The 55,743-nt window shown below is 65.3% G+C and carries 51 protein-coding genes (1 of these 51 only partly in view); 25 read left to right on the top strand and 26 right to left on the bottom strand.

From position 1 onward, the window contains the following. Together J4E58_RS25485 and J4E58_RS25480 are read right to left on the bottom strand one after the other, a co-directional pair. A protein-coding gene (locus tag J4E58_RS25485) for a DMT family transporter (protein ID WP_087088350.1) crosses the window boundary here: on the bottom strand, nt 1-856 show its 5' portion. The gene continues 74 nt to the left of window position 1, outside the view; 856 of the gene's 930 nt are visible here — the first part of the coding sequence; it begins with the start codon at nt 854-856; the stop codon falls past the left edge of the window. A 60-nt stretch (nt 857-916) separates the two neighbouring features. Next, a complete protein-coding gene (locus J4E58_RS25480) occupies nt 917-1,693 on the bottom strand; it encodes an AraC family transcriptional regulator (protein ID WP_087088348.1) in 777 nt (258 codons plus the stop codon). A 254-nt stretch (nt 1,694-1,947) separates the two neighbouring features. On the opposite strand from J4E58_RS25480, the gene J4E58_RS25475 reads away from it, so the two are divergent. Continuing rightward, on the top strand, nt 1,948-3,267 hold the full coding sequence (locus J4E58_RS25475; protein WP_087088346.1) for an Nramp family divalent metal transporter: 1,320 nt from the start codon (nt 1,948-1,950) through the stop codon (nt 3,265-3,267). Between the two features lie 121 nt (nt 3,268-3,388). Here the strand turns inward: J4E58_RS25475 and J4E58_RS25470 are convergent, their stop codons facing one another. From J4E58_RS25470 to glcD, 4 genes are read right to left on the bottom strand one after another with little or no spacing between them, the layout of a single operon-like run. Then, nucleotides 3,389-3,790, bottom strand: coding sequence for a heme-binding protein (locus J4E58_RS25470; protein WP_087088344.1), 402 nt, complete (start codon nt 3,788-3,790; stop codon nt 3,389-3,391). Between the two features lie 12 nt (nt 3,791-3,802). Beyond that, nucleotides 3,803-5,053, bottom strand: coding sequence for a glycolate oxidase subunit GlcF (gene glcF, locus J4E58_RS25465; RefSeq protein WP_087088342.1), 1,251 nt, complete (start codon nt 5,051-5,053; stop codon nt 3,803-3,805). Between the two features lie 15 nt (nt 5,054-5,068). Then, entirely contained in the window at nt 5,069-6,133 is a 1,065-nt protein-coding gene (gene glcE, locus J4E58_RS25460) for a glycolate oxidase subunit GlcE (protein ID WP_087088341.1), read from the bottom strand. Next, nucleotides 6,133-7,632 (bottom strand): glycolate oxidase subunit GlcD, encoded by a 1,500-nt coding sequence (gene glcD, locus J4E58_RS25455; protein ID WP_087088339.1) that lies wholly within the window; start codon nt 7,630-7,632, stop codon nt 6,133-6,135. Before glcD ends, glcE begins: the two co-directional genes overlap by 1 nt. A 234-nt stretch (nt 7,633-7,866) precedes the next feature. Between glcD and glcC the strand changes: the two genes are divergently transcribed. Together glcC and J4E58_RS25445 are read left to right on the top strand one after the other, a co-directional pair. Continuing rightward, nucleotides 7,867-8,631, top strand: a complete 765-nt coding sequence (gene glcC / locus J4E58_RS25450; RefSeq protein ID WP_087088337.1) for a transcriptional regulator GlcC — start codon at nt 7,867-7,869, stop codon at nt 8,629-8,631. Between the two features lie 103 nt (nt 8,632-8,734). Beyond that, nucleotides 8,735-8,905, top strand: coding sequence for a metallothionein (locus J4E58_RS25445; RefSeq protein ID WP_007930741.1), 171 nt, complete (start codon nt 8,735-8,737; stop codon nt 8,903-8,905). A gap of 149 nt (nt 8,906-9,054) precedes the next feature. On the opposite strand, the gene J4E58_RS25440 is transcribed toward J4E58_RS25445, so the two are convergent. Beyond that, a complete protein-coding gene (locus J4E58_RS25440; protein WP_007930743.1) occupies nt 9,055-9,282 on the bottom strand; it encodes a DUF6555 family protein in 228 nt (75 codons plus the stop codon). A 213-nt stretch (nt 9,283-9,495) separates the two neighbouring features. Here J4E58_RS25440 and J4E58_RS25435 point away from each other — a divergent pair, with 213 nt between their 5' ends. From J4E58_RS25435 to J4E58_RS25425, 3 genes are all read left to right on the top strand, one after another. After that, nucleotides 9,496-10,275 (top strand): helix-turn-helix transcriptional regulator, encoded by a 780-nt coding sequence (locus tag J4E58_RS25435; protein WP_087088335.1) that lies wholly within the window; start codon nt 9,496-9,498, stop codon nt 10,273-10,275. A gap of 390 nt (nt 10,276-10,665) precedes the next feature. Further along, a complete protein-coding gene (locus J4E58_RS25430) occupies nt 10,666-10,839 on the top strand; it encodes a DUF1427 family protein (RefSeq protein ID WP_007930748.1) in 174 nt (57 codons plus the stop codon). Between the two features lie 43 nt (nt 10,840-10,882). Further along, entirely contained in the window at nt 10,883-11,839 is a 957-nt protein-coding gene (locus J4E58_RS25425; protein ID WP_087088333.1) for a zinc-binding alcohol dehydrogenase family protein, read from the top strand. Nucleotides 11,840-12,066: 227 nt separating this feature from the next. On the opposite strand, the gene J4E58_RS25420 is transcribed toward J4E58_RS25425, so the two are convergent. Further along, complete coding sequence (locus J4E58_RS25420) at nt 12,067-13,110, bottom strand: purine nucleoside permease (protein ID WP_087088331.1); 1,044 nt, start codon at nt 13,108-13,110, stop codon at nt 12,067-12,069. 61 nt (nt 13,111-13,171) lie between these two features. Beyond that, a complete protein-coding gene (locus tag J4E58_RS25415) occupies nt 13,172-14,128 on the bottom strand; it encodes a nucleoside-specific channel-forming protein Tsx (protein ID WP_053260500.1) in 957 nt (318 codons plus the stop codon). Nucleotides 14,129-14,550: 422 nt separating this feature from the next. On the opposite strand from J4E58_RS25415, the gene selD reads away from it, so the two are divergent. Both selD and mnmH read left to right on the top strand, forming a co-directional pair. Beyond that, the gene (gene selD, locus J4E58_RS25410; protein WP_087088329.1) at nt 14,551-15,585 is read left to right on the top strand and encodes a selenide, water dikinase SelD; all 1,035 of its coding nucleotides are present in this window, start codon (nt 14,551-14,553) and stop codon (nt 15,583-15,585) included. Further along, nucleotides 15,585-16,688, top strand: a complete 1,104-nt coding sequence (mnmH, locus tag J4E58_RS25405) for a tRNA 2-selenouridine(34) synthase MnmH (protein WP_087088327.1) — start codon at nt 15,585-15,587, stop codon at nt 16,686-16,688. The genes selD and mnmH overlap by 1 nt, the downstream gene beginning before the upstream one ends. 140 nt (nt 16,689-16,828) lie before the next feature. Here the strand turns inward: mnmH and J4E58_RS25400 are convergent, their stop codons facing one another. Further along, nucleotides 16,829-17,884 (bottom strand): permease, encoded by a 1,056-nt coding sequence (locus tag J4E58_RS25400; protein ID WP_007932609.1) that lies wholly within the window; start codon nt 17,882-17,884, stop codon nt 16,829-16,831. A 208-nt stretch (nt 17,885-18,092) separates the two neighbouring features. Beyond that, complete coding sequence (locus J4E58_RS25395) at nt 18,093-18,869, bottom strand: IclR family transcriptional regulator (protein ID WP_009043140.1); 777 nt, start codon at nt 18,867-18,869, stop codon at nt 18,093-18,095. Between the two features lie 168 nt (nt 18,870-19,037). On the opposite strand from J4E58_RS25395, the gene J4E58_RS25390 reads away from it, so the two are divergent. From J4E58_RS25390 to J4E58_RS25375, 4 genes are read left to right on the top strand one after another with little or no spacing between them, the layout of a single operon-like run. Further along, nucleotides 19,038-19,799 (top strand): ABC transporter substrate-binding protein, encoded by a 762-nt coding sequence (locus tag J4E58_RS25390; RefSeq protein WP_053260502.1) that lies wholly within the window; start codon nt 19,038-19,040, stop codon nt 19,797-19,799. Nucleotides 19,800-19,859: 60 nt separating this feature from the next. After that, nucleotides 19,860-20,516 (top strand): amino acid ABC transporter permease, encoded by a 657-nt coding sequence (locus J4E58_RS25385; protein ID WP_009043142.1) that lies wholly within the window; start codon nt 19,860-19,862, stop codon nt 20,514-20,516. Beyond that, the gene (locus tag J4E58_RS25380; protein WP_081362099.1) at nt 20,513-21,259 is read left to right on the top strand and encodes an amino acid ABC transporter ATP-binding protein; all 747 of its coding nucleotides are present in this window, start codon (nt 20,513-20,515) and stop codon (nt 21,257-21,259) included. Before J4E58_RS25385 ends, J4E58_RS25380 begins: the two co-directional genes overlap by 4 nt. After that, nucleotides 21,256-22,545 (top strand): FAD-binding oxidoreductase, encoded by a 1,290-nt coding sequence (locus J4E58_RS25375; RefSeq protein ID WP_087088324.1) that lies wholly within the window; start codon nt 21,256-21,258, stop codon nt 22,543-22,545. The genes J4E58_RS25380 and J4E58_RS25375 overlap by 4 nt, the downstream gene beginning before the upstream one ends. 10 nt (nt 22,546-22,555) lie before the next feature. On the opposite strand, the gene J4E58_RS25370 is transcribed toward J4E58_RS25375, so the two are convergent. Continuing rightward, nucleotides 22,556-23,230: a hypothetical protein gene (locus J4E58_RS25370; RefSeq protein WP_007932610.1), complete on the bottom strand. Its 675-nt coding sequence runs from the start codon at nt 23,228-23,230 to the stop codon at nt 22,556-22,558. A gap of 330 nt (nt 23,231-23,560) precedes the next feature. On the opposite strand from J4E58_RS25370, the gene J4E58_RS25365 reads away from it, so the two are divergent. Together J4E58_RS25365 and J4E58_RS25360 are read left to right on the top strand one after the other, a co-directional pair. Next, nucleotides 23,561-24,265, top strand: coding sequence for a glutathione S-transferase family protein (locus J4E58_RS25365; RefSeq protein WP_087088322.1), 705 nt, complete (start codon nt 23,561-23,563; stop codon nt 24,263-24,265). 208 nt (nt 24,266-24,473) lie between these two features. Continuing rightward, nucleotides 24,474-25,316: a PhzF family phenazine biosynthesis protein gene (locus J4E58_RS25360; protein WP_087088320.1), complete on the top strand. Its 843-nt coding sequence runs from the start codon at nt 24,474-24,476 to the stop codon at nt 25,314-25,316. 39 nt (nt 25,317-25,355) lie between these two features. Here the strand turns inward: J4E58_RS25360 and J4E58_RS25355 are convergent, their stop codons facing one another. After that, nucleotides 25,356-26,387 carry an AraC family transcriptional regulator gene (locus J4E58_RS25355; protein ID WP_087088318.1) on the bottom strand — a complete coding sequence of 344 codons (1,032 nt, stop codon included), beginning with the start codon at nt 26,385-26,387 and terminating at the stop codon, nt 25,356-25,358. Between the two features lie 195 nt (nt 26,388-26,582). Between J4E58_RS25355 and J4E58_RS25350 the strand changes: the two genes are divergently transcribed. The 9 genes from J4E58_RS25350 (at nt 26,583) to J4E58_RS25310 (ending at nt 38,632) form a co-directional block, all read left to right on the top strand. After that, nucleotides 26,583-29,087, top strand: a complete 2,505-nt coding sequence (locus tag J4E58_RS25350; RefSeq protein ID WP_087088316.1) for an alpha/beta hydrolase fold domain-containing protein — start codon at nt 26,583-26,585, stop codon at nt 29,085-29,087. 338 nt (nt 29,088-29,425) lie between these two features. Beyond that, nucleotides 29,426-30,361: a Ppx/GppA family phosphatase gene (locus J4E58_RS25345; protein ID WP_087088314.1), complete on the top strand. Its 936-nt coding sequence runs from the start codon at nt 29,426-29,428 to the stop codon at nt 30,359-30,361. 254 nt (nt 30,362-30,615) lie between these two features. After that, nucleotides 30,616-31,587 (top strand): tripartite tricarboxylate transporter substrate binding protein, encoded by a 972-nt coding sequence (locus J4E58_RS25340; protein WP_087088312.1) that lies wholly within the window; start codon nt 30,616-30,618, stop codon nt 31,585-31,587. Nucleotide 31,588: 1 nt separating this feature from the next. Beyond that, nucleotides 31,589-32,083 carry a tripartite tricarboxylate transporter TctB family protein gene (locus tag J4E58_RS25335; protein ID WP_087088310.1) on the top strand — a complete coding sequence of 165 codons (495 nt, stop codon included), beginning with the start codon at nt 31,589-31,591 and terminating at the stop codon, nt 32,081-32,083. A 24-nt stretch (nt 32,084-32,107) separates the two neighbouring features. Then, entirely contained in the window at nt 32,108-33,616 is a 1,509-nt protein-coding gene (locus tag J4E58_RS25330; RefSeq protein ID WP_087088308.1) for a tripartite tricarboxylate transporter permease, read from the top strand. A 286-nt stretch (nt 33,617-33,902) separates the two neighbouring features. Further along, the gene (locus J4E58_RS25325; RefSeq protein WP_087088306.1) at nt 33,903-35,318 is read left to right on the top strand and encodes a sensor domain-containing diguanylate cyclase; all 1,416 of its coding nucleotides are present in this window, start codon (nt 33,903-33,905) and stop codon (nt 35,316-35,318) included. 249 nt (nt 35,319-35,567) lie between these two features. Continuing rightward, complete coding sequence (gene nspC / locus J4E58_RS25320) at nt 35,568-36,665, top strand: carboxynorspermidine decarboxylase (RefSeq protein ID WP_087089297.1); 1,098 nt, start codon at nt 35,568-35,570, stop codon at nt 36,663-36,665. Between the two features lie 26 nt (nt 36,666-36,691). Beyond that, nucleotides 36,692-37,927 (top strand): saccharopine dehydrogenase family protein, encoded by a 1,236-nt coding sequence (locus tag J4E58_RS25315; protein ID WP_037036272.1) that lies wholly within the window; start codon nt 36,692-36,694, stop codon nt 37,925-37,927. 300 nt (nt 37,928-38,227) lie between these two features. Next, the gene (locus J4E58_RS25310) at nt 38,228-38,632 is read left to right on the top strand and encodes a DUF1801 domain-containing protein (protein WP_087088302.1); all 405 of its coding nucleotides are present in this window, start codon (nt 38,228-38,230) and stop codon (nt 38,630-38,632) included. Between the two features lie 66 nt (nt 38,633-38,698). On the opposite strand, the gene J4E58_RS25305 is transcribed toward J4E58_RS25310, so the two are convergent. Next, on the bottom strand, nt 38,699-39,241 hold the full coding sequence (locus tag J4E58_RS25305) for an Hsp20/alpha crystallin family protein (RefSeq protein WP_087088300.1): 543 nt from the start codon (nt 39,239-39,241) through the stop codon (nt 38,699-38,701). A gap of 499 nt (nt 39,242-39,740) precedes the next feature. Between J4E58_RS25305 and hemB the strand changes: the two genes are divergently transcribed. Next, entirely contained in the window at nt 39,741-40,715 is a 975-nt protein-coding gene (gene hemB / locus J4E58_RS25300; protein ID WP_053260515.1) for a porphobilinogen synthase, read from the top strand. Nucleotides 40,716-40,870: 155 nt separating this feature from the next. Here hemB and J4E58_RS25295 read toward each other — a convergent pair whose 3' ends face one another. Genes J4E58_RS25295 through J4E58_RS25285 form a run of 3 tightly spaced genes read right to left on the bottom strand, consistent with a single transcriptional unit; the run spans nt 40,871 to nt 43,460 of the window. Further along, nucleotides 40,871-42,391: an FAD-dependent oxidoreductase gene (locus tag J4E58_RS25295; protein WP_087088298.1), complete on the bottom strand. Its 1,521-nt coding sequence runs from the start codon at nt 42,389-42,391 to the stop codon at nt 40,871-40,873. Between the two features lie 52 nt (nt 42,392-42,443). Then, complete coding sequence (locus J4E58_RS25290; protein WP_009043163.1) at nt 42,444-43,058, bottom strand: LysE family translocator; 615 nt, start codon at nt 43,056-43,058, stop codon at nt 42,444-42,446. A 33-nt stretch (nt 43,059-43,091) separates the two neighbouring features. Next, nucleotides 43,092-43,460, bottom strand: coding sequence for a VOC family protein (locus J4E58_RS25285; RefSeq protein ID WP_087088296.1), 369 nt, complete (start codon nt 43,458-43,460; stop codon nt 43,092-43,094). A gap of 186 nt (nt 43,461-43,646) precedes the next feature. Here J4E58_RS25285 and J4E58_RS25280 point away from each other — a divergent pair, with 186 nt between their 5' ends. Then, nucleotides 43,647-44,744, top strand: coding sequence for a DUF1615 domain-containing protein (locus J4E58_RS25280; RefSeq protein ID WP_087088295.1), 1,098 nt, complete (start codon nt 43,647-43,649; stop codon nt 44,742-44,744). A 100-nt stretch (nt 44,745-44,844) separates the two neighbouring features. On the opposite strand, the gene J4E58_RS25275 is transcribed toward J4E58_RS25280, so the two are convergent. From J4E58_RS25275 to J4E58_RS25235, 9 genes are all read right to left on the bottom strand, one after another. Continuing rightward, a complete protein-coding gene (locus tag J4E58_RS25275) occupies nt 44,845-45,363 on the bottom strand; it encodes a phage infection protein (protein WP_087088293.1) in 519 nt (172 codons plus the stop codon). Between the two features lie 133 nt (nt 45,364-45,496). Further along, on the bottom strand, nt 45,497-47,107 hold the full coding sequence (locus J4E58_RS25270) for an ABC transporter ATP-binding protein (protein WP_087088291.1): 1,611 nt from the start codon (nt 47,105-47,107) through the stop codon (nt 45,497-45,499). Nucleotide 47,108: 1 nt separating this feature from the next. Further along, the gene (locus J4E58_RS25265) at nt 47,109-48,131 is read right to left on the bottom strand and encodes an ABC transporter permease (RefSeq protein WP_009043168.1); all 1,023 of its coding nucleotides are present in this window, start codon (nt 48,129-48,131) and stop codon (nt 47,109-47,111) included. After that, nucleotides 48,131-49,195 carry a microcin C ABC transporter permease YejB gene (locus tag J4E58_RS25260; protein ID WP_009043169.1) on the bottom strand — a complete coding sequence of 355 codons (1,065 nt, stop codon included), beginning with the start codon at nt 49,193-49,195 and terminating at the stop codon, nt 48,131-48,133. The genes J4E58_RS25265 and J4E58_RS25260 overlap by 1 nt, the downstream gene beginning before the upstream one ends. Before the next feature lies 1 nt (nt 49,196). After that, nucleotides 49,197-51,077: an extracellular solute-binding protein gene (locus J4E58_RS25255; protein WP_087088289.1), complete on the bottom strand. Its 1,881-nt coding sequence runs from the start codon at nt 51,075-51,077 to the stop codon at nt 49,197-49,199. Nucleotides 51,078-51,212: 135 nt separating this feature from the next. Further along, on the bottom strand, nt 51,213-53,936 hold the full coding sequence (locus tag J4E58_RS25250; protein WP_256583227.1) for a TonB-dependent receptor: 2,724 nt from the start codon (nt 53,934-53,936) through the stop codon (nt 51,213-51,215). Between the two features lie 207 nt (nt 53,937-54,143). After that, a complete protein-coding gene (locus J4E58_RS25245) occupies nt 54,144-54,545 on the bottom strand; it encodes a biopolymer transporter ExbD (protein WP_009043172.1) in 402 nt (133 codons plus the stop codon). Next, nucleotides 54,545-55,252, bottom strand: a complete 708-nt coding sequence (locus tag J4E58_RS25240) for a MotA/TolQ/ExbB proton channel family protein (RefSeq protein ID WP_009048248.1) — start codon at nt 55,250-55,252, stop codon at nt 54,545-54,547. Before J4E58_RS25240 ends, J4E58_RS25245 begins: the two co-directional genes overlap by 1 nt. A 50-nt stretch (nt 55,253-55,302) precedes the next feature. Further along, nucleotides 55,303-55,743: energy transducer TonB (locus tag J4E58_RS25235; protein WP_207255339.1), on the bottom strand; the 441-nt coding region annotated here is incomplete at its 5' end.

Raw genomic sequence — 55,743 nt, 5'->3', positions numbered from 1 at the left:
TAATCAGCAACGCCGGCACCAGCAGCCACACACTGGCCGGGCTTTGCCCGATGATGATCAGCAGCAGGGTGGAGATCAACGGCGCCAGGTACGACAGCGCGCCGAGCGTGGCCAGGTTGCCGTGTTTGGTGGCGTGGTCCCAGGCGAAGAAGGCCAGGCCGACCGGGCCCAGCCCCAGGCCGATGATCGCCAGCCATTGCTTGAGGTCCGGTTGCACCGGGCTTTCGAACATCAGGTGGCAGAGCGCCCCGGCCAGCGCCACCAGCCCGCAGATGCCGCCGATCAGGCTGCTGGGCACGCTGCTGAAACGGCGGTTGAGCACCGAGTAGCCGGACCACACCAGGGCGCAGCCGAATGCCGCCAGGTAACCCGCCACCGGCATCGCGCCGACCTGGCTGGAAGCGCGTTGCTGCATGATGAACGCGGTGCCGGCCAGCCCCAGCAAGGCACCGGTCAGTTGTCGGCCGCGCAGCGGTTCGCCGCCGGCCCTGGCCGCCAGTAACACGATCAGCAACGGCCAGAGGTAGGCGATCAGGCTGGCCTCGGCGGCCGGCGCGGCTTTCAGGGCGAAGAAATACAGCGCGTGGTAGGCAAAGATCCCGCCGAACCCCAGGGCCCAGACCGGCCAGGGCTGGCGCCAGCCACGAAAACCGGCGCGCCCCCGCAAGCCGAGCAATACCAGGCTGGCGCCGCAGGCCACGGCAAAGCTCAGGGCCAGCAACTGGAAGGGGGGAATGCCGGCGGTGAGGGTGGTCAGCAGCGCCAGGCATGACCAGAGGAACACCGCGATCACGCCGATGGCGGTGGCGGCGCCGCTGCGGGAGGGGGCGAGGCTGGTTGAGTGGATGGCGGTCATAGGCACACCGAGGCAAGGGCGGTGTGGCCAGCATAGAAGCCGCCGCGACGGCGGTATTGATCAGGCCTGCCGAACTCTTGTCGCAGCCTGCGCCTGGGCGTCGCGAGCGGCCTTGCGCAGGGCGGCCGGGGTCTGGTTGCGCGCCTTCTTCAAGGCGTGGGTCAGGGCACTCTGATCGGCGTAGCCGACCCGCTGGGCGATCTCGCTGATGGGCAGCAGGGTACGGCCGAGCAGGTCGATGGCGCGGTCCAGGCGCAGGGTCGAAATGTAGGCGAAAGGCGTGCTGTGCATGTCCCGCTCGAACAGCAGGTACAGGCTGCGCTCGCTGACCCCCGCGGCCTGGGCGATGGCGCGGGCGCTCAGCGGGCTGCCCAGGTGCTGCTCGATGTAGGTCAGGGCCCGCACCAGCGTCTGGCGTTGCGGCGCGCTCGGCGTCGGGCGGGCCAGGCAGGCCAGCAGCAGGGCGCTCCAGGCGCTGGCGACCGGGCTGGAGGAGCTGAGCAACGCGCCGCTGTGGCTGGCATAGCCGAGCAGGTGGCGGATCTGCGGGTCGATGGCGAAGAAGCGGCTATCGGCCAGAGGCGCCTCGTTGCCGGAGCTATCCAGGTCGAGCACCAGAAAGGTGTTACGGCGCTCGGCCAGGAAGCTATGCCGGGCTCCCGGCGCAATCACCACGCCCTGGCTGGCATCGACCTTGCCGCCACGGCCGTCCACCTCGATTTCCATCGCCCCCGACTGCGGCAGCACGATTTGCGGAAAATCGTGATGGTGCAGCTCGACCTGCCCGGAATACGAACGCATCGCCAGGGCGACAGTGGGTTGGGCTGGAGTGTTCATGGCGCGGCTCCGCGGATGGCTGCCCCGCATCATGCCTGAAAACACTGGCGCTGTAGGAGCGTCCGGTCGGTGTAGGGTGGTTTGGGAAAAGGGGGCGGCTCATCTGTGGTGGTGACTGATATGCCGCTATCGCGAGCCAGCTTCGCTCCTACAGAGGCAGGCTGCAAAAGGCCGGGGCAGGGCGCTATCAAGGCTTGGGCCGGTTCGCTGAAACGTCTAAGCTGGGCCACCGTTCCAGCCTTCCGGATGCCCGCGTGAAATTCACTCTCCCCAAAGTCGGTACCGCACCCTTTTGCCCGCCGGAAGTCGCCGGCACCATCGTCGTCGATCCCAGCGCGCCGCTGTTCAAGCGCATCCTGCGCTTCGCCGGCCCCGGCCTGCTGATTTCCATCGGCTACATGGACCCCGGCAACTGGGCCACCGCCATCGAGGCCGGCTCGCGCTATGGCTACAACCTGCTGTTCGTGGTGCTGCTGGCGAGCCTTGCGGGCATGGCGGTGCAATGCCTGTGTTCGCGCCTGGGCATCGCCACCGGGCGCGACCTGGCGCAGCTTTGCCGGCAGCGCTACAGCACCCGCACGGCGCGCACCCAGTGGCTGCTGGCGGAGGTGTCGATCATCGCCACCGACCTGGCCGAGGTCCTGGGGTGCGCCCTGGCGTTCCACCTGTTGCTCGGGGTCTCGCTGACCACCGGGATTGTCATCACCGCCTTCGACACCCTGTTGATTCTCGCCCTGCAGAACCGCGGCTTCCGCCGCCTGGAGGCGATCATGCTGGTGCTGGTGGGCACCATCGGCCTGTGCTTTTTCGTCGAGTTGCTGTTGATCAAGCCCTACTGGCCGGACGTGGCGCGGGGCTTCACGCCGTCGCTGGCGGCAATCAGCGAAGCCGCGCCGCTGTACCTGGCGATCGGTATCCTCGGCGCCACCGTGATGCCGCATAACCTGTACCTGCACACTTCCATCGTGCAGACCCGCCTGGTGGGCCGGGACGAGGCCAGCCGGCGGGATGCGATCAAGCTGGCGCGCATCGACACCATCGGCTCCCTGGCCTTGGCGCTGCTGGTCAACGCAGCGATCCTGATCCTCGCCGCCGCGGCCTTCCACGGCACCGGGCACACCGAGGTGGTGGAGTTGCAGGACGCCTATCACCTGCTCGACCCGCTGGTGGGCGGGGCGCTGGCCAGCGTGCTGTTTGGCGTGGCCTTGCTGGCCTCGGGGCAGAGCTCGACCTTCACCGGCACCATCGCCGGCCAGGTGATCATGGAGGGCTACCTGAACCTGCGCCTGCCGTGCTGGCAGCGGCGCCTGATCACCCGCGGCCTGGCGCTGGTGCCGGCCTTCGTCGGCGTGTGGCTGATGGGCGACGGCGCGGTCGGCCAGTTGCTGGTGCTGAGCCAGGTGGTGCTCAGCCTGCAACTGCCGTTCGCCCTGTACCCGTTGATCCGCATGACCAGCGACCCGCAGTTGATGGGCGTGTTCGTCAACCGCTGGCCGACCCGCGTCCTTGCCTGGAGCCTGTTCGCCGTTATCAGCGGGGCCAACGCCTGGCTGATCGCGCAGTTGGTGATGTGAGGCAGGCGTCGGGGCGGCGGATTTTCCGGCCCTATCGCGAGCAAGCTCGCTCCTACATGGACGGCGCAGAACCCTGTAGGAGCGAGCTTGCTCGCGATGGACCGCGCAGCGGTCCAGATTTTCAATCCAGTGCCCGAGCGGCGAACCGCGCCACCTGGGCATCCTCCCTGGACTTGACCCCGGACACCCCGACCGCGCCGATCACCTGGCCGTCGAACACCACCGGCACGCCGCCTTCCAGCGAAGTCAGCAGCGGCGCCGAGAGAAACGCCGTGCGCCCGCCGTTGACCATTTCTTCATAGCCCTTGGACTCGCGTCGGCCGAGGGCCGCGGTGCGGGCTTTTTCCACGGCGATGTAGGCGCTGACCGGCGCGCAGCCGTCCAGGCGTTCGAGGGCCAGCGGATGGCCGCCGTCGTCGACGATGGCGATGCTCACCGCCCACTGGTTGCGCTCGGCCTCGTCCCGCGCGGCGATCAGGATGCGCTGGACTTCGCGCTGACCCAGTACGGCTTTGCTGTGCATGGCGTGCTCCTTTCAGGGCGTAGCTGATTGATGGGAAGTATTCAGGGGTGGCAGGGCGGCCTCGACCAGTTCGATCCAGTGCCGCACCGGGGTACGCCCAGCACCGTCGAGGTGGGTCTGGCAGCCGATATTGGCGGTGGCTATGACTTCGGGCCGGCCGCTTTCCAGGGCATTGAGCTTGTTGTCGCGCAGTTGCCGCGCCAGCTCGGGCTGGGTCAGCGAATAGGTGCCCGCCGAACCGCAGCACAGGTGGCCGTCGGGCACCTCGGTGAGCTCGAAGCCCAGGCGCTTGAGCACGGCCTCCACCGCGCCGTCGAGTTTCTGCGCGTGCTGCAGACTGCACGGGCAGTGGAAGGCCAGGCGCTGGTCGCTGTGGGCGTGCAACTGTTCCAGCGGTTCGTCGCGCAGCACTTCCACCAGGTCCCTGGCCAGGGCGCTGACCCGCTCGGCGCGGGCGGCATAACGCGGGTCGTGGGCCAACAGGTGGCCGTAATCCTTGATAAAGGCGCCGCAGCCGCTGGCGGTCTGCACCAGGGCTTCGGCACCGTTTTCCAGGTGCGGCCACCAGGCGTCGATATTGCGCCGCGCCCGCTCCAGGCCGGCCTCCTGGGCGTCCAGGTGGTAATCCACGGCGCCACAGCAGCCGGCCTCGCTCACGGCTTGCACGGCAATGCCCAGGCGGTCGAGGACCCGCGCCGTCGCCGCATTGGTGTTGGGCGACAGGCTCGCCTGCACGCAGCCTTCCAGCAGCAAGACACGCCGCACGTGAGCCGTGGCCGGACGCGCCTTGGCCGGCTGCACCTGGCGCGGCAGCTTGCCTTGCACGGCCTCGGGCAGCCACGGACGCAAGGTGGCGCCGGTGCCGAGCAGCGCCTTGAACAGCGCCGGGTTCGGCGCCAGGGCGCGCAGGCCCTGGCGCAGCAGGCGCTGGCCGAGGGGCCGGGGCACGGCGGCATCGACCACGGCGCGGCCGATGTCCAGCAGGTTGTGGTAATCCACCCCGGACGGGCAGGTGGTTTCGCAGTTGCGGCACGACAGGCAGCGGTCCAGGTGCAGCTGGGTCTTGGCCGTGGCCTCGTGGCCTTCCAGCACCTGCTTGATCAGGTAGATGCGCCCCCGCGGTCCGTCCAGCTCATCGCCCAGCAACTGATAGGTGGGGCAGGTGGCGTTGCAGAAACCGCAGTGCACACAGGTGCGCAGGATGCTCTCGGCCTCCGCGGCGCGGGGCAGCTGGCGCGCCTGTTCGCTCAGGGTGGTTTGCATGCTCGGGGTCTGCGTTCAGAGCTCGGCGTAGAGCCGGCCGGGGTTGAAGATCCCTTGCGGGTCCAGTTGCGCCTTGAGCTGGCGGTGGTAGCGCAGCAGCACTGCCGGCAGTGGCTGGAACGGGCTGTCCACCAGGCCGTGGCTGTAGCAGGTGGCATGGCCGCCGATGCGCTCCACCAGGCTGCGGATGCGCTCCGCGGGCGCCGCGGATTTCAACCAGCGCTGGGCGCCGGCCCAATCTATTAACTGCTGGCCGGGCAGCTCCAGGGGCCCCGTATTGTTGGGCAGCGACAGGCGCCACAGCGGCAGGCCTTCGTCGAAGAATGCCAGCCGTTGTTCGTTGAGGTTGGCCCAGTAATCGGCCGCCAACGGCTCGCCACCCAGGCGGTCGCGGGCCGCGGCCACCGAGCCTTCGCCGCCCTCCAGGCGCAGGTGCAGGCGCTGGCCGTCATGGCTGGCGGCGCTGATGGGCAGCGGTTGCTGGCCCCAGTCGGCGAGGCGGGCCAGGGCCTTGGCGCTGTCTATTTCCAGGCTCAGGCTGAGGCACTGGGGCGGTTTGGGCAGGACCTTGAGCGACACCTCGGTGAGCACCCCCAGGCAACCGTAGCTGCCCACCAGCAAGCGCGAGAAGTCGTAGCCGGCGACGTTTTTCATCACCTCGCCGCCAAAGCGCAGGAGCTTGCCGGTGCCGGTGATCACCCGGCTGCCGAGGACGAAGTCGCGCACCGAGCCAGCCCAGGGTCGCCGCGGGCCGGACAAGCCGGTGGCGACCATGCCGCCGACCGTGGCGCCGTCGCCGAAGGCCGGCGGTTCGCAGGCCAGCATTTGCCCGGCGGCGTCCAGCGTGGCCAGCAGTTCCGCAAGCGGCGTGCCGGCGCGGACGGTCACCACCAGCTCGGTCGGGTCGTAGCTGACGATGCCGCGATGGGCGCGGGTGTCGAGCACTTCTCCAGCACTCATCCGCCCGAGAAAGGCCTTGCTGTTGCCGCCCTGGATCAGCAGCGGGGTATTGCCGGCCAGCGCCTGCCCGACCTGTTCCAGCAGTTCGCCGCTGGCGTCGTTATTCGCGAGTGCCGTCATCAGAAACGCTCCAGCTCGGGGAAGGGCAATTGCCCGGCGTGCACATGCATGGCGCCGAATTCGGCGCAGCGGTGCAGGGTCGGGATGTTCTTGCCGGGGTTGAGCAGGCCACCGGGGTCGAAGGCCGCCTTGACCGCGTGGAACAGGCTCAGCTCGTCGCTGTTGAACTGGGCGCACATCTGGTTGATTTTCTCCCGGCCGACCCCGTGTTCGCCGGTGATGCTGCCACCGACCGCCACGCACAGTTCGAGGATCCTGCCGCCCAGGGCTTCGGCGCGGTCCAGTTCGCCGGGCTGGTTGGCGTCGAACAGGATCAGCGGGTGCATGTTGCCGTCGCCGGCATGGAACACATTGGCCACCCGCAGCTGGTATTCGGCGGCCAGCGCGGCGATGGCCTTGAGCACCCCCGGCAGTGCGCGGCGCGGAATGGTGCCGTCCATGCAGTAGTAGTCCGGCGACAGCCGACCCACCGCCGGGAAGGCGTTCTTGCGCCCGGCCCAGAAACGCACCCGTTCGGCTTCGTCGCGGGCCTGGCGGACCTCGGTGGCGCCGGCCCGTTCGAGCACCGCGCGGACCCGGTCGCAGTCGTCGTGGACATCGGCTTCGACACCGTCTAGCTCGCACAGCAGGATGGCCTCGGCGTCCACCGGGTAACCGGCGTGAATGAAGTCCTCGGCGGCGCGGAGCGCCAGGTTGTCCATCATTTCCAGGCCGCCGGGGATGATGCCGGCGGCGATGATATCGGCCACCGCGCGGCCGGCTTTTTCCACCGAGTCGAAGGCCGCCAGCAGCACCTTGGCCAGTTGCGGCTTGGGCAGCAGCTTGACCGTGACTTCGGTGATGATCCCGAGCAGGCCTTCGGAGCCGGTGAACAGCGCCAGCAGGTCGAAACCCGGCGCGTCCAGGGCGTCGCTGCCCAGGGTCAGGCGTTCGCCTTCGACGCTGAGGATCTCCACCTTGAGCAGGTTGTGCACGGTCAGGCCGTATTTCAGGCAGTGCACGCCGCCGGCGTTTTCCGCGACGTTGCCGCCGATCGAGCAGGCGATCTGCGAGGACGGGTCGGGGGCGTAGTACAGGCCGAACGGCGCGGCGGCCTGGGAGATCGCCAGGTTGCGCACCCCGGGCTGGACCCGCGCGGTGCGGGCGGCGGGGTCGATATGCAGGATCTGGTTGAAGCGCGCCATCACCAGCAGCACGCCTTGTTCCAGGGGCAGGGCGCCACCGGAGAGGCCGGTGCCGGCCCCCCGGGCGACCACCGGCACGCGCCGTTCATGGCAGATCCGCAGCAGCTCCTGCACCTGCTCGATACGCCGCGGCAGGGCCACCAGCATCGGCGTGGTGCGATAGGCCGAGAGGCCGTCGCATTCGTAGGGCTTGAGGTCTTCCGTCTGGTGCAGCAGGTCGAGGTCGGGCAGGCGCTGGCGCAGCGCTTGGAGCAATGCCGCTTTATCGACGCTGGGCAGCGCGCCGTCGACGCGTTCGTCGTAGAGGATATTCATGGGTGGCTAACGACCCTGAGTTGTTTTTATTAGGCGGCCGGCAGGGGCAGGCCGCTCAGTTGCATCATTGGCCCGGCTGGCCTTACTGTCCACGGGGCAGAATGCTGGTCGAACCAGTTTGTTTTGTCGTCGACGCCGGGTTTTTTATAAAAAGCCAGGCATATCAGCAGGATGGCCTGAGGATCCGTTTGATCGGGTTTTGTCTTCACAGCTGGTCATACCAGTGGAGGGCGCATGCATAGGAGCGATTCGACCCGGCCCCAGGTGGCGGATGTGGTGTGTGAACGCATCGAACGCCTGATCGTCGACGGCGTACTCAAGACCGGCCAACTGCTGCCCTCGGAGCGGCGCCTCACGGAAAAACTCGGGGTGTCGCGCACGGCTTTGCGCGAGGGCCTGAAGCTGCTGCGGGCGCGGGGCATCATCGAAACCGAACAGGGCAAGGGCTCGTTTGTCGCCCAACTGTCGGGGCAGGGTACGACCTCGGCGCTGATGCACCTGTTCAGCTCCCAGCCGCGCACCCTCTACGACCTGTTCGAAGTGCGCAGCCTGCTGGAAGGCGAGTCGGCGCGGCTGGCGGCGTTGCGCGGCACCGAGGCCGATTTCGTGCTGATCGGCCGTGCTTACCAGGCGCTGCTGGACGCCCACGACCAGGCCCTTGATGCCTCGGCCCACGCGCACCTGGATCACGCTTTCCACCTGGCGATCTGCGAGGCCTCGCACAACCCGGTACTGGTGCAGACCCTGCGCTCGCTGACCGACCTGCTGCTCAATTCGGTGTTCGCCTCGGTCAACAACCTCTACCACCGCCAGGCGCAGAAGCGCCAGATCGACCGCCAGCACGCGCGGCTCTACAACGCCGTCACCGGACGCCTGCCGGAGCAGGCGCGCAAGGCCGCCATCGCGCATATCCAGGGCCTCTGCGACAACCTGCGGGAGATCGAAAACGAGGAGCAGCGCCTGGTGCGCGCGACCTTGCGCCTGGAAGGCTGGAACTGAAGCCGCCGCGACCAGGGGCCAATGGCGGCGATGGGCAGTTACTACACTGCTAGAGACGCGGCAACATCCGCGTCGTCGACGACCACCACAAAGGAGTCACCTTATGTCCAATGAGACTTGTGCCTGTCCGGGCTGCACCTGCAAGGTCGGCGCCCATGCCATCGTGCGTCACGGCAAGCACTACTGCTGCCAGGCCTGCGCCAGCCACCACGCCAACGGCGAACCCTGCGCCTCCACCGAAGGCTGCGATTGCGCCAAGGGCGCGCATCACTGACGTGCTGCAACAGTGGCGGGGCGAAAAAAACAGTGGAGCCTGTCGTGGCTCCACTTTCAATTGCGCAGGTGCAGGTACCGGTTTCGCTGGCAAGGCGGCTGGCCGGCGGCTTTGGCAGCGCACGCCGCAAGGCATCGACCTCGCTTGGCTCAGGTCGACGGTCGCCAGGTGACGTTCTCGATACCGAATTTTTCCGCCAGGGGCTTGCTGGTCTTTTTCACCCGTTCCAGGCCAAAGCGGCCGATGCGGCCGACACCGGCGTCGCAGCTTGCCCAGTGCCACGCCTCGGCGTTGTCCATCTTCTCCGAGCGGATGATGAAGGACTTGGGGGTGCCGTGCAGGGTGTATTCGATGACGAAAAGTTTTGCGTTGTTCATAAAGCTATCAATCCTCCCTGTGATGGTTTAGTGACCCGCGCGGGCAGGGAAAAATTCACTCGGATTGTCGAGCAAGGGTATCAGCGGTCGGGCAAGCATTCGAACGGCTTATTGCCTGTCGCTGCGGCGCCCGTTCGGATGTTTTCTCGCGGTTTTCCAGGCGGATCGGCGGGGTTACCATGGGCTCCCCTTGCTTGACGACGATGCCCGGCCATGGCCCTTGCCGCACCTCCCGACCTCAGCGACACCGACGTACCGGTGCAACCCCTGGCGCGCACCTATCCGCGTGGCCTGTTCATCGAGCCCCACGAACATGCCTGGGGGCAGCTGCTGTACGCCATGAGCGGGGTGATGTGGGTCGAGACGCCGAACGAGGCGCTGGTGGTGCCGCCGCAACGGGCGGTGTGGCTGCCACCGGGCGTGCCCCACGGGATCCGCGTGGTCACCGACCTGCAGATGCGCAATATCTATCTGCGCCCGTGCCTGGCGGCGACCCTCGACAGCCAGGTGCAGGTGTTGCAGGTGGACAACCTGCTGCGCGAGCTGATCGTGCGCCTGGTGGAGCATGACGGCGCGCCGCAGCCGGAGTACTACGACGCTCTGGTGGGCCTGGCCCTGCTGGAGCTCAAGCGCGCCCGGCGCTCGCAGCTGAAGATCGTCCTGCCGGACAGTTCCGACCGGCGCCTGATCAGCCTCTGCCAGGCGGTGATGGCCGCGCCTTCCCTGGACATTCCCTTCGAACGCCACGCCGAGGCGGCGGGCGCCAGCGTGCGCACCCTGGCGCGGCTGTTCAAAGACAGTTTGGGCATGGGCTTCGCCGAGTGGCGCCGCCAGGTGCAACTGGCCACGGCCGCCGCCGAGCTGATCCAGGGCGTGCCGGTCGGCACCATCGCCCGTGAGCTGGGGTATTCCCCCGGCAGCTTCAGCGACATGTTCCGCCGCGAGCTGGGGCTGGCCCCGTCGCAATACGCGGCCGGGGAAGCCCGCGCCTGAGTGCCTGTCATCCCTGTAGCCGCTGCCGAGCTCTGCGAGGCAGCGACCGGGCCACCGCGTTTACCCAGACCCACTGCATTCTCAGGTTTTGCGCCTGCTGCGCAGTCGATCGCAGCCTCGCGCGGCTCGGCAGCGGCTACGGGGCTTTGCGTACAGGCATCCATTGTGTGTGGGCGCTGCAATCCCGTAGGAGCGAAGCTTGCTCGCGATAGCGACCTGTCTGGCACACCACAGTATCTGCATCGCCAACCAACCAGGCCGCCACGGCGCCGACCCACAGATTGGCCGAAATCCTGAAGTGCTTGGCCGGTTGCCCGGTTCGGCGTTCCCTAGACTCCCGGCATGCCCAATCGTCGCCGCTCTGGCGCGGCGCACTGCCTGGAGTTCGTCATGCATTACCTCATCTCCCTGGCCATCGGTCTCGGCGTCGGCCTGCTTTATGGCGCGCTGAATTTTCGCTCGCCGGCGCCGCCGGCCATTGCCCTGGTCGGGCTGCTCGGCATGCTCGCCGGCGAGCAGCTATGGCCCATGGGCCGGCAGCTGGTGAGCAACTGGTTGTCCTGAGGCCTTTCGATTCTTTTATGTATTCCTGTTTATGGAGGTGCTTATGCACGCCCTGCAATTTTCCAAGACCGGCGATCTCTCGTCGCTGCACTACGTCGAGGTGCCGACCCCGGTGCCGGCCGCCGATCAGGTACTGGTGCGGATCAAGGCCGCCGGCCTCAACCCCAGCGACGTGAAAAACGTGCTCGGGCGTTTTCCCTACACCACCGTGCCGCGCATTCCCGGGCGGGATTTTGCCGGGGTGGTGGTGGAGGGGCCGCAGGAGTGGGTGGGGCAGGAGGTCTGGGGCACCGGCAAGGAGCTGGGGTTCTACGCGGACGGCTCCCATGCCCAGTACGTGGTGCTGTCGGCCAAGGGCGTGGCTCACAAGCCGGCGCAGCTGAGCTTCGCCCAGGCCGCCAGCCTGGGCGTGCCTTACACCACCGCCTGGGATGCCCTGGAACGCAGCGGGGTAAGCGCCGGCACCACCTTGCTGGTGATTGGCGGCGGGGCGGTGGGCAGCGCCGCCCTGGCCCTGGCGAAGGTTCGCGGAGCCCGGGTGCTGGCCGCGGCACGGCGCCCGGAGCAGGTCAAGGCCTTGCAGGCACAAGGGTTCCAGACCGTGCAACTGGACCAGCCGGAAGACCTCGGGGCGCAGGTCAACGAGGTGTTCGCCGGCGGCGCCGAGGTGATCTTCGACACCACCGGTTTCTGGCTGCCGGCCTCGGTCGCGGCCCTGGCGCCGTTCGGCCGCATCGCCATCATTGCCGCGCCGGTGGACGGTCATGTGCAACTGCCGGCCCTGGGCCTGTATCGCAAGGGCGGTTCGGTGGTCGGGATCAACTCGTTGCTGTACGGCGTGCAGGCCTGTGCGGCCATGCTCGAGCAGTTCGGCCGGTTCTTCGATGAAGGGCTGTTGCCGTTGCCGCAGGGGCTGTTCGAATCGCCGCTGGAGCAGGGCGTCGAGCGTTATCACGAGGTGAACAAGGGCAGCGGCGAGAAGGTGATTCTGCTGCCGTAAGGGTGGCCAACCTGCCTGAATCGGCAGGCTGGCACGGCTTTATGTAGCCGCTGCCGAAGGCTGCGATCGCCCCGAAGGGGCGCGGCGATCTTGCGTTCGCTGAGGTCCTTCGGACCTATCGCAGCCTGCGGCAGCGGCTACAGGTTGAGGGCTGTGTCGTGCATGGGGCCTTGCTTGCGAGGGCGTCAGCCCAGACAACCCCATAACCAAAGTCGCAGGCGTTTTCGCTACGCCCCCGGCACGCCTTTCTCCCACGCCGACCAGTTCTTCAGGATGTCCTGCACCAGCGGGTTGCCGGTGCGATAGAGGTTTTCCAGGGCCGGGACAAAACCGCCCTGGTCGGCGTACTTGAGCAGGTTGTCGACCTCGCTGCCGCCCGGCTCGGGGCGGTCGAAGTCGGAGCCGGCGCGGACCACCGCCAGCCGCTGCACGTCCACCCGGCCTTCGCGGCTGGCGCGCAGCAGGGCCTCGTAGGTCGAGTTGTCTTCCTGCTGGGTGGTGCAGTACTCGCCCTTGTTGTCGGTCAGCAGGCGGGTCCAGACCTCGGCCCGCTCGCTCAGGCGCGTGCCGGAGAACCAGGTGTTGCCCGCCAGGGTGTCGCACTGGGTCACCACCGGCGGCTGGTTGGCCGGGGCCGCCGGGTACTTGAGGCGCCAGGCCGCCGATTCCTTGCTTTCGCTCAGGCTTACCCGACGCGACAGGGCGAAGGCCTTGGCCTGCAGTTTCGGGTTGAGCTCGAAGACTTCGGTCTTGTAGTCCAGCGGCGGTTTCTCGTTCGGGCCTTTGGTATTGATGCCCAGGTAACCGGTCGGCCAGTCCTTGGGCGCGTCCCGCGAATCCAGTTCCCACTGGGTACCGAATTCCACCAGGTAATGCGCCCAGGCAGTGGTGCCGATGGTCCCGTGTTTAGGGCTGATGCCGGCGATCCCGGCGACCAGGAAGTAGCTTTTGCGCAGGTCGAATTTCGGCGACAGCGCCAGTGCCAGGGTCGAGGCCGCGGCGTTGGTCTGGCCCATGCCGGTGACCAGCAGGCAGACGTCCCTGGTATTGCAACGAATCGCCGGGTACTCCGCCGACAGGCCCGGTACGCGCACTTCCTGCTTCAGCTCCAGACGCTCGATCCAGTGCTGGGCCTCGGGGGCGAACATGGTGATCAGCATCACCTTGGGTTTGATCGGTGCCGCAGCCGTTTCGCTCGCCCAGGCGCCGCAGGACAGCAGAGTTCCGGCAGCCAGACCAACCGACAGGGACAGACGGGTCATCACATTCATAAAACCTCCATGCTTCTTGACTTGCAGCTTGCAGCTTGCAGCTTGCAGCTTGCAGCTGCTCTTAAAATTGATAACCGATGCCGGCGTAGTAACCCCAGCCATTGGACCGGGCGCGGAAATCGCCATCGCCGAAATTCAGCTCGCTGCCGTCCTGCCAGTTGCCGCCATTGTGGAAGTAACGGCCGACCAGGGTGAACCGCAGGTGGGTAAAGGAATACAGCAATACGTTGGTGGCCACCGTGGCGTTGGCCGTGCGGGCCGGGTTGTCCTTGTGCAGGTCCGAGCCGAAATCGAAGTTGGTGAAGCCGATATAGGTCAGCGACGCGCCGTTGCCGAACTTGCTGATGGGCACGATGTACTTGAGCTGGGCGCGGTAGCCGTCCCAGGAATATTCATTGCTGGCGCCGTAGTTTTCCCACTGGTAGCGCCCGTAGAAGTTGGCCGACAGGTTGACCCGCGAATGGGTGTCGATGTCGGTGCCCAGGCCGCTGTACAGGGTATTGGCGCGGTTGGCGCTGTTGCTGCCGTGGTCGTAGATCCAGTCGAAGGCCACGTACCACTCCTTGAACGGGCCGATGGCCAGGCTGCGTCCGGCCAGGTAGTCGATAGAGATCCGCGGCTCGTGTTCCATGAACACCGGCGAGCCGTGGTCCCACACGCCTTTGTCGTGGCTGTTGCCGATGTTGAAGATCTTCGGGATGTCGATGTAGCCGTACAGCTCGAACGGCCCCTTGCGACCGAAGTACTCGTATTCCAGGTAGATATCGTCGGCCGGCTGCGGACCGAAACTGATGTCCTTGCTGCCGATCAGGGTCAGGTCCTGGTTGTACCAGTCCGACAGGTAGGGGCCTGGTTTCGCCGGTGCGGCGGCGGGACTCAGGCTCTCGCCCTGGGCCGAGTCGTCGAGGGTTTTTTCCTCGGCCTGGGCGGTAGCGCTGAGTAGTCCTGTAACGGCGCTTAGTAGCAAGGAAACAACCAAGGTGTGGCGGGACGCGGAGGGGGTGAAAGGTACGTGCATTGAAAATCCCTGTTCGTGCGGTTCTGAAGCCCGAGTGGCCCGGCCTGGCCGAACTGGCGGCGAAAGCTCTCGAAGGCTGACCTCGCAAACGTTTGCATATGCTGTACCAACTTGAAGTATCTGATTGAAATAAAGGTGAAACCTACCCATAAGCTGTCTTTTCGGTCAGGACGTTGCACTGCGCCTGGGCGTTGTGCGCGAAGAAAGGGCGAAGGCGCTGGCGCCTTGCACAGGGCTGATGCGCCCTCGTTCAATCATCGAGGTGATGGCAATCAACGACCTTCGCGGCCTCGGGTCGAGTATTCGCTGACTATCTGGCTGCGTTCGTTCGATGCTGGTTCTGCAGTGCAGGGAAGGGTGCTTGACGTTCTGCTCGGGTCGCTCTGCTAGAATCGCCGCTCCACGACTTCCAGAGGTGCCCCATGAGCGAGCCGATTCGCCTGACCCAGTACAGCCACGGCGCGGGTTGCGGTTGCAAGATTTCTCCCCAGGTCCTGGAGGTGATTCTGGCCGGCAGCGGCGCGCAGAACCTCGACCCGAAACTCTGGGTCGGCAACGCCTCGCGCGACGACGCGGCGGTGTACGCCATCGACGAAGAGCGCGGCGTGGTCTCGACCACCGACTTTTTCATGCCGATCGTCGACGATCCGTTCGACTTCGGGCGCATCGCCGCGACCAACGCCATCAGCGATATCTACGCCATGGGCGGCGACCCGTTGATGGCCATCGCCATCCTTGGCTGGCCGGTGAACGTGCTGGCGCCGGAAATCGCCCGCGAGGTGATTCGCGGCGGCCGCGCGGTGTGCGACGCGGCCGGCATCCCCCTGGCCGGCGGCCATTCGATCGACGCCCCGGAACCGATCTTCGGTCTGGCCGTCACCGGCCTGGTGGAAAAGCGCCATATGAAGCGCAACGACACCGCCACCGCCGGTTGCCTGCTGTACCTGACCAAGCCCCTGGGCATCGGCGTGCTGACCACGGCCGAGAAGAAGGGCAAGTTGCGCAGCGCCGACGTCGGCCTGGCCCGCGACTGGATGTGCACCCTGAACAAGCCCGGCAGCCGCTTCGGCAAGCTCGACGGCGTGACCGCGATGACCGACGTCACCGGTTTCGGCCTGCTCGGGCACCTGGTGGAAATGGCCGACGGCAGCAACCTGACCGCGCGCATTCACTACGATCGCGTGCCGCGCCTGCCCGGGGTCGAGTACTACCTGGACCAGGGCTGCATACCGGGCGGCACCCAGCGCAATTTCGACAGCTACGCCGACAAGCTCGGGCGTATCCAGGCCCTGCACAAGCTGGTGCTGTGCGACCCGCAGACCAGTGGTGGGCTGTTGATCGCTGTCACCCCGGAAGGCAATGCGGCCTTCCTCGCGCTGGCCGCCGAACTGGGCCTGGAACTGGCGCCGATCGGTGAGCTGGTGGAACGACAGAGCAACGCGGTCGAGGTGATCTGATGCCCATCGATATCACCGACTACCGCGAAATCTTCCTCAACGACCGGCCGATGATGGATACCCGCGCGCCGGTCGAATTCAGCAAGGGCGCCTTTCCCGGCGTGGTCAACCTGCCGCTGATGACCGACCACGAACGGCAGCGGGTCGGCACCTGCTACAAGCAGCAGGGCCAGCAGGCGGCGATCGTCCTCGGGCACCAGTTGGTGTCCGGGGCGATCAAGGCCGAGCGCATCCAGGCCTGGGCCGACTTCGCCCGGGCCCACCCCGATGGCTACCTGTACTGCTTCCGTGGCGGCCTGCGTTCGCAGATCGTCCAGCAGTGGCTCAAGGACGAGGCCGGCATCGACTACACGCGGGTCGGCGGCGGCTACAAGGCCATGCGTACCTTCCTGCTCGACACCCTCGAAGGAGCGGTGGCCGAGTGTGATTTTGTCCTGCTCGGCGGCATGACCGGAATCGGCAAGACCGAGGTGCTCAACCAACTGGCCAACGGCCTGGACCTGGAAGGCCACGCCAATCATCGCGGCTCCAGTTTCGGCAAGCGCGCCAGCGGCCAGCCGTCGAACATCGACTTCGAGAACCGCCTGGCGGTGGACATCCTGAAAAAGCGCGAGCGCGGCATCGGCGGGTTCGTGCTGGAAGACGAGAACCGCATGATCGGCAGCTGCGCCTTGCCGTTGCCGCTGTACCAGGGCATGCAGCGTTTCCCCATGGTCTGGCTGGAGGATGGCCTGGAGGGGCGGGTCGAGCGGATCCTGCGCGACTACGTGATCGACCTGTGCGCGGAGTTCGTCGCGGTGCATGGCGAGGACGGTTTCGCGCGGTTTTCCGAGCGCCTGCTGGAAAGCCTGAACAACATCCGCAAACGCCTGGGGGGCGAGCGTCACCAGCGCCTGTACCAGCTGCTGGAGGCCGCCCTGGCCGAGCAGGCCCGCAGCGGCAGCGTGGACCTGCACCGGGCCTGGATCGAAGGCTTGCTCAAGGAATATTACGACCCGATGTATGCCTTCCAGCGCGAAAGCAAGGGCGCGCGCATCGAGTTCGTCGGCGAGCAGGCGGCGGTGCTGGAGTATTTGCGCGAACGGGCTCGTCAGCGCGGTTGAGTCGGTAGAAGGGCGGGGCCTTTGGCCCCATCGCGGGCAAGTCGGATCGCCGCCCGCTCGCTCCTGCAGGAGATCGTGAGCGTCTGTAGGAGCGAGGCTTGCCCGCGATGACGTCCAGGCGGACGCCATCGAACCTTGGGTTACAACAGCGCCGCGCCAATCAACCCGCACACCACGCCAATCAGCATGGTCAGGCCGGCGACGGTCATCAGCACCCGCGCGTCGAAATCCTTGCGCAGCATCAACAGCGACGGCAGGCTGATGCTCGGCAGGGTCATCAGCAAGGCCACCGCCGGGCCGGTGCCCATGCCCAGGGTCATCATGGTCTGCACGATGGGGATTTCCGCGGCGGTGGGAATCACGAACAACGTGCCGACAATCGCCAGCGGCACCAGCCACAAAAGGCTGTCGCCAATCGCGCCCTCGACATGGGGGAACAGCCAGACCCGCGCCGCGCCCAGCACCAGCACCGCCAGCACATAGATCGGAATGGTGCTCCAGAACAGTTGCCACAGGCTGCGTGCCCAGCGGCTGAAGAACGCACCTTCATTGCCCGTGCTGGCTTCGACCACGGCCTCCACCGCCGCTTCCGGCAGTTGCTCGGGACGGGCGATGCGCTGGGCCACCAGCGACACTCCCAGCACCAGCACGATGCCCGCCACCAGCCGCAGCGCGGTGAAACCCCAGCCCAGGACAAAGCCCATGAACACCAGCGTCGCCGGGTTGAGCACCGGGTTGGCGATCCAGAAGGCCAGCGCCGCGCCCACCGAGACATTCTGCCGGCGCATGCTCGCCGCCACGGGCGCGGCGCAGCAGGAACACATCATGCCCGGCAGGGCGAACAGGCCGCCGCGCAAGGTCGAGCCGAAACCGGCGCGGCCGAACAGGCGCAGCAGCCAGTCCCGCGGGATCAGCACTTGCAGCAGCGAACCGAGGATCACCGCCAGCACCGCGGCCTTCCAGATCGCCAGGAAATACACCTGAGCGTAGGCCAGGGCGGCGTTCAGAGGCGAGGAGGGCTGATCGTTGATGATCGAGGCGCCGATGCTGTGGCTGTCGGCGGCGATAAAGGCCTTGGCGTAGTAGGGCGACCACTTGACGAAGTAGAGGCCGACGCACGCCACCAGGACGAACAGGGCGGGTTTCCACCAGAACGACCAGCCCCGGACGGGGCTGGCAGGGGCAAGGCTGGACATGAACAGTGATTCCGGGCAATGACGTTAGGTCGCGAATCTTAGCCTACTCGCGCACCTTGCGCGCCTGTGTAGCCGCTGCCGCAGGCTGCGATCGATCGCGCAGCGGTGGTAAAACCTCGCAACGCCGAGTGCCGGGCCAAATCCCGGAGCCCATGCCTGCGACCGCTGCGCAGTCGATCGCCGGCGACTACAAAAGGGTCATGGCCACTCAGAGGGTACGAATCGAGGTGCGAATCGCCCGGGCGCACTCGATCACCGAAGGCGCCAGCTTGCGTTCGGCTTCTTCCAGGGTCCAGCGGCTGCTGGGGATCACCACGTGCACGGCGGCCACCGGCAGGCCCTGGCTGCCGATAATCGGCGCGGCGATGCTCATGTCGCCGAGAAACAGCTCTTCCTGGTTCAGGGCGTAACCGCGCTGGCGGGTGGCGACGATTTCCCCGTGGATCGCGTCGATCCCGGTCAGGGTGTGCCGGGTATGGGCCTGGCGGTCGCTGGCCTGGAGCATCGCCAAGGCTTCCTGGTCGGGCAGGGCGCTGAGGTAGGCGCGGCCGGAACCGGTGCAGTACATCGGGATGCGGCTGCCGATGGGCATGTGGATCGGAATGAACTTGGGCGCCACGAAGCGCGCGACATAGACCATGTCCAGGCCGTCGGGCTCGGTGAGGTTGGTGGTTTCGCCGGTGACCTGGGCCAGTTCGGCAAGGAACGGGTTGGCCACGTCCACCAGGGTGTCGGCGGCGAGGTAGTTGTAGCCGATCTCCATCACCCGCGGGGTCAGCTGGAAGCGTTTGGTCTGCGGGTGCTTACGCACGTAACCGAGCTGCTCCAGGGTGTGGATCATGCGTTGCGCCGAGCTTTTGTTGATCTCGGCGGCCTCGGCGATTTCCGCCAGGTTCATGGTCCGTTGGGCGGCGTTGAAGGCGCGCAGGACCGCCAGGCCTTTTTCCAGCGACTGATTGAACAGGCTATTGGGGGTGTCGCTCATGGCGGTTCCTTTGGGTTTTTTTGTGTTTTAAATATCGATATTCGATATTTATAAATCTCTTTACGATTTTTGTAAATTGTTTATAGTCGGTTCATGCCTCCTGCCCCACTATCAGAGGCCAACCATCACGGACTTCAAACAATAAAATCGTCCAATGGGAGATTCGCCATGCAAAAGCGTTTTCGTGTCCTTGCATTGTGCTGCGCACTCACCGCCGGCCTCGTCGGTTCCGTCAGTGCCGGCGCCGCGCCGGTGTACAAGGTCGGCGCCACCGCCACCGGCATTCCCTTCACCTTTCTCGACGTCAAGAGCCAGAGCATCGAAGGCATGATGATCGACGCCGCCCGGGCGGTGGGCCAGGCCGGCGGCTTCGAGGTGGATATCCAGCAGACCACCTTCGCCGCGCTGATCCCTTCGCTGACCTCGAACAAGATCGACATCATTTCCGCCGCCATGCTGCGCACCCCGGCTCGGGAGAAGGTGGTGCAGTACTCCAACCCGGTGTTCAGCTACGGCGAGGGGCTGATCGTGCGCGCCGACGACAACACCGCCTACACCCGCATGGAGGACTTCAAGGACCAGGTGGTCGGTGCCCAGGTCGGTACGGTGTTCATCGATGAGTTGAACAAGCGCGGGATTTTCAAGGAAGTGCGCGGCTACGACTCGATCCCCGACCTGCTGCGCGACCTGGCGCTGGGGCGGATCAAGGCCGGTTTCGCCGATCGGCCGATCGTCGCCTACCAACTGGCCCAGGGCACCCAGAACAAGGTGCAGCTGGTGAAAAGCTACCAACCGGTGGTGATGGGCGATGTCTGCCTGATTGTGCGCAAGGGCGATGCGCAGACCCTGGACGAGGTCAACCGCGGCATCGCGGCGATCAAGGCCGACGGTTCCCTGGAGCGGATCATCGAGAAGTGGAAGCTCAACTGACCACCCCGCGGCCCGGCCGTCCGGCGGGGGCGCTTCACTCCTGATTGCGCAGGTCCTCCTATGTTTCTCCAGAACGCTCTGGACTTCCTCCCCATTCTGCTGAAAGGGGCGGTGGTCACCTTGCAGGTCACGGCCGGCTCCTTTGTGCTCAGCTCGCTGATCGGCCTGGTATTCGCCTTGATGATGGTGTCCAAGGTGCGCTCGATCTCGCTGTTCGCGATTGGCGTGGTCAACGTCATTCGCGGCCTGCCGATCATCGTGCAGCTGTTCTACATCTACTTCGTGCTGCCGGATTTCGGCATCCAGCTCACGGCCATGCAGGCCGGGGTGATTGGCCTGGGCATCGCCTACTCGGCGTACCAGGCGGAGAACTTCCGCGCCGGCATCCAGGCCATTCACCAGGGGCAGATCGAGGCGGCCGAATCCATCGGCATGCGCGGCGGCATGATCATGCGCCGGGTGGTCCTGCCCCAGGCCTTTCGCATTGCCTTGCCGCCCTATGGCAACACCCTGGTGATGATGCTCAAGGACTCCTCGCTGGTGTCCACCATCACCGTGGCCGAGATGACCCGCGCCGGTCAGCTCATCGCGTCCTCGACCTTCGAGAACATGACCGTCTACACCCTGGTGGCCTTGCTCTACCTGGCCCTGAGCCTGCCGTTGTCCTTTGCCCTGCGTCGCCTGGAGGCGCGCTTCAGCACCCGGAGAAAGTCATGATCGAGATCAAGGGCGTACACAAGAGTTTCGGCAACGTGGCGGTGCTCGAAGGCATTGACCTGAGCGTGCAGAGCGGTGAAGTGGTGTGCCTGATCGGCCCCTCGGGGTCCGGCAAGTCGACCCTGCTGCGCTGCATCAACGGCCTGGAAAGCTACGAGCAGGGCGACATCCTGGTCAGCGGCGAACGGGTCGACCGCCATGGCAAGACCATTCACCAGCTGCGCACCCAGGTGGCCATGGTGTTCCAGCGCTTCAACCTGTTCCCCCATCGCACTGCGTTGCAGAACGTCACCGAAGGGCCGATCTACGTGAAGAAGCAGAACCCGCAGCAGGCCCGGGAGCGGGCCGAGGCGCTGCTGGAAAAAGTCGGCCTGGCCCATCGCATGCACGCCTATCCGGACGAGCTGTCCGGCGGCCAGCAGCAGCGGGTGGCGATCGCCCGGGCCCTGGCCATGGACCCGCAGGCGATCCTGTTCGACGAGCCGACCTCGGCGCTGGACCCGGAGCTGGTGGGCGAGGTGCTGGCGGTGATGCGCAAGCTCGCCGACGAAGGCATGACCATGATCGTCGTCACCCACGAAATGGGCTTTGCCCAGGACGTGGCGGACAAGGTGTGTTTCCTCCACAGCGGCAAGATCGTCGAGGCCGGGCCGGCGAAGCAGGTGCTGAGCGCGCCGCGCCATCCGCGCACCCAGGACTTCCTCAAGCGCCTGCTCAACCAGGGCACGGAGGTGCAGGCATGAAGGCCGCCGAAACCTTGCGCCTGCCGCCCTCCCTGTGGGCCGCCACGGCGACTGCGGCGGTCGAGACCCCGGCGCTGGCCGAAGACTTGCGGGCCGACGTGGCCATAGTCGGCGCCGGCTACACCGGGCTGGTGACCGCGCTGCGCCTGGCCGAGGCCGGGGTCAGCGTCTGTGTGCTGGACGCCGGGGAGCCGGGTTGGGGTGCCTCCGGACGCAACGGCGGGCAGGTGATTCCCGGGCTCAAGTACGACCCGGATCAGTTGCTGGCCAAGTTCGGCGCGGCCCGCGCCGAGGCCATGCTGGAGGCGGCCGGCTCGGCGGCCGACGAAGTGTTTGCCCTGATCGATCAGCATCGCATCGCTTGCGATGCGACGCGCAAGGGTTGGATTCAGCCGGCGTTTTCCGCCAGTTCCCTGCAGGCCATCGAACAGCGCGCCGAGCAGTGGCGTCGGCGCGGGGTGGCGGTGGAGTTGCTCGATCGCGCCGCTGTCGGTCGGCGCATCGGCAGCCAGAACTACCTCGGCGGCTGGGTCGATCCGCGCGCCGGCAGCCTGCACCCGCTGAACTATGCGCGCGGCCTGGCCCGGGTGGCGCAGCAGCAGGGCGTGCGGATTCACGGGCAGACTCGGGTCGAAGGTTTGCAGCGCGAAGGCGGGCAGTGGCAGCTGCGCACCGCCCAGGGTCATCGGGTCCAGGCCCAGCAGGTGGTGCTGGCGACCAATGGCTACACCGACGACCTGTGGCCACGGCTGCGGCAGACGGTGATCGCCGCCAACAGCTTCATCATCGCCACCCGTCCGCTGTCGGCCGAGCTGCGCCAGGGCATCCTGCCCAATGGCGAGGTGTGTTCCGACGCTCGGCGCCTGTTGCTGTATTTCAAGCAGGATGCCCAGGGGCGCTTGTTGCTGGGGGGGCGCGGACCGTTTTCCGAGCCGAGCCACAGCGGCGACTGGCACCATCTGGAGCGTTCGTTGCTGGGCTTGTTTCCGCAGTTGGCGGGCACGCCCATCGAGTATCGCTGGAGCGGGCGGGTGGCGTTGAATCAGAGTTTCCTGCCGCAGCTGCATGAGCCGCAGCCGGGGTTGTCGATCCTGCTCGGCTACAACGGTCGCGGCATCGCCTTGTCCACGGCCCTGGGCAAGCACCTGGCGGCGCGGCTGTCGGGGGCGAGCAGTGAATTTCCATTTCCAGTGACGCCGATCCGGCCGATTCCGCTGCATGGCTTGCAGCGTCTGTACCTGGGGGCGGGGATCGCCTGGTACCGCCTGCTGGACGCCCTTCGTTGAGGGCGGCGCATCAGGTCGGGCAGTTTTCCTCGCCGTTATCCAGGCCCTGCTTGTAGCTGCGGCTGTCGAGGGTGGCCTTGCCGTTGTGCCAGGTCAGGGTCAGCACGTAGAGCGAGTCGAAATCGTTGGAGGCCCAGTCGTCGGTGATGGTGCGTTTTTCGCCGACGGCTTCGCGCGCCACCTTGTTGATCAGCTCCGGCAGGTAGCCGTGGGACCAGGCGGTGTAGATGATCGAGTTGTGATAACGGTCATGCAGCAGCTCGTCGGCCAGCTCGCTGGTGTCGTTGGCCGAGAACTCGATGTTCACCGGCAGGCCGAGCTTGATGGCGCTGGGGCTGATGGTCATCAGCGGGCGGATGTAGCTGTAGGAGTTGTCGAGCTCGCCTTCCTCGACATTGCGCGTCGGGTTGGCGGCGAACACGTAGTTGGCCTTGCCGAATTTTTCCGGTAGCAAAGACGCCAGGTCGATGGCGCGGTTCAGGCCCTGGCAGTTGAGCTGGCCGAGGCCGCCGGCGGGTTTTTCCGCGTGGCGCAAAAAGACCAGGGTCTGGGTGCCGTCCACCGGCTGGGCGCGACTTTCGCTGGACTCCAGCGACAGCAGCAGCGCACTGGTCAGCAGCAGCGCCGGGAAGAACACGTAGGACCGGCGTTGCAGGCGTTGGGTGAAACTCAGCAGATTCTTCATGGATCGTCGGTACTTCAGCGCAATTCGGTTAAGGCTGACAAACCTTTCCACGGCGAGCTCCCGCTTCGCGTGGTTTTCCCTGTCGTTGAACGAGTGTTCTACCCGGAGGTAGTGCTCAGAGTCCCAGGACGCCTTTTGGTTCGATCCGGGCGTGGGGCTGCGAGCGTGGGCCCGTTACTTTATCCGCACCGCTGTCTGGCTGCCGGGAAGCTTAACCACCGGATGTTTCGAATTTAAGAATGCGCGCCGCGGACCGATGCCTGTAATCTAGCGCCGTCGCGCCCGGCCCCGGGCCACGGCCTTTCATCTGACTGTCATTGGAAGCCTGTCATGACCGATCTCTGTGCATTCCCCATCACCCAGAAATGGCCGGCGCAGTACGCCGACTGGATTCAGCTGTATTCCTTGCCGACCCCCAACGGCGTCAAGGTCTCGATCATGCTCGAAGAGATCGGGCTGCCCTACGAGCCGCATCGCGTCAGTTTCGAAACCAACGACCAGATGTCCCCCGAGTTCCTCTCGCTGAACCCGAACAACAAGATCCCGGCGATCCTCGACCCCCACGGCCCGGGCGACCAGCCGCTGGCGCTGTTCGAGTCGGGGGCGATCCTGATCTACCTGGCGGACAAGAGCGGGCAACTGCTGGCCCAGGAATCCGCGGCGCGTTACGAGACGATCCAGTGGCTGATGTTCCAGATGGGCGGCATCGGCCCGATGTTCGGCCAGCTGGGCTTCTTCAATAAATTCGCCGGCAAGGACTACGAGGACAAGCGTCCGCGCGACCGCTACGTCGCCGAATCCCGCCGCCTGCTGAGCGTGCTCGAGGGCCGCCTGCAAGGCCGCGACTGGATCATGGGTGAGCGCTACACCATCGCCGATATCGCCACCTTCCCCTGGGTGCGCAACCTGATCGGCTTCTATGAAGCGGGCGATCTGGTGGGCTTCAAGGACTTCCCCAACGTGCAGCGCGTGCTCGAGCGTTTCCTCGCGCGCCCGGCGGTGATCCGCGGCCTGGAAATCCCCAAGCCGGTCTGACTGCCCTCTCTGTAGCCGCTGCCGCAGGCTGCGATCGACGACGCAGTCGTCGCAAAAGGCCTGATGCGTTGTGCCAGATACACCGCGTCGTCAGGTTCTACGACGACTGCGTCGTCGAGCGCAGGCTTCGCCAGCGGCTACAGGTATGCTTTTTTGCAGGTCAGGCCGGTTCCAGGCCTGGCCGTGTTCATTCAGACAAGGACCCGTAATGAGCCGCTTCGATTTCAAGCAGGTGGATGTCTTCAGCAACCAGCCGCTCAAGGGCAACCCGCTGGCGGTGGTGTTCGGCGCCGATGAGTTGAGCGACGCGCGCATGGCGGCATTCGCCAACTGGACCAACCTCAGCGAAACCACCTTTATCCTCGAACCCCGGGACCCGCGGGCCGACTATCGCCTGCGGATTTTCACCACCCTGCAGGAGCTGCCGTTCGCCGGCCATCCGACCCTCGGCAGCTGCCATGCCTGGCTGGAAGCCGGCGGCGTGCCCAAGGGCGAGGAGATCGTCCAGGAGTGCGCGGTCGGCCTGGTGCGCATTCGCCGCAACGGCGCCGAGCTGGCGTTTCTCGCGCCGCCCTTGCTCAAGTCCGGCCCGGTGGAGGCCGGATTGCTGGAGCAGGTGCGTCAGGGCCTGAGGCTGGCGCCTGACGCCATCGTCGACGCGCAATGGGTGGACAACGGCGCCGGATGGCTGGCGGTGCTGCTGGCCGAGCGCGACCAGGTGCTCGAGCTGCAACCCGACTATGCGCAGCTCAAGGGCCTTGCGGTCGGAGTGATCGCCCCCTGGAACCCCGAGCGCGATGGCGACGCGGCGCAGTTCGAAGTGCGGGCCTTTATCGCCGGCGACGGCATGCCGGAAGACCCGGCCACCGGCAGCCTCAACGCCGGCATCGCCCAATGGCTGCTGGGCGCGGGGTTGGCGCCGGCATCCTACGTGGTCAGCCAGGGTTTGAGCATGGGCCGGGCCGGGCGCATCCAGGTCGAGCAGGTCGGTGATGAAATCTGGATCGGCGGCTCGGTAGTGACCTGTATCGAGGGCAGCCTGACGTTGTAGGCGAGGGCGTTCTCCAGTCAGGTCCGACCTGTCTGTCGCCTAAGTGGCCTTGGACGCGTGGCGATAGCTTCTGGGGGATACGCCGTACCAGCGTTTGAAGGTTTGGGAGAAACTCGACAGGTCGCTGTAGCCCAGCTTTTCGGCGATGTCTGTCAGTTTCAGCGTCGGGTCGCCGAGTAACTCCAGGGCCGCGGCGCTGCGTGACTGCTCCAGCAGGTGCCGGTAACAGGTGCCTTCCTCGTGCAGGCGTCGTTTCAAGGTCCGCTCGCTGAGATTGATCAGGCTGGCCATGCCCGGCAGGTCTGGCGGTACGCCCAGGGGGGCGATGTTCAGGTACTGGCGGACCAGCTCGGTGGTGCCCGTGCGGGGGCTGCGGCGTTCCATCAATTGCACGCACATCTGCTCGCACATTGCGACGGTGACGGTGTTTGCCTGGGGGAGCGGGCGGCTCAGCAGCGAACGATCGAAGGCCAGGCTGTTGCGGTCGGCGAGGTAGGCGGGGCGCACGCCAAGAATACTGCCGGCACTGGCCGCCGCCTGATCGGCCGGGCGTTTCTTTCTCAGGGTAAAACCCGCCAGCGAGAACTCGCGGCCAGCTATTTCCTTGAGCAGCACCGCGGCGGCGGCCATGTCGCGTTCGATCACAAAGTCTCTGAGCGACTCGTCCGCCAGCGCCGGTTCGGTGAACGTGAGGATGCCGAGCGGGGGTTGCTCATGGTAGGCGATCCGGGTGAACGCGTAGGTCAGCGGCAAGAAGCGCAGGGCCAGTTTCAAGGCGTCACCCGCGGTCGCACTGCTGATCAGGCCATAACCGAACAGCCCGTAGGTCGAGAAGTGATAGCGCTCGCCCACTTGATAGCCCAGCCCCTGCGGGTGTCCCGACAGGTTGAGCAGGTTATGGATCAGGCGCAGTTCCTGGGCGCATGACAGCTCGAAGTTGGGATCTGCCAGCCGGGCCAGCGACAGGCCCGAACCGGCGAGCAATTGCGCAGGCGAGAAGCCTCTTTCGCGACCGAAATCCACCATCAGCAGGGCACTGGCCGGTCCCCGCGACAACTCCAGCATGTTCATGCTCGCGACCTGGGTCAGGGAAAGGAATTGGCCTGAATACTAAAGTATCTGTCCCGTTACGTCATGGGACTGGCGAGGGCGGGCAAGCATCATGGGCGCGCAGGCTACGCTGATCGGGATTAGCGGGAAGCCCTGGGACCTGATCATGCGAAGACCTGTGCCTGCCCATGAAAACAACAACAAAAGAGGTGCTGCATGCCCCAACTCGAACCTGACCTGCAATCGACGGCGCCACTCACCGCCGTGATCATCGGCAGCGGTTTTGCCGGCATCGGCATGGCCATCGCGCTGCGCAAGGCCAGCGTCACGGACTTCATCATTCTGGAAAAACAGCAGGATGTCGGCGGCGTCTGGCGGGACAACAGTTACCCGGGCGCTGCCTGCGATGTGCCGTCGCACCTGTATTCGTTTTCATTCGAACCCAACCCCGGCTGGACGCGGATGTTTGCCCCGCAAGCCGAAATACAGGGGTATCTGCAGCATTGCGTACGCAAGTATGAGGTGCAGCGGCACATCCGCTTCGGCGCTGAAGTGCGGGCGGCGCGATTCGACGAGGCCAGCGCGCAGTGGTGCATCACCGAAGTCAGTGGGCGGGAGCATCGCGCCGCCTTGCTGATCAGCGCCACTGGCCAGCTCAGCCGGCCGGCGCTGCCGACGTTCGAAGGCATGCAGGCGTTCAAGGGGCGTGTGTTCCATTCCGCAAACTGGGATCACGGCTACTCGTTGGCGGGGAAACGGGTGGCGGTGATAGGGACGGGCGCTTCGGCGATCCAGTTCGTGCCGGCCATCGCCGACCCGGTGGCGCAGCTCAAGGTATTCCAGCGCTCGCCGGCCTACATCTTGCCCCGGCCCGATCGCGCCTACAGCGACGAAGAAAAGCAGCTGTTCGCCAGGAGACCGTGGCGCATGGCGCTGCATCGTGCCGCCATTTATCTGCGCTACGAATCCAGGGCCCTGGGTTTTACCCGCTTCAAGGGGCTGATGAAGTGGGCGGTCGGCCTGCCGTTTCGCCGCTTGTTGAACCAGTCGGTCAGTGACCCGCAACTGCGCCGGCAACTGATCCCGGATTACCCCATCGGCTGCAAGCGCATCCTGCTGTCCAGCGATTACCTCAAGACCCTGGCCCGGCCCAATGTGCAGTTGATCACCGAGGGTATCGGGCGCATCACCGAGCAGGGCATCGAGACGCTGGACGGCAAGCACCACCAGGTGGATGCGATCATCTACGGCACGGGGTTCGCGGCGACGCAGTTCCTTGCACCGATGACGATCGTCGGGCGCGGCGGGGTGGAGCTGCAGCATGCCTGGGAGCAGGGCGCACGCGCGTATCTGGGGCTGGCGGTGCCGGGCTTTCCCAACTTCTTCATGTTGTATGGCCCCAATACCAACCTGGGGCACAACTCGATCGTCTACATGCTGGAAAGCCAGATATCCCATGTCATGCGCTGCTGGCGCGCGATGCAGAAGGCTGCGGCCACCACCGTCGAGGTCGATGACCAGGCTGAGCAGCGTTTTCATCAACGGATCCAGCGCCGCCTGGCCGGTTCCGTGTGGAGCGGTTGCAAGAGCTGGTATGTCGATGCAGCGGGCAATAACAGCACCAACTGGCCGGGCTTCACCTTGTCCTATCGCTGGCTGACCCGTTATTCGGCATTGCGCGCCTATGGTTTTTCCAGGTCGCTGGCCAGCGAGTCGGGCCAGGTCTACGGGCGGGTGATCGCCGAGCCCAGCGATGGCCTCGAAGTCCTCAGTGCCGGCGTGTTGCGCCAACTCTTGCGGGTGAGCTTCCGGGCGCTGATCGGGCCGCCACGAAGCATTGCCACCCAGCGGCGTATCGTCAACGGCCTGTCCTGGTTGATGCCGGGCTGCGCTGGCGTGAGCCAGGCACGGGCCCACATCTCGGGCGTACCGCTGCGAATCCTGACACCGGGCCATGCCGAGGCGGGTGGGGTGATTCTTTATCTGCATGGTGGTGCCTTCTGCCTGGGCGGCCCTGCCACGCACCGCAGCGTTACCAGCCGCCTGGCCCGGGAAGCGGGGATGGCCGTCTGGGTACCGGACTATCGGCTGGCGCCGGAACAGCCGTTTCCCGCGGCCCTGGAAGATGCGTTGGCCTGCTATCAGGCGATCCGGGCGCAAGGCTATCCGGCGCGGCAGATCCTGCTGGCCGGCGACTCCGCGGGTGGCTCTCTCGTCCTGGCCCTGGCGCTGACGCTGCAACAGCGGGGCGAGCCCTTTGCCGCGGGCCTGCTGCTGTTGTCCCCGGTGACGGATACGACGCTGAGCGGGCCAACCCTTATCACCCGTCAGTACGCCGACCCCATGCTGCGGCGCGATTGGCTCGAGCAAGGGCTGCGGGCCTACGCAGCGCCTGCCCAGAGCCCGTTGCACAGTCCATTGAGCGCCGACTTGCGCGGGCTGCCGCCGATGCTGATCCAGGTGGGCGACCAGGAACTGCTGCTGGCGGACGCCACACGCCTGGCCGAGCACGCGCTGCATTGCGGCGTGGCCTGTCGCCTGGAAGTGCATGCCGCGAGGTGGCATGTGTTTCAGTTGCAGGCGTTCTACTTGCGTTCGGCCAGGCAAGCCCTGCGTTCAGCGGCCCTGTTCGCTCGCCGCCGCCTGGACGATCGCGGCGAGCCTTGTGCCGACGCGGTCGCAGCAGCGGTGGTGATGGATGTTGCAGCCCTTGATGGGTAGGCAGGCTGTCTCGATCCGGCAAGGTGGTCGCGAGGATTTTCGGGCAAAAAAAAGCCGCCCAAGATGGCAGCGTTAAAGGAGAGCACGCGTTGCTGATAACGCGAGTATCGCCACGGGAAATGACCAAATGATGACAGTCCCCTTGCCGCCGAAAAGCCTTTCGTTACCGGGTTGCGGCAGGGGCTGTCGCGGGTGGGCGCCAGTTGGGTTGCCGGGCGGATCAAGGCAGGCGGCTGTCATCTTGGCGTCATCGACGCCATGGCAAGATCGCCGCAAACCATCTTGAGTGCTCGACAGGCCGCGGCCTGCCGGTCGATGAACCTGCCAGGAATCCCCCCATGAAAGGCGACGCCTCTCTGTTCGCAGCCATTGATCTTGGGTCCAATGCGTTTCGCCTGATGATCGGCCAGCCGATCCGGCGCAGCCAGGGGTTCATGATCCAGGAAGTGAAGACCCTGCGTGAGCCGGTGCGCTTGGCGGAGGGGTTTCAGGAGGGCACCCTGGACGAGCTGGCGCTGGACCGGGGCTGGCAGGCACTGGCGCGCTTTGGCAAGAAGCTGCGCGGTTTCGAGGCCGGGCGGGTGCGGGCGGTGGCCACCAGCGCCGTGCGCGAAGCCGACAATGCGCCGCTGTTCCTGGCCAGCGCGGAGCGCCACCTGGGGTTTCGCATCGATGTCATTTCCGGGCATGAGGAGGCGCGGCTGGTGTATGCCGGCGTCGCCCATACCGTGCCGGGCAGCGAAAGCATGCGGCTGGTGGTGGACATCGGCGGCGGTTCCACCGAGTTGATCCTCGGGCAGGGCGCCCAGCCCTTGCTGACCGAGAGCATCGCCATTGGCAGCGGGAGCTTCGGCGCGCGCTACTTTCCGGGAGGCGCGGTCTCGGCTCATGCCCTGCAGGAAGCCGAACACCTGGCCAGCCTGAAGTTCGAGAAAGTCGCCCGGCGTTATCGCCAGCTCGGTTGGCAGCAGGCCATAGGCTCCTCGGGCACCGCCCGGTTCCTGGCCAAGGTGCTCAAGGCCAACGGCCTGAACGACTATGGCCAGGACGGCATCACCTACGGCGGGCTGTTGCGCCTGTCGTTGCGCCTGCTGGAGGCCGGGCATGTCAAGCGCCTGCGGCTGGCCGGGCTGCAATCCCATCGCCTGGGCACCCTGCCCGGTGGCCTGGCGGTGATGCTGGCGGCGTTCAAGGTGTTTGGCGTCACCCATATGACGCCTTCCGAACCGGGGCTGCGCTTCGGCGTGCTGCATGGCCTGATATGTAATAACTGATGACCGGGCCATATCCGCACAAGCGGCTGGCCTTCCTCCAGCCGGCCGGGCTTCATGCCGGCCAACCCCTCCCAATCAAGCCTCCCCAGGCGGCCCCTTGGCGGCGGCGCCCGGCCCTGGGGGCTTTGTTCAGCTAGGCTGCTCTGGCGGCCACGAAGCGCCGGCCGTCTACACTTATCCGCAGGCCCCGCAGGGTTACGCCCTGGGCACATTCAACCGGTATCAACAAAAACAATAGTCTCGGGAGAAACCTGATGTTTACAGCACTGCGTCGATTCAGCCGCGGCATGGCCCTTGCCGCCAGCCTCGCCACGCTCACCCTCGCAACCCCGGCGTTTGCCCTGGATACGGTCAAGTTCATGGCCCCGGGCTCCGTGGGCGGCGGTTATGACCAGACCGCGCGGGTTTTGGGCAAGGCCCTGCTCGAGGCCGGCACGGCCAAGTCCGTGACCTTCGAGAACAAGGGCGGAGCCGGGGGCACCCTGGGGCTGGCGCAGTTCGCCAACAGCACCAAGGGCGACCCGAATGCGCTGCTGGTGGTGGGGGCGATCATGGTCACGGCGGTGGAGCAGAACAAGCCGCAGATCAGCCTCAAGGACGTGACGCCGATCGCCCGGCTGTTCACCGAATACAACGTGCTGGCGGTGCGTGAGGATTCGCCCTACAAGACCCTCGAAGACCTGCTCAAGGACTTCAAGGCCAACCCGGCCAGCATCAAGTGGGGCGGCGGCTCCAAGGGGTCCATCGACCATATCGGCATCGCCGAGCTGGCGAGCAAGATGGACGTGCCGGTGAACAAGGTGAACTACGTCGCCTACGCCGGCGGCGGCGAAGTGGTGGCCGCGACCCTGGGCGGCCACATCACGGTGATCACTGGCGGTTATGCCGAGCTGGCCAAGTACGTGCAGTCCAAGCAGTTCCGCCTGCTCGCCATCGGCGCTCCGGAGCGCGTTCCCGGCATCGATGCGCCGACCCTCAAGGAGAAGGGCTACGACGTGATCATCGGCAACTGGCGCGGTGTCTATGGCGCGGCCAACCTCAGCGCCGAGCAGCGCAAGCAAGTCACCGACGCGGTGCTGGCCGCCACCAACAGCAAGGTCTGGCAGGACAATGTGAAAGCCAACGCCTGGTCGCCGAGCGTCCTCACCGGTGACGAGTTCGGCAAGTTCGTCGACGAGGAACACCTGCGCCTGCGAGCGATGCTGGTCAAGGTCGGGCTGCTTTGAGATGGCCGGGCGCAGCAGGGTCGTACTGTCGCAGTTGGCGATTGGCCTGGGGCTGATCGCCATCAGCCTGGTGCTGGTCATCGGCGCCTTGCGCTTTCCGCCCGAGATGGGCTTCGTCATCCTCGGTGCCCATGTCTATCCCAGCGCGGTCGCCGCCTTCCTCGGCGCCGTGGGCCTGTTGCTGAGCTACCAGGCCTGTACCGGCGGCTTCCACGAACTGGCCGTCCACGACGACGAAACCGCCCAGGCCCTGCCCGGTGGCAGGCTGGGCGTGGCCTGGGTCACCGCCGGCCTGGTGGCGCTGGCCGTGCTGATCGACCTGATCGGTTTCGTCCTGGCCGCCGGCTTGCTGTTTGCCTGCTCGGCCCGGGGTTTCGGCAGCCGGCGTCCGCTGCGTGACCTGGCTATCGGCATCGCCCTGACCCTGCCGATCTACTGGCTGTTCAACGCCGGGCTGGGCGTGGCCCTGCCACCCCTGGTCAACGCCTGGATCTGAACCGGGCCCGAAGGAGGTCACACGGTGGACATTCTCTTGAGCCTGGCGACAGGTTTCTCCGCGGCGCTGGCGCCGATCAATCTGCTCTGGGGGTTTATCGGCTGCCTGCTGGGCACGGCGATCGGCGTGTTGCCGGGGATCGGCCCGGCGCTGACCGTGGCCCTGCTGTTGCCGATCACCGCCAAGGTCGATCCCACCGGCGCGCTGATCATGTTCGCCGGCATCTATTACGGCGCGCAGTTCGGTGGCTCGACCACCTCGATCCTGCTCAATACCCCGGGCGAGTCGTCCTCCATGGTCACCGCCCTGGAGGGCAATCTCATGGCCCGCAACGGCCGCGCCGGGCCGGCCCTGGCCACCGCGGCGATCGGCTCGTTTTTCGCCGGGACCATCGCCACGGTGCTGCTGACCCTGTTCGCCCCCATCGTCGCCATGCTGGCGCTGAAGTTCGGCCCCGCTGAGTATTTCGCGATCCTGGTGCTGTCCTTCACCACGGTGTCGGCGGTGCTCGGCGCGTCCATGCTGCGCGGTTTCGCTTCCCTGGGAATCGGCCTGGGCATTGGCCTGATCGGCCTCGACTCGACCTCGGGCATTGCCCGCTACACCCTGGGCGTTCCCGAGCTGGTCGATGGCATCGAAGTGGTGCTGGTGGCGGTCGGCCTGTTTGCCGTGGGGGAGGCCTTGTACAGCCTGCTGTATCAGAAGGAGGAAGCGTCCGGCCGGCATCGCCTGACGTCCTTGTGGATGACCCGCGAGGACTGGAAACGCTCGATTCCCGCCTGGCTGCGCGGCACCCTGATCGGCTTTCCGTTCGGCTCGATCCCGGCCGGTGGCGCGGAAATCCCGACCTTCCTGTCCTATTCCACCGAACGTAAGCTGAGCAAGCACCCGCAAGACTTTGCCGCCAGCAAAGGGCCGGGCGCCATCGAAGGGGTGGCCGGCCCGGAAGCTGCCAACAACGCCAGCGCCACCGGTTCCCTGGTGCCGCTGCTGACCCTGGGCATTCCGACCTCCGCCACCGCGGCGATCCTGTTGGCGGCGTTCCAGAACTACAACCTGCAGCCGGGGCCGCTGCTGTTCCAGACTTCCGGTGAGCTGGTCTGGACCCTGGTGGCCTCGTTGTATATCGGTAACGTTATCCTGCTGGTATTGAACCTGCCGTTGGTCGGGCTCTGGGTGAAACTGCTGCAGATCCCGCGGCCGTACCTCAATGCCGGGATCCTGGTGTTCGCCTCCATCGGCGTGTACGGCATGCGCCATTCGTCCTTCGACCTGTTGCTGATGTTGGCGATCGGCTGGGGCGGGGTGCTGATGCGGCGTTTCGACTTCCCCGTCGCGCCAGTGATCGTCGGCATGTTGCTGGGGCCGATGGCGGAAAAACAACTGCGCAACGCCTTGTCCATCAGCCAGGGCGACTGGTCGATCTTCGTCACCCAACCCATCGCCGCGGCCTTCCTCGGCTTGACCCTGCTGGTGCTGGTGGTGCCTCACCTGCTGCACGCCCGGGGCATCAAATTGCAAGAGGATGATTGAGCGGTGCGGGCCCCGCGATAGGCTTCTGGAGCCGGGTAAGGTCGTGCCGCATCGTGCGGTGCGCCTGGCGCCCGGCAATGAGCTGGAATAGGTAAATGGAGCATGGAACCTAGGGACTTTACCAGGGTCAACGGCTGCACTTCCCGGTAATGTCCCAGCCCTGGCTTGGGTTCTTCAAGGACGAAGTAAAGGATAAGGAATGATTTCCTGTGTCTGACGGGGCGGCAAGCGCCTTTGCCCCAGTCGAGATCCCTACGACCAATAGCAATAAAACAGGGTGCCGGTGATGCAAGAAGTGGTAACCAATGTTTTCTCTGGCTTCGACAAGATAAAAGTCTCGGTGTCGATGTTTGTCCTGTGTTTGTTGGCGGGGGCTTTTGTTGTCGTCAAATTGAATTCGGCCGCGCGCGAGGCTGACTCGGCCCATACCATTCAAGTAGCCAGCAGTTACGCCAGTTCGATCGAAAAAGTCATACAGCACGCTTTGTCATCGACCCATACCCTGGCGGTCATGGTTCATCAGGGGGAGGGCAAGGTTCCGCATTTCAACCGGCTGGTGCGCTACATGCTGCCCATGTACAAAGGCGCCTTTGCATTGTCGCTGGCGCCGGAGGGCGTGATTCGGCAAATAGAGCCGGCCGCTCCGAATATCCTGGTCAAGAACCATGATCTTTTCGAGGGCAAGGATCGGGTCGAAGTCATCAAGAACGTTCGCGAAGGCGAGTTGCGGTTCCGCGGGCCGTTCACCTTGATCCAGGGGCCGCAGGGTGCGATAGGAACGTTGCCGGTATTTCTGCAAGAACCGAATGGCAGGAAGTACTTCTGGGGGTACACGGTCGTGACCTTGAAGTTTCCGGATGCCTTTGCCGACTCGGATTTACCGTCCCTGGAGAAGCTGGGTTATGCCTACAGGTTTTCCGGGGTGAACCCGGAAACCGGGCAGGAAGAGGTGATCCAGGCATCCGCCGCGCCCTTGGGCGCGGCGGCCGCGCGCATTCCGGTAACCCTGTACGAGGCGCAGTGGGAGCTTCGGGTTTCCAGGATCGCCGACTGGCGAAATACCGGTCTGCTGCTGTTCCAGGCTTTTCTGGTGCTGCTGGGGGCCACGCTGATGGCCTGGCTCGCTTACTCCCTGGCGACCTTGGACCAGCAGCGAAAAAGACTGCAGGAAATCGCCATGTATGACCCCTTGACCCACCTTCCCAATAGACGGCTGCTGGGCATGAAGCTCGATGCGATTCTCGAAAGAGTGCAAGGGCGCAACGCCAAGGTGGTGGTCTGCTATCTGGACCTGGATGGCTTCAAGTTGGTCAACGATAACCTGGGGCATGCGGCGGGTGACCAGTTGCTGATCATCATCGCCGATCGCCTGCAGTCCTGTCTGAGGGAATGTGACCTTCTGGCACGCGTGGGCGGCGATGAGTTCGTTGTGGTCCTGGATGACCTTGGATCGATCGACGAAGTGGCCCCGATTCTCGACCGGATTATTCATGTGGTCGGCCAGCCGCTGATGATCTCGGGAGTAAAGGCCGATGTTTCCGCAAGCCTCGGCGCGGCGTTCTACCAGACCCATGGGGTGGAAGCGGATCAGCTGTTACGGGCCGCGGACCAGGCCATGTACCTGGCCAAGAAACTGGGGAAAAACAGATACGTGTTCGCGCAAAGCGAGGGGCCGGGCAGGGTTGCCCAAGTCGGCAAATGACCGCCAATCATCGGGCTGTCTGCGTAGCTGGGCCACAAAGCGGTTCGACCGGTCGGACCTGCCACCGGGGCATTTGTCATCAGTCCTCGGAGGGTACCCGGCGATGCCCGGAACGGACCTGCGGGCGGCTTGCTCGGAGCATGAGACGAAGCCCTGACTCAGCGAACTGACCGTCCGCCCTTTCGATATGCCTTCAGTGAAGGCACAATGCGCATCCTTTTTTTGGCTGGCCTGGCCGGAGGCCTCGAAATGATCAAAACGCCGTACTACCTCATCGACAAACAGAAACTGCTCGGCAACATGGAGAAGATCGCCTACGTGCGCGAACAGTCCGGCGCCAAGGCTCTGCTGGCGCTCAAGTGCTTCGCCACCTGGTCGGTGTTCGACCTGATGCAGCAGTACATGGACGGCACCACCTCGTCGTCGCTGTACGAGCTCAAGCTCGGCCGGCAGAAGTTCGCCGGCGAGACCCATGCCTACAGCGTGGCCTGGGCCGACGACGAAATCGAAGAGATGCTCGACAACTGCGACAAGATCATCTTCAACTCCATCGGCCAGCTGCAGCGCTTCGCCGAGGCGTCCGCGGGCAAGGTCCGCGGTCTGCGGGTCAACCCTCAGGTGAGCAGTTCCGATTACCTGCTGGCCGACCCGGCGCGTCCGTTCAGCCGCCTGGGCGAATGGGACCCGGTGAAGGTCGAGGCGGTCATCGAGCAGATATCCGGCTTCATGTTCCACAACAACTGCGAGAACGCCGACTTCGGCCTGTTCGACCAGATGCTGGGCACCATCGAGGAACGCTTCGGCCACCTGCTGCACAAGGTCGAATGGGTCAGCCTCGGCGGCGGCATCCACTTCACCGGCGAAGGCTACGACCTGGACGCCTTCTGCGCGCGCCTCAAGGCGTTCTCCGAGCAGTACGGCGTGCAGGTCTACCTGGAGCCGGGCGAAGCGGCGATCACCCAGAGCGCGTCGCTGGAAGTCACCGTGCTCGACACCCTCTACAACGGCAAGCACCTGGCGGTGGTCGACAGCTCCATCGAAGCGCACATGCTCGATCTGCTGATCTATCGCCTGAACGCCAAGCTGGCCCCCAGCGCGGGCGAACACACCTACATGGTGTGCGGCAAGTCTTGCCTGGCCGGAGACATCTTCGGCGAGTATCAATTCGATCGTCCGCTGACCATCGGCGATCGGCTGTCGTTCGTTGACGCGGCGGGTTACACCATGGTCAAGAAAAACTGGTTCAACGGCCTGAAAATGCCGTCCATCGTAGTGAAACAACTCGACGGTAGTGTCGAGGTGGTTCGTGAATTTGGGTTCGAAGACTACCTGTCCAGCCTCTCGTAAGCTGGCGGAAAGGAGAGATAAAGAAATTGAAGAAGAACGTTCTTATCATTGGTGCAGGAGGTGTCGCCAAGGTGGTGGCCCACAAGTGCGCGCAGCACAACGACGAACTCGGTCGTATTGCTATCGCGTCGCGCAACATCTCCAAATGCCAGGCCATCATCGACAGCGTCAAGGCCAAGGGCAGCCTCAAACAGCCCGCGCAAATCAAGGCCTATGCGCTCAACGCGCTGGATATCGAGGCGACCAAGGCGCTGATCCGCGAGACCGAATCGCAGATCGTCATCAACGTCGGCTCCGCCTTCCTCAACATGTCGGTGCTGCGTGCCTGCATCGATACCGGCGTGGCCTACCTGGACACCGCCATTCACGAAGAACCGGGCAAGATCTGCGAGACGCCGCCCTGGTATGGCAACTACGAGTGGAAACACCTCGAGGAGTGCCAGCAGAAGAACGTCACCGCCATTCTTGGCGTGGGTTTCGATCCGGGCGTGGTCAACGCCTATGCGGCCCTGGCCAAGCAACAGTATTTCGACCGCATTGATTCGATCGACATTCTCGACGTCAATGCCGGTTCCCATGGCAAATATTTCGCCACCAATTTCGATCCGGAAATCAATTTCCGCGAATTCACCGGGCAGGTATGGAGCTGGCAGGACAGCCAGTGGACCAGCAACACCATGTTCGAAGTCAAGCGTACCGACGACCTGCCGGTGGTCGGTTCGCAGAACCTGTACCTGACCGGCCACGATGAAGTGCACTCGCTGTCGAAGAACCTCGACGTGCCCAACGTGCGCTTCTGGATGAGCTTCGGCGAGCACTACATCAACGTGTTCACCGTGCTCAAGAATCTCGGCTTGCTCTCCGAGCAACCGGTCAAGACCGCCGAAGGCCTGGAAGTGGTGCCGCTGAAAGTGGTCAAGGCCGTGCTGCCCGATCCTGCGTCGCTGGCGCCGGGCTACACCGGCAAGACCTGCATCGGCGACCTGGTCAAGGGCACCAAGGATGGCCAGCCGCGCGAAGTGTTCATCTATAACGTGGCCTGCCACGAAGAAGCCTTTGCCGAAACCGACAGCCAGGGCATTTCCTACACCGCAGGCGTACCGCCGGTAGCCGCGGCCCTGCTGGTGGCCCGTGGCGAGTGGGACGTGCAGCGCATGGTCAACGTCGAGGAGCTGCCGGCCGAGCCGTTCCTCAAGGCGCTGGACCTGATGGGCCTGCCGACCCGGGTCAAGGACGAGCACGGCGACCGTCCGTGGAACTGATTCACCCCCCGCTGTAAAGAAACCAGGTGCGCATGGATGGCGTGCCTGGCTCTCGATTCCCGCTACTCCCTCCTGTCAAGACAACTGCCTCCTGCCTTCAACGTCGGGCGCGCCAGCGTATCCGAGCGACGCCAGAAGCAAGCCCGCATCGTGGGCGTGCGGCGCCTGAAGACGGAAATCCCCATGCCAAAAAACAAACCGGGCACCGCGCTGCCGGTGTGACGCTCGTCGGTTACCTGGAGGGAAATGCCCCGTCAGCGATACTCAAATGTCGGGCGACCCCTCCAGAGGATGACCAGGATGAAGAAACAGAGCAGCGACGCCACGCCGGCAGAGCAGAGCGGTTGCGCTTCACAGCTGATAGACGGGCGCATCGAAGAGCTGGGCGACTGGCGCGGCGAGAGGCTGGCCCGGGTCCGGGGGCTGATCCGCCAGGCCGACCCGCAGGTGGTCGAGGAGTGGAAGTGGCGCGGGGTGCCGGTGTGGTCCCACGGCGGCATCCTCTGCACCGGCGAGACCTACAAGAACGTGGTGAAACTGACCTTCGCCAAGGGCGCCGCGCTGGACGATCCGGCGGGCCTGTTCAACGCCAGCCTCGAGGGCAATACCCGGCGGGCGATCGATCTGCATGAGGGTGACAAGATTGACGAGGCCGCCTTGAAGGCGCTGATCCTGGCGGCCGTGGCGCTCAATACGACGCGCTGAGCGGATGTGCCGGCCGGCACAAAAAGCCCCTTGCCGTTTTCCCGGCAAGGGGCTGGCTGGCCTGGGTCATTCGCCTTTGATCTGCACGACCTTGTCCGCCGTCATGGCGGCGGGTTTTTTCGGCAGCGAGATACTCAGCACGCCTTTGCTGAAGCTCGCCTCGATCTTTTCGGCATCGACCCCCTTGGGCAGGTTGAACACCCGCTCGAAGGAGCCGTAATGACGTTCGCTCAGGTGGTAGCCCTTTCTGTTTTCTTGGGTTTCCTCGCGCTTTTCACCCTTGATGATCAGGCTGCCGTCGGAGAGTTTGATCTCGATATTCTTCTGACCCATGCCGGGTAATTCGGCAGTGATTTCGAAGCTCTCGTCTTTCTCGGTGATGTCGACGGCAGGCATGCCGCGGCCGATCAGCTCGCGCCGCCAGAACGGATCCACATCGAACAGCCCGCGGCTGAAGGGTGACAGGCCGGGGCCGCGATTGAAGTCATCGAACAGGTGATCGACCTGTTGCCGCAGTTTTTCCAGGGGTTGCCACAGGTCGCTCATGCTCGAGCGCCGGGTGGCCTTGTCTTCAGTCTGGATCGGCATTTTTTTCACGGAGTTGGTCATTTTCGCTTCTCCTCCCGGGTCAAGGGGCGGGCCGCGAACGTCCCTGTGGCGACCCGCCACGACAGAACGACAACCGGGCTCACAGCCTGCAAACCCGGTTCTTGTGCCCGCGACAACCATCGCGCGAATGTGCTGCCAGGGAGCTCGACTGGAATCCTCGATATCGTCCCCGGCAGATGATTCGCCCGGGCCTGCTTCTATCGGGCGCAAGGTCCTGCACACGCGGCGAGCAAGTGCCGCAGGCACTGGTCTTCAAGGCCGGCCTGCGCAGCTCTGCGTGTCTTATTTAGATCGAAAATCGACGCGACAGTTTCGCCGTGGAGCATTTGCCTGACAGGCGTAACCCCCTGCTTTCACGGCATTGTTACCAAAGCGCAAACACAGTTTTGGCGACGCGGCGTTTGTGCCGGTCGGGGCTTGGGGCATAAGCTTCGCTTCTTTTGGCTGCGGTCTTTTCGCGCCCAGCCTCGTCTTACTTGGCCTGCCCTGAGGAAGTCCCATGTCCAGCCAGTTCCCCCAAGCCCGTCCCCGTCGCCTGCGCCGCAGCGAACAGATGCGCAGCCTGTTCCAGGAAACCGAGTTCACCCTCAACGACCTGGTGCTGCCGATTTTCGTCGAGGAAGAGATCGACGATTTCGTGCCGATCAAGAGCATGCCGGGGGTGATGCGCATTCCGGAATCGAAGCTGGCCGGGGAGATCGAGCGTTACGCCCGCGCCGGGATCAAGTCGGTGATGACCTTCGGCGTGTCGCACCACCTGGACAGCAACGGCAGCGACACCTGGAACGACAACGGCCTGGTGTCGCGCATGTCGCGGATCGCCAAGGACGCGGTGCCGGAAATGATCGTGATGTCCGACACCTGCTTTTGCGAGTACACCGACCACGGCCACTGCGGCGTGCTGCACGGCCATGAAGTGGACAACGACCAGACCCTGGTCAACCTCGGCAAGCAGGCGGTGGCCGCGGCCCGCGCCGGCGCCGATGTGATCGCGCCGTCGGCGGCCATGGACGGGCAGGTCCAGGCCATCCGCCGCGCCCTGGACGAGGCCGGCTTCAGCCAGACCGCGATCATGGCCTATTCCACCAAGTTCGCCTCGGCGCTCTACGGTCCGTTCCGCGAGGCCGGCGGCAGCGCCTTGAAAGGCGACCGCAAGAGCTACCAGATGAACCCGATGAACCGCCGCGAAGCGGTGCGCGAGTCCTTGCTGGACGAACAGGAAGGCGCGGACTCGCTGATGGTCAAGCCGGCTGGCGCTTACCTGGACATCATCCGCGACATCCGCGAAGCCTCGCGCCTGCCGGTGACCGCGTACCAGGTCAGCGGCGAGTACGCGATGATCAAGTTCGGCGCCCAGGCCGGGGCCATCGACGAAGCGCGGGTGGTGCGCGAAAGCCTGGGTTCGATCAAGCGCGCCGGTGCCGACCTGATCTTCACCTACTTCGCCATGGACCTGGCGCTCGCCGGGATCTGATGCGCTCCAGCGGTGTTCCAGATGTAAATGTATCGCCCTCAAGGGCCCTATCGCGGGCAAGCCTCGCTCCTACAGATTTTGTAGGAGCGAGGCTTGCCCGCGATGACGTCAATCCAGGCGCTGCATAATCCCGTCGACGAATTTATCTGCCCCCCTCACAGCGTAATCTTGCGCTCCTCGAAATAGCGTTCCAGCACCTTCGGGTCCGCCGATTTCTCCGCCAGCGCCACGTAAGTGTCCGGCCGCAGCAGGTAGAAGCCGTTGCGCGCGAGGCCAGCGGCCTGGTGCGCCGGTTCCCAGTCGAACACCGTCAGCGGCATCTGCCGCTCGGCGCACCAGGCGCGCAGGGCGTCGCTGGTGACGCCGTACACATGCACCTGCCACCCCAGGTAGTCGAGGCTGGCGAAATTGTCGGTGACCGCACCGTGGGCCCAGGGCAGGCGGTCGCCGCCGTGGACATGGCCGGCGCTGCCACAGCTCAGGGGCATGTCGCGGTAGTTGAGGGTGATCTGCGACACCGTGCGAAACAGGAACTCGCGCGCCGCTTCCACCGCAGTCACCTTGGGGATCAGCAGCGGCGCCAGGCGGGTGCGCAGCAGGTTGGCGATCGGCCCGTCGGCGGTGACGAAGCTGAACACCCGGTCGGTGGTGGCCACCAGGCGCCGGGCGAATTCGATGCGTTCGAACTCATAGGTCGCCAGCAGGTGCTCCTCGGCCTTGCCGTTGAGCACCGCGGCGAGCTTCCAGGCCAGGTTGATGGCGTCGCCGATCCCGGTGTTCATGCCCTGGCCGCCGGCCGGGCTGTGCACGTGGGCGGCATCGCCAAGCAGAAAGGCGCGGCCGCTGAAGAAGCGCTCGGCCACCCGGTGATGCACGCGGTAGGTGGAGAACCAGTTGACCTTGTCGACCTGGACCTTGAGGTTGTCCATGGCGCGCCGGCTGACGTCCTCGAACCTGAGGGTTTGCGCCTGTTCGGCACGTTCGTCGCGCACCGTGCCGATCAGCCGTGCCCGGCCTTCGCCGGCCAGCGGAAAGACCGCGAGGAAGTCCGCCTCGTCGAGGTCGGCGTGCAACTCGCCATTGAGCGCCGGCCCGCGGGCGTCGACATCGGCCACATAAAACACCTGCTGATAGGTGCCGCCGGGAAAGTCGATGCCCAGGGTCTTGCGCACTGTCGAATGGGCGCCGTCGCAGCCGGCGAGGTAGAAGGCCTGGCAGGTTTCCTCCTGGCCGTCGGGGCCGCGCAGTTGGGCGCTGACCAGGTGGCCGTGGTCGATGAAACCCAGCAGTTCGGTCTGGCGCTCGACTGTTACGCCGAAACGCTGCAGACGCTCGATCAGCAGTTGTTCGTGCTGGTCCTGCGGGTAGATTTCCAGGAAGGGGTAGGGCGTCAGGTCGGCGCCGATGCTGCTCAGGGGCAGGTGGGCGGCCTGTTCGCCCTTGACCCAGAGGTTGGCGGCCGGCACCCGGTGACCCTGGTCGAGGATCGCCTGGGTCAGGTCCAGCTGGCGGTACAGCTCAAGGGTCCGGGCCTGCACCGCCAGGGCCCGGGAGGTGGTGCCGGGGCCGGCGGTCTGGTCGAGGATGCGCACCTTCACCCCCTGCCGGCTCAGCCACAGCGCCAGAACCAGGCCGGTGGGGCCGGCGCCAATGATCAGTACGTCGCTGCGGTTCATGTCCTTGCCCTCGTCGAGAGATCAATGTCATGCCGGTTTCGTGTAGCAGGTTTCAGCGCTGGGCGAACGCCAGGTTCAGGCCCAGGGCGGCGAAGCTCGCGGCAAAGCTGCGGCGCAGCCAGTTCTGCACCTGGGGCGATTCGATCACCGCCTTGCGGAACAGGTTGGCCAGCAGGCCGTAGACCACGAATACAGCGAAGGTCATCGCCATGAACACACCGCTCAGGCCGAGCATCTGCATGGCCGGCGATGGGCCGTCGTGGCTGATGAACTGCGGCAGGAAGGCCAGGAAGAAAATCGTCAGCTTGGGGTTGAGGATGTTCAGCAGGCAGGCCTTGAGCACCAGGCCGCCAGCGCTGGTGGCAGGAGCGCTGGTGTCCACGGCGAAGGCCGAGCGGTCGCGCCAGGTGGCGTAGGCCAGGTACAGCAGGTAGGCGACCCCGGCGAACTTCAAGCCCTGAAAGGCCAGCGCGCTGGTGTGCAGGATGGCCGACAGGCCCAGCACTGAGGCCAGCAGGTGCGGGACTATCCCGGCGGTGCAGCCGATGGCGGTGAACAGGCTGGCGCGCTTGCCGGCCACCAGCGCCGTGGAAATGGTCAGGATCACGCCGCTGCCGGGGATCAGCACGACGATCAGCGAGGTGATGAGAAAATCCAGTGAGAGCATGGCGCAGGGGACTCCAGGGCAGGTAAAGGACGCTCAGGTCTGGCTGAACACTTCCAGCAGGTGGCCGTCGGGGTCATCAAAATACACCCGGCGTCCGCCTTCGTGGCGGTTGATTTCATTGGGGCGCTGCTTGCCCGGGTCGGCCCAGAACGCCAGGCCGCGCTGGCGAATGCGTTGCAGTATCGGTTCGAAGTCGTCGGCGGCGACCAGAAAGGCGTAGTGCTGGGAAGCGATGGGCGGGTCGTTGTCGTAGTAATCCAGGGACACGCTGTTATCCAGCTGCACCACCAGCATCGGGCCGAAGGGCACAGGCGGCGGCAGGCCGAGCACCTGCACGAGAAAATCCGCCGACCGTTGCTTGTCGCGGCACCAGACGATGGTGTGGTTGAGTTGCACGCTCACGATGGGCCCCCTGTGTTGTTTTTCTGTGGGCGATGAGGTTTCAGATTAGGTGAAATTCGCCGTCGGTCACGGGGAATGCTCAAATGGCCTGTCGCTGGCACGGAACAGCGCGGCGCCTTGAGGGTCGATATCCGCGGCGACGCATGCACCTCAAGCGCGGGCCACCTTCGGAATTACTGGGAAGCCATGTCTATAAAACCTCTGCATTCACTTCGCTGGGCCGCTGTCGCGGCCTCGCTGGCCCTGGCCGGCTGTGCCGGTCAGTTCGGTTCAAAGGCGCCGGCGCCCAGCCCGGCCCAGGTCCAGGCCCAGGTGGCGCGCCTGCTGCCGGCCAAGGTCGCCGATCGCCAGGGCTGGGCCCGGGATATCCAGGTGGCCTTTACCGCCCAGGGTATCGAGCCGAGCAAGAGCAACCTCTGCGCGGTGCTGGCGGTGGCCGAGCAGGAGTCCACCTATCAGGTCGACCCGCCGGTGCCGGGGCTGGGCAAGATCGCCCGCAGCGAAATCGACCGCCGCGCGGCCAAGGTGCATGTGCCGTCGATGCTGGTCAGCGCGGCGCTGCAGGTGCGCTCGCCGAACGGTAAGTCCTACAGCGAGCGCCTGGCCGGGGCGCGCACGGAGAAGGAACTGAGCACGATCTTCGACGACTTCATCGGCAGCGTGCCCATGGGCAAGACCTTGTTCGGCGGTTTCAACCCGGTGCACACCGGCGGGCCGATGCAGGTCAGCATCGACTTCGCCGAGCAGCAGGCGCGCAATTACCCCTACAGCGTGGACGGCTCGATCCGCCGCGAGGTGTTCAGCCGGCGTGGCGGCATGTATTTCGGCATCGCCCACTTGCTCGGTTACCCGGTGAATTACCCGCAGCCGCTGTACCGCTTCGCAGACTTCAACGCCGGCTGGTACGCCAGCCGCAATGCCGCGTTCCAGAACGCCCTGAGCGTGGCCTCGGGGATTTCCCTGGCGCTGGACGGCGACCTGATCCGCTACGACTCGATCATGCCCGGCAGCACCGAGCTGGCGGCGCGCGCCCTGGGCAAATCCCTGGACATGCGCAACCCGACCATTCGCAACCAGCTGGAGAAGGGCAACAGCCTCGAGTTCGAGGACACCACGCTGTACAAGCGGGTATTCGCCTTGGCCGATCAGGCCCAGGGCAAGCCTTTGCCGCGGCAGATCCTGCCGGGCATCCAGCTGAAGAGCCCGAAGATCACCCGCAAACTGACCACCGCCTGGTTCGCCAAACGGGTGGACGAGCGGTATCAGCGCTGCATGGCGAAGTGAGCAGGGTGAAAGCGATCGATCGGGGAATCCCTACGCCCTGAAATGAAAAAAGCCCGGCTGATAAGGCCGGGCTTTTTTTCGAGTACTGCGGACCGCGCAATCATACGGCGCGACGCTCGATCAGACGGTCGGAACCACCTTCGGCAACGCGACGCTCGATCAGACGGTCGGAACCACCTTCGGCAACACGGCGTTCGATCAGACGATCAGCACCACCTTCAGCGACACGGCGCTCGATCAGACGGTCGGAGCCACCTTCGGCAACGCGGCGTTCGATCAGACGGTCGGAACCACCTTCAGCAACACGACGCTCGATCAGACGATCAGCGCCACCTTCAGCAACACGACGCTCGATCAGACGATCGGAACCACCTTCGGCAACGCGGCGTTCGATCAGACGGTCGGAACCACCTTCGGCAACGCGACGTTCGATCAAGCGATCGGAACCACCTTCGGCAACGCGGCGTTCGATCAAGCGATCGGCGCCACCTTCGGCGACACGTTTTTCAATCAGGCGATCCGAGCCGCCTTCGGCGACCACCGGGTAGGCCGAGGACGCGGCAAAAGCGTTTGCTGCAAGAACCGAGAAAGCGATGCTGAGAAGAATTTGGCGTTTCATGGTGGTGTGCTCCGGGGTGTTGTTTGGTTGGTATGGAGCAGATGTTACGTGGCGGATTTTTTTTGAGAATTTCATTGGGTCGATGGTGACCATCGACGCCAATGATAGCTGCGCCAACCCCCGGAACAGAGCCTCAGACCGGTTCTTCGCAGGCCTGCGGCGGGCTCCATTGCAGCCCCGAAGCCTGCAACAGCTCCCGGGTATAGGGGTGTTGCGGCGCGCTGAAGATCGCCCGCGACGGTCCCTGTTCCACCACCTTGCCGTCCTTGATCACGATCAGGTCGTGGGCCAGGGCGTGGACCACCGCCAGGTCGTGGCTGATAAACAGGTAGGTCAGGCCGTGGCGTACCTGCAATTCCCGCAGCAGTTGGACCACCTGCTTCTGTACGGTGCGGTCGAGGGCCGAGGTGGGTTCGTCCAGCAGGATCAGCGCCGGCTCCAGCACCAGGGCGCGGGCGATGGCGATGCGCTGGCGCTGGCCGCCGGAAAACTCGTGGGGGTAGCGGTGGCGGCTCTGCGGGTCGAGGCCGACTTCCTCGAGCACGCGGATCACCGCCGCCTCGCGTTCCTCGGCGGTGCCGATACCGTGGGTCAGCAGGCCTTCGGCGATGATTTGCTGCACCGACATGCGCGGGCTGAGGCTGCCGAAGGGGTCTTGGAACACCACCTGCAGTTGCCGGCGCAAGGGGCGCATCAGGCGCTGGTTGAGGATGCTCAGTTCCTTGTTGCCGAAGCGGATGCCACCCTCGGACTCCACCAGCCGCAGGATCGCCTGGCCGAGGGTGGACTTGCCCGAGCCGGACTCGCCGACGATGCCCAGGGTCTTGCCCCGGTGCAGGCTCAGGCTGACGCCGTCCACCGCCTTGATGTAGTCGCGCTGGCGGCTGAACAGGCCCTTGGGCAGGGGAAACCAGACCTTGAGTTCATCCACCTCCAGCAGATTGTGCGAATAGGCGCTGGGCACCGGGGCGCCACTGGGCTCGGCTTCGATCAGCAAGCGACTGTAGGGATGCCGTGGGGCGCTAAACAGCGCCTCGCACTCGGCCTGCTCGACGATCTCGCCCTGGCGCATCACGCACACCCGCTGGGCGATGCGCCGCACCAGGTTGAGGTCGTGGCTGATCAGCAGCAGCGACATGCCCAGGCGTTGCTGCAACGCGATCAGCAGTTCGAGGATCTTGCGCTGCACCGTCACATCCAGCGCCGTGGTTGGCTCGTCGGCGATCAACAGCTCCGGCTCGTTGGCCAGGGCCATGGCGATCATTACCCGCTGGCGCTGGCCGCCGGACAACTGGTGCGGGTAGGCCTTGAGGCGTTTGTGCGGCTCGCCGATACCCACCAGCTTTAGCAGTTCCAGGGTCCGCGCCCGGGCCGCGCGACCGCGCAGGCCCTTGTGCACGTCCAGCACTTCGCCGATCTGTTTCTCCACCGTGTGCAGTGGGTTCAGCGAGGTCATGGGTTCCTGGAAGATCATCGCGATGCGGTTGCCGCGTAGGGTGCGCAACTGGGCGTCGCTGGCCTGCACCAGGTCCAGGCCGGCGTAGCGGATGCTGCCCTGGGTCTGCACCTTCTGCGCCGGCAGCAGGCGCAGGATCGAGTGGGCGGTCACCGACTTGCCCGAGCCGGACTCGCCCACCAGGGCCAGGCATTCGCCACGGCGGATATCCAGGTCCAGGCCATGGACCACTTCGGTGCCGGCGAAGGCCACCTTGAGGTTGCGGATTTCAATCAGGTTGTCGTGCATGTCAGCTCCGGGGATCGAAGGCGTCGCGGCAGGCTTCGCCGATAAACACCAGCAACGAGAGAATCAGCGCCAGGGCGAAAAACGCCGTCAGGCCCAGCCAGGGTGCTTGCAGATTGCGCTTGGCCTGGCCGATCAGTTCGCCCAGCGAGGCGGTGCCGGCGGGCATGCCGAAGCCGAGAAAATCCAGGGCGGTGAGGGTGGCGATGGCGCCGGTGAGAATGAACGGCAGGTAGGTCAGGGTGGAGGTCATGGCGTTGGGCAGGATGTGCCGGCGCATCAGCTCGCCGTCGCTCAGGCCCAGGGCCCGCGCGGCCTTGACGTACTCCAGGTTGCGCCCGCGCAGGAACTCGGCGCGCACCACGTCCACCAGGGCCAGCCAGGAGAACAGCGCCATGATCCCCAGCAGCCACCAGAAGCTCGGTGAGACGAACCCCGAGAGAATGATCAGCAGGTACAGCACCGGCAGCCCCGACCAGATTTCCAGCAGGCGCTGCCCGAACAGGTCGACCCAGCCGCCGTAATAACCCTGCAACGCACCGGCGGTGATGCCGATCAGCGCACTGATGACGGTCAGCGCCAGGGCGAACAGGATCGACACCCGCGTGCCGAAGATCACCCGCGCCAGCACGTCCCGGGCCTGGTCGTCGGTACCCAGCCAGTTCTGCGCCGAGGGCGGGCTGGGGGCCGGCAGGCTGAGGTCGTAGTTGACCGTGTCGTAGCTGAAGGGGATCGGCGGGAACAGCATCCAGCCGCCCTGGCCCTCGATCAGTTCGTGCACGTAGCTGCTGGAATAGTCGGGCTGGAACGGCAGTTCGCCGCCGAACTCGGTTTCGTCGTAGTCGCTGAGGATCGGGAAATACCAGGCGCCGTGATAGCGGATAACCAGGGGCTTGTCGTTGGCGATCAGCTCGCCACCCAGGCAGACCAGGCACAGGCCGATAAACAGCCATAGCGACCAGCGACCCCGGCGGTTGGCCTTGAAGTGTTCGATGCGACGACGGCCCAGGGGAGAGAGTGTGAACATCAGGCAGTCCTCGCCGAGAAGTCGATGCGCGGATCGACCAGGCTGTAGCACAGGTCGCCGATCAGCTTGATCAGCAGGCCGAACAGGGTGAACAGGAACAGCGCGCCGAACACCACCGGGTAGTCCCGCGACACCGCGGCCTCGTAGCTCATGCGCCCGAGGCCGTCGAGGTTGAAGAGGGTCTCGATCAGCAGCGAGCCGGCGAAGAACACCTCGATCAGCGCCGTGGGAATGCCGGCGATCACCAGCAGCATGGCGTTGCGAAACACATGGCCGTAGAGCACCCGACGCTCGCTCAGGCCCTTGGCCCGGGCGGTGACCACGTACTGGCGGCTGATCTCGTTGAGGAAGCTGTTCTTGGTCAGCAGGGTCAGGGTGGCGAAGCCGCCGATCACCAGCGCCGACACCGGCAGCACCAGGTGCCACAGGTAGTCGCCGACCTTGGCCAGGGGCCCGAGGCTGGCGAAGTTATCCGAGACCAGGCCCTGCACGGGGAACCAGTCCAGGTAGCTGCCGCCGGCGAACACCACGATCAGCAGGATGGCGAACAGGAACGCCGGCATGGCGTAGCCGAGGACGATGGCGCTGCTGGTCCAGGCATCGAAGGCGCTGCCATTGCGGATTGCCTTGCGCACTCCCAGGGGAATCGACACCAGGTAGGTGATCAGGGTCGCCCACAGGCCGAGGGACAGCGAGGTCGGCAGTTTCTGCAGGATCAGGTCGGTGACCTTGGCCCCGCGGAAGAAGCTGTTGCCGAAGTCCAGTTGCGCGTAGTTCTTCAGCATCAGCCACAGGCGCTGGTGCATTGGCTTGTCGAAGCCGTAGTGGTGTTTGATCTCCTCGATCAGCGCCGGGTCCAGGCCACGGCTGCTGCGTCCGCCGCCACCCACGGCGGCGACCTCGGCGCCACCGCCCATGGCATGCCCACCGAAGCCTTGCAGGCGGGCGATGGCCTGTTCCACCGGGCCGCCGGGCGCGGCTTGGACGATCAGGAAGTTGACCACCAGGATGCACAGCAGGGTAGGGATGATCAGCAGCAGGCGACGACTCAGGTAACGGCCCATGTCAGTGCGCCTCCACGGTGCCGCGCAGGGCGCTCATCTGGCGGCTGGTCAGGGCCTTGGGGCTGACCTCCCACCAGGTGTTCAGGCCCTCGTCGTAGATCGGCGCGATGGCCGGCCGACCGAAGCGGTTCTGGAACACCGTGGGCGTGCCCTTGGAGTAGTAATTGGGAATCATGTATTGGCCCCATTGCAGCACCCGGTCCAGGGCCCGGGCGTAATGCACCATCTCGTCGCGGCTATTGGCCTGGACCAGGCCATCGATCAGGCGGTCCACTGCCGGGTTGGCCAGCACCATGGAGTTGGAGCTACCGACCTGGGTCGCGCTTTGCGAACCGTACAGGCTGTACAGCTCGCGACCCGGGGAGACGATGGGGTCGCCGCTGCGGGGGAAGCTGGTGACGATCATGTCGTAGTCCCGGGCGTTGAGCAGGTTGATGTACTGCGCCGAATCGATGCGCCGCAGGTTGAGGGTGATGCCGATCTGCGCCAGGGTGCGTTTGTACGGCAGCAGCATGCGGTCGAAGCCGCCCTGGCCATCGAGAAAGGTGAACTCCAGTGGCTCGCCGGCGGCGTTCACCAAACGGTTGTTCCGGGGTGTCCAGCCGGCCTCGGCCAGCAGGCGCAGGGCCTGCAGCTGCTTGTCGCGGATGCGGCCGCTGCCGTCGGTCTGCGGGGGCCGGTAGACCTGGGTGAAGACTTCGTCGGGGATCTGTCCGCGCAGGGGTTCGAGGATCTCCCGTTCGCGGGCGTCCGGCAGGGCGGTGGCGGCCATCTCGCTTTTCGGCCAGTAGCTCTGCTGGCGCACGTAGAAGCCGCGCATCATCTGCTTGTTGGTCCACTCGAAATCCCACAGCAGGGTCAGCGCCTGGCGCACCCGGCGGTCGTGGAAGACCGGCTGCTGCAGGTTGAACACAAAGCCCTGGGCGGCGGTGGGCTTGTCGGGTGCGAGGATCGCCTGTTGCAGGCGGCCGTCGCGCAGGGCCGGGCTGTCGTAGCCGACCACGTAACCGGACGAGGAAAACTCGCGGTTGTAGTCGAAGGCGCCGGCCTGCAGCAACTGGCGGGCGACGTCAGTGTCGCCGTAGAAATTCACCGTCAGGCGGTCGAAGTTGTACAGGCCGCGGCTGACCGGCAGGTCCCTGGCCCACCAGTTCGGGTCGCGCTCGAAGCTGATGCTGCGCCCGGCGTCGACCTTGCCGACCTTGTATGGCCCGCTGCCCAGGGGCGGCTCGAAACCGCCGCCGTTGGCGAAGTCGCGGCTCTTCCACCAGTGTTCGGGCAGCACGCGCAGGGTCGCCAGGTCCAGGGCCAGGGTGCGGTTGAGGTTGTTCTTGAAGTCGAAGCGCACCTGTCCGGGGCCTTCGATCACCACGTCCCGCACGTCGCCGTACAGCTGGCGATAGCTCAGGCTGCCCTTGCTCAGCAGCAGGTCGAAGGTGTAGCGCACGTCTTGCGCGGTGATCGGCGTGCCATCGGCGAAGCGTGCCCTGGGGTCGAGGTAGAAGCGCACCCACAGGCCGTCGGGGTCGCGCTCCATGCGTTCGGCCACCAGCCCGTAGACGGTGTAGGGCTCGTCCAGGGAGCGAAAGGCCAGGGGCGAATACACCCAGTCGTTGACCTGGGCCACCGCGATGCCCTGGTCGGCATAGGGGGTGACGTAGTTGAACTGGCCGATCTCCATCGAGGCGCGGCTCAGGGAGCCGCCCTTGGGCGCATCGGGGTTGACGTAGTCGAAGTGCTGGAAGCCCGGTGGGTACTTCGGCGGTTCGCCATAGACCGTCATGGCATAGCTGCCGTGGGCGGCGGCCAGGGCCCCGCCGGCGGCGCCAAGCAGCGCGGCAGCCAGCGTCAGCCCAGCCAGGGTGCGGGTCAGTACAGACATGATCGAAAGGTTCCTCGTGATGCCGGAAAGCCTGGGTCGGCAGGGCGAAAAGACCCACGGCGGCGGGCCGCCATGGGGCGCGAATTCGCAATGCGGCCGGGGCCGGCCGGAGTCTTGCGCGGCCCCGGCGGTGACTCAGAAGTGGTACGTCATGCGCGCGAACAGGGTGCGGCCCAGCGGGTCGGTGTAACGAGGGTCGTAGCCGCTCTGGAAGGTGTAGGCCTGGTTGGAGAACGGTGGGTCGCGGTCGAAGACGTTCTTCACCCCGGCATCGACGTCCAGCACCTTGTCGAAGGTGTAGCCGGCCGACAGGTCCCACAGCGAATAGGAGGCTACCCGGGCATAGGTGGTGCGGTCGTAGTCGTTGTAGCCGGTGGTGAAGCGGTTGCTCAGCGAGGCCCGCGCGGCGCCCAGGGTCCAGGTGCCGGTGAGGTTGTGTTTCCAGCGGGCGATCACGCCATCGCCCTCGAAGTCGCCGACCTTGTCGGTGAACGGCCCCTTGATGGTGCTCTGGAAGTCGTAGCTCTTGACGTAGGTGCCTTGCAGCCCGAGGCCGAACTGGCCGTAGGGGGTATTGGGGAAACGGTAGTCCAGGGATACGTCGACACCGTTGGTTTCGACTATGCCCAGGTTGGCGTTGCCGGTGACGATGTAGTTCAACGAACCGTCGGCATTGCGCACGAAGCGGTTGCTATAGGTCCCGGCTTCGTTGAATACCGTGGATTCCGGGAACGGCTGGATCTGGTTGGAAATGTGAATCCACCAGAAGTCCAGGCCCACCGACAGGTCGCGGATCGGTTGATAGACGAAACCCAGGGTCACGTTGCGGGCCTTTTCCGGGGCCAGGTCCTGATTACCGCCACCCTGGGCGAGGAATTGCTGGCCGCAGTCGCGACTGGCACTGCCACCCGGTTGCAGCACGCCGCCGGTACAGAGCACCGGATCGTTATAGTTGGCCTGGGTGAAGGTCAGGCTTTGCGGGGCATACAGCTCGTACAGCGACGGTGCGCGGAAGCCTTCGCTGTAGGCGCCGCGTACCACCAGTTCCTTGATCGGCTGGTAGCGGAACGAGTATTTCGGGTTGGTGGTGCTGCCGAAGTCGCTGTATTTGTCGTGGCGGATGGCCGCGGACAGTTCCAGGCTGTCGAGCACCGGCACGTTGATCTCGGCGTAGGCCGCCTTGACGCTGCGGTCGCCCGACACGCTGCCGTCCGGGTCGGCGCCGAGACTCGAGATGTCGCCGACGAACTGCTCGTAGTCCTGGTGGAATTTCTCCTTGCGGTACTCGCCGCCCAGGGCCAGGCCGGTGGGGCCAGCACCGAACCAGTCGCCGATCTCGCGGCTGACGCGACCGTCGAAACCGACGACCCGGCCGACCGCACTGGTGTAGGGCCCGTGATAGGTCGCAGCGTCGATGAACTCATGACCAGCGCTGCTCTGCGGACCGAACGGATTGAGTAGGCCGCTGGCCAGGCCGGAGGTCATCGCCGAATCGCTGACATAACCGCCGGTGACCGAGGACACCACTTTGTTCTGGTTGTACGAGGCACCGAGGTTGTAGTCCCAGCCGGCCACCAGGCCGTCGAAACTCAGGACGAAGCGCTGGCTGGTGTTCTGGTCCTTGGATTCCCGCGCACCGGCGGCGGTTTCGCGCCAGTTCACGCCGATCGGCTGGCTCGGGTCGAGGCTGAAGTCGGTCGGCGCCGGGGTGATGCCGTTGCCCGGGTAGTAGGGCGAGGAAGAGTCCAGGCTCAGGCCGGTGAGGGGTGCCGGGGCCACGGTGGTGGCATTGTTGTTGCGGGCCCAGAAGTACTCGAGGTTGACGTTGTGATCGTCCGCCAGCTTGGCGGTGGCCTTGCCGAAGAACGAGGTCTTTTCGGTTTCCGGGATCAGGTCGATGTAGCTGGAGGTGGCGAAGCGGCACACGCCCTGGCGTGCTACCAGATTGGGACCGTTGCAGTTGGCGCCCAGTGGGTTGGCGGCATTGTCGCCCTGGGTGTAGTTGGCCGGGAAGGAGGTGCCCGAAGTCTGGTCCAACCCGCGTTCCGGGCGGTAGGAGGTGGCGAAGTCACGATCCTTGGCGCGCAGGTTTTGCTGCTTGTTGTAGTTGAACACCCCGAGCACGTTGAAGCGGTCTTCCTCCAGCTCACCGAAACCCCAGCTGGCGCTCATGTCCTTGCTCGCGCCGCCACCGCTGTGGGTTGGGGTTTCGCCACCGAGAGTCAACTGGCCATCGGTCATGGATTTTTTGGTGATGAAGTTGATCACGCCGCCGATGGCGTCGGTGCCGTAAAGGGCCGATGCACCGTCGCGTAGCACTTCGACCCGGTCGATGGCGGCGAACGGGATCATGTTCAGATCGACCCCGGAGCCATTGGAGGTGTTGGTGCCGGACAGGGCGTTGTTCGCCAGGCGCCGGCCGTTGAGCAGCACCAGGGTCTTGTTGGCGCCGATGCCGCGCATGTCCGCGTAGGAGGCGCCGCCGCTGCCGGAACCCACGGAGCTGGAGCTGTTGATCACCGACTGGCTGCCAGTGACCCGCTGCAGCAACTCGGCGGTGGTACTCACACCTTGTTTGCGCAGGTCGTCGGCGCGCAGGACGGTGATCGGCACGGCGGTTTCGGCATCGACCCGGCGGATCGCCGAACCTGTCACTTCGACCCGTTGCAGCTGGGTGGTGGGCGCCACGGCCGCGGCACTGGCGGCCGGGACGGCCGCGCTGCTGTCAGCGTCCTCTTCCGCGGCTTGCGTGGTGCCGGCGCCCAGGCCCATGGCCATCAGGTACAGCGGGACAAAACGGTGCCGTTGCAGCGTGGTCACCAGTGGCTTGAGCGTGAAACGTGGAATGTTCATCAGCATGATTACTTCCGACTCTTTCAGACGTTTATCGAAATGGCCTTGTGGGCCCTCATTGCTCCGGCTGGGTTGTACCGGCCCCGGAAAACCACTTTCTTCAAGCAAGCCGATCCCCTCCGCAGGCGCGTGGCGTCTTGCGGTCGGCCGATTGCGACGGGATTTTTCGAGGCAGTGCCTGGCGCGTCCCTCACGGGGCGCCAGGCACTGCCTTTATCGGGTGGTCATCACGGATATCCTGGTGATCCCCGAACGTTCGATGGAGGCCATGGCCTTGGCCACCTGGCCGTAGTTGACGGCGGCGTCGGCCTGCAATTGCACGCGCACCTCGCTGTCCTTGGCCTTGACCTCCTTGAGGCTGCTTTCCAGCAGCTCGGGGGCCACTTCGGACTTGGCCAGGTAGAACTTGCCGTCCTGGTCGACGCTGACCACCACCGGGTCTTTTTTCTCGGCAGGGGCCACGGCGTCGGTTTTCGGCAGGTTGACCTTGATTGCGTTGGTCATCAGCGGGGCGGTGACGATGAACACCACCAACAGCACCAGCATCACGTCCACCAGTGGCGTGACGTTCATTTCACTGAGCACTTCGTCGCTGTCTTGAGTAGAGAAGGACATCAGCTGGCCTCCCGTACGGCGTGGGCGGTCTTGCTGGCGATGGCCTGGCGGCTGATGGCGAAGGCGCTGCGCTGGGCCAGGGCGTCGAAGTCATGGGCGAAGTCGTCCATGCTGGCCGAGGCCAGCTTCAGGCGGCGCAGGAAGAAGTTGTAGATCAGCACCGCCGGCACGGCGACGGCAATGCCCACGCCGGTGGCGATCAACGCATGGCCGATCGGCCCGGCCACGGTTTCCAGGCTGGCCGAACCGCTGGCGCCGATGCTCTGCAGGGCCTCCATGATCCCCCAGACGGTACCGAACAGGCCGATGAAGGGCGCGGTGCTGCCGATACTGGCGAGCACCGCCTGGCCGCTTTCCAGGGCCCGGCGTTCCTTCTGGATCTGCTGGCGCAGGTTGCGCTCCAGACGGTCGGCGCGGTTGATGGTGTGGGCCAGCTGCTGGGTGGTGCGCGGCGACTCTTCCACCAGCAGGGCCTCGAAGCCGCTGCTGGCGATGCGCGCCAGGGAGCCGGGGTACTGGCTGGCGTGCTCGGCGGCGGTGAGCAGGTCCGGGGCGCTCCAGAAGGCCTTGCTGAACTGCCGGTTCTGGGTCTTCTGCCGCAGGTACTGCGCCGACTTGACCAGCAGCAATGCCCAGCTGACCACGGAAAACAGCACCAGGGCCCAGAGCACACCGGGGACAATCAGGGATGTCAGGGAATCGTTCATGGCTACACCTCGCATGCGTAAACAGGTTGTGAGTTCAGGTCAGGCCGCGGTCATTGCGGCAATTTGAAATCGATGGTCTGGGTGGCGAAGCCTTCGATCGGCGTGTCGCCGCGCTTGGCCGGGATGAATTTCCAGTTCTTCACCGCGGCCACGGCGGCCTCGTCCAGTTGCGGCTTGCCGCTGGAACGGGTGACTTCCACGCTGCCGGCGCGGCCGTTGGGCAGCACCTTGATGCGCAGCACCACCGTGCCTTCCCAGTTGCGGCGCAGAGCCAGGGACGGGTATTCCGGCGGCGGGTTGCCGAGGCTGGCCAGGCCGGAAACCGCCGCCGATTCCTTGACCGGCCCGGGGGCCGCGGCAGGCGCCGCAGCGGCGGCCGGCTGGCTGGGCGCTGCGGGCGCGGCCGGTGGCGCGGGGGCGGGTGGCGCCGGCGTTTTCGGCGGCTCAGGCTTTTTCACCGGCTTGGGTTTTTCGACCGGCTTGGGCTTTTC

It is taken from the genome of Pseudomonas sp. FW305-25 (genome assembly GCF_017351415.1).
Taxonomy (GTDB): domain Bacteria; phylum Pseudomonadota; class Gammaproteobacteria; order Pseudomonadales; family Pseudomonadaceae; genus Aquipseudomonas; species Aquipseudomonas chlororaphis.
Note: the sequence above shows the minus strand (reverse complement) of the source record. Positions and strands in the feature narration are given on the sequence as shown.

Excerpts from the sequence above, each read along its gene's own strand:
- mnmH (WP_087088327.1), top strand. The coding sequence starts at position 15,585 with ATGCCCATCGATATCACCGACTACCGCGAAATCTTCCTCAACGACCGG.
- J4E58_RS25345 (WP_087088314.1), top strand. The coding sequence starts at position 29,426 with ATGAAAGGCGACGCCTCTCTGTTCGCAGCCATTGATCTTGGGTCCAAT.
- J4E58_RS25370 (WP_007932610.1), bottom strand. The coding sequence starts at position 23,230 with ATGAAGAATCTGCTGAGTTTCACCCAACGCCTGCAACGCCGGTCCTAC.
- J4E58_RS25335 (WP_087088310.1), top strand. The coding sequence starts at position 31,589 with ATGGCCGGGCGCAGCAGGGTCGTACTGTCGCAGTTGGCGATTGGCCTG.
- J4E58_RS25295 (WP_087088298.1), bottom strand. The coding sequence starts at position 42,391 with ATGAACCGCAGCGACGTACTGATCATTGGCGCCGGCCCCACCGGCCTG.
- J4E58_RS25290 (WP_009043163.1), bottom strand. The coding sequence starts at position 43,058 with ATGCTCTCACTGGATTTTCTCATCACCTCGCTGATCGTCGTGCTGATC.
- glcC (WP_087088337.1), top strand. The coding sequence starts at position 7,867 with ATGCATAGGAGCGATTCGACCCGGCCCCAGGTGGCGGATGTGGTGTGT.
- J4E58_RS25375 (WP_087088324.1), top strand. The coding sequence starts at position 21,256 with ATGAAGGCCGCCGAAACCTTGCGCCTGCCGCCCTCCCTGTGGGCCGCC.
- J4E58_RS25310 (WP_087088302.1), top strand. The coding sequence starts at position 38,228 with ATGAAGAAACAGAGCAGCGACGCCACGCCGGCAGAGCAGAGCGGTTGC.
- J4E58_RS25400 (WP_007932609.1), bottom strand. The coding sequence starts at position 17,884 with ATGTCCAGCCTTGCCCCTGCCAGCCCCGTCCGGGGCTGGTCGTTCTGG.
- J4E58_RS25440 (WP_007930743.1), bottom strand. The coding sequence starts at position 9,282 with ATGAACAACGCAAAACTTTTCGTCATCGAATACACCCTGCACGGCACC.
- glcF (WP_087088342.1), bottom strand. The coding sequence starts at position 5,053 with ATGCAAACCACCCTGAGCGAACAGGCGCGCCAGCTGCCCCGCGCCGCG.
- J4E58_RS25355 (WP_087088318.1), bottom strand. The coding sequence starts at position 26,387 with ATGAACATGCTGGAGTTGTCGCGGGGACCGGCCAGTGCCCTGCTGATG.
- J4E58_RS25420 (WP_087088331.1), bottom strand. The coding sequence starts at position 13,110 with ATGAATGTGATGACCCGTCTGTCCCTGTCGGTTGGTCTGGCTGCCGGA.
- J4E58_RS25445 (WP_007930741.1), top strand. The coding sequence starts at position 8,735 with ATGTCCAATGAGACTTGTGCCTGTCCGGGCTGCACCTGCAAGGTCGGC.
- glcE (WP_087088341.1), bottom strand. The coding sequence starts at position 6,133 with ATGACGGCACTCGCGAATAACGACGCCAGCGGCGAACTGCTGGAACAG.
- J4E58_RS25250 (WP_256583227.1), bottom strand. The coding sequence starts at position 53,936 with ATGCTGATGAACATTCCACGTTTCACGCTCAAGCCACTGGTGACCACG.
- J4E58_RS25480 (WP_087088348.1), bottom strand. The coding sequence starts at position 1,693 with ATGAACACTCCAGCCCAACCCACTGTCGCCCTGGCGATGCGTTCGTAT.
- J4E58_RS25415 (WP_053260500.1), bottom strand. The coding sequence starts at position 14,128 with ATGCACGTACCTTTCACCCCCTCCGCGTCCCGCCACACCTTGGTTGTT.
- J4E58_RS25360 (WP_087088320.1), top strand. The coding sequence starts at position 24,474 with ATGAGCCGCTTCGATTTCAAGCAGGTGGATGTCTTCAGCAACCAGCCG.
- J4E58_RS25350 (WP_087088316.1), top strand. The coding sequence starts at position 26,583 with ATGCCCCAACTCGAACCTGACCTGCAATCGACGGCGCCACTCACCGCC.
- hemB (WP_053260515.1), top strand. The coding sequence starts at position 39,741 with ATGTCCAGCCAGTTCCCCCAAGCCCGTCCCCGTCGCCTGCGCCGCAGC.
- J4E58_RS25340 (WP_087088312.1), top strand. The coding sequence starts at position 30,616 with ATGTTTACAGCACTGCGTCGATTCAGCCGCGGCATGGCCCTTGCCGCC.
- J4E58_RS25240 (WP_009048248.1), bottom strand. The coding sequence starts at position 55,252 with ATGAACGATTCCCTGACATCCCTGATTGTCCCCGGTGTGCTCTGGGCC.
- J4E58_RS25275 (WP_087088293.1), bottom strand. The coding sequence starts at position 45,363 with ATGAAACGCCAAATTCTTCTCAGCATCGCTTTCTCGGTTCTTGCAGCA.
- J4E58_RS25265 (WP_009043168.1), bottom strand. The coding sequence starts at position 48,131 with ATGTTCACACTCTCTCCCCTGGGCCGTCGTCGCATCGAACACTTCAAG.
- J4E58_RS25430 (WP_007930748.1), top strand. The coding sequence starts at position 10,666 with ATGCATTACCTCATCTCCCTGGCCATCGGTCTCGGCGTCGGCCTGCTT.
- glcD (WP_087088339.1), bottom strand. The coding sequence starts at position 7,632 with ATGAATATCCTCTACGACGAACGCGTCGACGGCGCGCTGCCCAGCGTC.
- J4E58_RS25305 (WP_087088300.1), bottom strand. The coding sequence starts at position 39,241 with ATGACCAACTCCGTGAAAAAAATGCCGATCCAGACTGAAGACAAGGCC.
- J4E58_RS25435 (WP_087088335.1), top strand. The coding sequence starts at position 9,496 with ATGGCCCTTGCCGCACCTCCCGACCTCAGCGACACCGACGTACCGGTG.
- J4E58_RS25365 (WP_087088322.1), top strand. The coding sequence starts at position 23,561 with ATGACCGATCTCTGTGCATTCCCCATCACCCAGAAATGGCCGGCGCAG.
- J4E58_RS25260 (WP_009043169.1), bottom strand. The coding sequence starts at position 49,195 with ATGGGCCGTTACCTGAGTCGTCGCCTGCTGCTGATCATCCCTACCCTG.
- J4E58_RS25245 (WP_009043172.1), bottom strand. The coding sequence starts at position 54,545 with ATGTCCTTCTCTACTCAAGACAGCGACGAAGTGCTCAGTGAAATGAAC.
- J4E58_RS25390 (WP_053260502.1), top strand. The coding sequence starts at position 19,038 with ATGCAAAAGCGTTTTCGTGTCCTTGCATTGTGCTGCGCACTCACCGCC.
- J4E58_RS25380 (WP_081362099.1), top strand. The coding sequence starts at position 20,513 with ATGATCGAGATCAAGGGCGTACACAAGAGTTTCGGCAACGTGGCGGTG.
- J4E58_RS25255 (WP_087088289.1), bottom strand. The coding sequence starts at position 51,077 with ATGTCTGTACTGACCCGCACCCTGGCTGGGCTGACGCTGGCTGCCGCG.
- J4E58_RS25395 (WP_009043140.1), bottom strand. The coding sequence starts at position 18,869 with ATGAGCGACACCCCCAATAGCCTGTTCAATCAGTCGCTGGAAAAAGGC.
- J4E58_RS25270 (WP_087088291.1), bottom strand. The coding sequence starts at position 47,107 with ATGCACGACAACCTGATTGAAATCCGCAACCTCAAGGTGGCCTTCGCC.
- J4E58_RS25425 (WP_087088333.1), top strand. The coding sequence starts at position 10,883 with ATGCACGCCCTGCAATTTTCCAAGACCGGCGATCTCTCGTCGCTGCAC.
- J4E58_RS25325 (WP_087088306.1), top strand. The coding sequence starts at position 33,903 with ATGCAAGAAGTGGTAACCAATGTTTTCTCTGGCTTCGACAAGATAAAA.
- J4E58_RS25385 (WP_009043142.1), top strand. The coding sequence starts at position 19,860 with ATGTTTCTCCAGAACGCTCTGGACTTCCTCCCCATTCTGCTGAAAGGG.
- nspC (WP_087089297.1), top strand. The coding sequence starts at position 35,568 with ATGATCAAAACGCCGTACTACCTCATCGACAAACAGAAACTGCTCGGC.
- selD (WP_087088329.1), top strand. The coding sequence starts at position 14,551 with ATGAGCGAGCCGATTCGCCTGACCCAGTACAGCCACGGCGCGGGTTGC.
- J4E58_RS25470 (WP_087088344.1), bottom strand. The coding sequence starts at position 3,790 with ATGCACAGCAAAGCCGTACTGGGTCAGCGCGAAGTCCAGCGCATCCTG.
- J4E58_RS25280 (WP_087088295.1), top strand. The coding sequence starts at position 43,647 with ATGTCTATAAAACCTCTGCATTCACTTCGCTGGGCCGCTGTCGCGGCC.